This window comes from Caulobacter sp. GW821-FHT09B11 (assembly GCF_059418205.1).
The window spans coordinates 1-57,671 of the sequence record NZ_JBWKPK010000003.1 but is presented as its reverse complement, the minus strand read 5'-3'; the positions used below and the strand labels follow the sequence as shown (position 1 = coordinate 57,671).

Sequence of the window (57,671 nt, the reverse complement as noted above, 5' to 3'; positions counted from 1 at the left end):
TGGTGACGCTGTTTCCGGTCGACGCCGCCGGCGGGCCGGAGGCGGGCGCCTACAACGCCGCCGTGCGCGCGCATGCGGCCAGCCTACGCGACTTCCAGGCCATGCACTACCGCCTGGCCAAACGCGCCGGCGCGCCGTGGGAAGCCGTCCGCGCCGTCGAACCTCCAGCCGATCTCGCCGCCAAGCTGCGCCTGTTCGCGGCGCGCGGCGTCGTGCCTGCCCGCGAGGACGAGGCCTACCAGGCCGCCAACTGGGCCGCCTGCATGATCGGCCACGGCCTGATCCCGCGGGCCCACGACCCCCTGGCCGAAGGCGTCGCCGAGGCCGAGCAGATCCAGGTCTTCCAGACCATCCTGCGCCGCATCGCTGTTGAGGTGGGCCAGATGCGCCCGCTGGAGGCCAGGCTCGCGGCCCTCGCGCCGCGTCTGGCCCCGGCTGCTCCCGCGCCCCTGAGGTTCACGTGACCCAAGCTGTCCGCAACATCGTGGTCGTCGGCGGCGGCACCGCCGGCTGGATGACGGCCGCCGCCCTGTCCCAGGTCGTCGGCACGCAGCGCTATTCGATCACCCTGGTGGAGTCCGAGCAGATCGGCACCGTCGGGGTGGGCGAGGCGACCATCCCGATGATCCTGCTCTTCAACAAGGTGCTGGGTCTCGACGAGGACGTCTTCATCCGCGAGACCAACGCCACCTTCAAGCTGGGCATCGAGTTCGTCGACTGGCGCCGCCGCGGCCACAGCTACTTCCACCCGTTCGGCCTCTACGGCGCCGACATGGACGGCGTCGGCTTCCAGCACTTCTGGCTGCGCTGGGCGCGCGAGAGCGGCCAGACCGACCACAGCCTGTTCAACGCCGAGTCCCTGGCCGCCAAGGCCGGGCGGTTCCTGCGCGCGCCGCCGCAGAGTCTCGCGACACTGCCCAAGATCAACTACGCCTTCCAGTTCGACGCGGCGCTCTACGCGGCCTTCCTGCGCCGCTACGCCGAGGCCCGGGGCGTGGTCCGCGTCGAGGGCAAGATCTCGGGCGTCGAGCGCGACGGGCAAAGCGGCCACGTCTCGCGCCTGGTGCTCGACGACGGCCGGACGATCGAGGGCGACTTCTTCGTCGATTGCTCGGGCTTCCGGGGCCTGCTGATCGAGGAGACCCTCGGCGCCGGCTATGACGACTGGAGCCGCTGGCTGCCCTGCAACCGCGCCGCCGCCATGCCCTGCGCCCGAGCCGGCGAACTGACCCCCTACACCCGCGCCACCGCCCGCGAGGCCGGTTGGCAGTGGCGGATCCCGCTGCAGCACCGCACCGGCAACGGCTATGTGTTCAGCGACGCCTTCATCGCCGAGGACGAGGCCGTGCGCCTGCTGGGCGAGCGCCTGGACGGCGCGGCGCTGGCCGATGCGAAGGTTCTGAAGTTCACCGCCGGCCGCCGCCGCAAGAGCTGGATCGGCAACGTCCTGGCCATCGGCCTGTCGAGCGGCTTCCTGGAACCGCTGGAGTCGACCAGCATCCACTTGGTCCAGGCGGCGATCGCCAAGCTGCTGGCCCTGTTCCCCAAGACCGGTTTCGACCCCTGGGTCGTCGACAAGTTCAATCGCGAGATGTCGCTGGAGTACGAGCAGGTCCGCGACTTCATCATCGCCCACTACAAGGTCACCGAGCGCGACGACACCGAGTTCTGGCGCTGGTGCCAGGCCATGGTCCCGCCCGACAGCCTGACCCAGCGGCTGGAGGTGTTCCGCACCCGCGGCGAGGTGCTGGTCGGCCAGCAGGAGCTGTTCAAGGAGACCAACTGGTTCGCCATCCTGGCGGGGCAGGGGCTGATCCCGCAGGACTATCACGCCGTCGCCGACACCATCTCGTCGGACGAACTGCGCCGGCGTGTCGGCATGATCCGCTCGGCGATCAACGAGCGCGTGGCCGGTATGCCGCCGCACGACCTCTATCTCGACAAGGCCGGCCTGCTGGGCGCGGCGGCGAGGGCCGCTGTTCCCGCCTGATTGGTCGGACCATCCTTGCGATTGGTATGACTTCTCGTTGACAAGCCGGCCTCCGTCGTCCGAATGCTAGCGGTAACAAAGAGCGTTGGCGGGAGGCGTGGGTGAGGGGCTTGAAGACCTGGTTCGGGGCGGGCGCGGCCGTCGTTGCGCTGCTGGCGGCGCAAATCGCTTCCGCCGAGATCCCGCGCCTCGAAAAGCACGGAACCAGCGCCCGCCTGGTCGTCGACGGCAAGCCGATGCTGGTGCTCGGCGGCGAGCTGGGCAATTCCAGCGCTTCCAGCCGTGCCTACATGGCCCGCCACTGGCCGCGCCTGAAGGCGATGAACCTCAACACCGTGCTCGCCCCCGTGTCCTGGGAACTGGTCGAACCCAAGGAGGGCGCCTACGACTTCTCCAGCGTCGATGACCTGATCGCCGACGCCCGCGCCCAGGACATCAAGCTCGTCCTGCTGTGGTTCGGGGCCTGGAAGAACAGCATGTCGACCTACGTCCCGGCCTGGGTGAAGCGCGACCAGGCCCGCTTCCCGCGCGTGCGGTCGCAGGACGGTTCGAGCGTCGAGATCCTCTCGGCCTTCTCCGACGACACCCGCAAGGCCGACGCCAGGGCCTACGCCGCCCTGCTGGCCCACCTGAAGACGGTCGACGCCGACCGAAACACCGTCCTGATGGTCCAGGTCGAGAACGAGATCGGCATGCTGCCCTCGGCCCGCGAGCATGGCCCGGCCGCCGACAAGGCCTATGCCGGCGAGGTCCCCGTCGCCCTGATCCAGCGCCTGAAGACCGGCGGCGAGGCGGTCGAGCCGGAGCTGCGCGACCTCTGGAAGCGCAACGGGTCCAAGGAAAAGGGATCCTGGGCCGCCGTCTTCGGCCCGGACGAGGCCGGGCAGGAGGTGTTCACCGCCTGGTCCTACGCCCGATACACCGAGGCCGTCACCGCCGCCGGCAAGGCGGCGTATCCGCTGCCGATGTACGTCAACGCCGCCCTCAATCGCACCGGTAAGAAGCCCGGCGAATACCCCAGCGGCGGGCCGCTGCCGCACCTGCTGGACGTCTGGAAGGCCGGCGCGCCGAGCCTGGATCTGCTGTCGCCCGACATCTACTTCCCGAACTTCAGCGACTTGGCCGCCCGGTTCGTGCGGCCCGACAACGCGCTCTTCATCCCCGAGGCCAACAACGCCAGCGCCCCGGAGACCCCGGCCAACGCCTTCTACGCCTTCGGAAATCTCGACGCTCTGGGCTTCTCGCCCTTCGCCATCGAGAGCGTCAACGCCGACGAGCAGAAGGCCATCGCCGACGCCTACGCCGTCCTGCGCCAGCTGACGCCGGCCCTGCTGGCCGCCCAGGGCAAGGGCGCCATGGCTGGCTTCAAGCCGCGCGTGCTGGAGGACGGGACGGTGCAGGACGCCCCGGTGGCCAAGGTGATGGGCGACTATCGCTTCGAGGTCGGCTTCATCGATCCTTGGACGCCCAAGACCGCCCAGAAGCCGGCGACCCACGGCGGCCTGATCATCCAGGTCGGACCCGAGGACTACCTGATCGCCGGCCGGGGCATCGTCGTCACCTTCGCCGGGGCGGGGAAGGGGCCGCCGCTGGCCGGCATCGACCGCGCCGAGGAGGGGGTGTTCGACGACCAGGGCCGCTGGATTCCCGGCCGCCTGCTCAACGGCGACCAGACCCACCAGGGCCGCCACATCCGCCTGTCGCCGGATCAGTTCCAGATCCAGCGGGTGCGGTTTTATCGGTATCGGTAGCTTTTAGCTCGTCATCCCGGGCGGAGGCGCGCAGCGCCGCAGACCCGGGACCCAGGGGACTGGGCGCGGCGGCTGGGTTCGCCGCCTTCGCTGAAGCAACCGCCGTGCGGCGGCCCCTGGGTCCCGGCTCTACGCTTCGCTTCGGCCGGGATGACGAGCTAAGGGGGGGCAAGGCCTCACATCCGCCACCGCAGCCCCACGCGCACCTCCCGCCCCGTGTCGTGCCGGTAGGTCGGGATCAGCGTGCGGTCGCTGAACTGCCGCTGCGGTGCGCCGGCCAGGTTCGAGGCCTCGGCCGTCAGGGTCAGGCTCGGCGACAGCTCCAGCCGCGCGGCGGCGTCCAGGGTGGTCAGCGGATCCACCCCATCGACGTCGCCGCCATTGGGGGCGGGGATGGTGGCCAGGTATCGGCCGCGATGGCTGAGCGCGACCCGCGCCTCCAGGCCAGGCCGCTGGTAGGCCAGCGCCAGGTTGGCCGCCAGGCGTGGCGCGCCCAGGGCGTCCTGCATGTCGACCCAGGCGCCGGTCTGGTCGAGCAGCCGCACCACGGTGCGGGTGTAGGCGCCCGCGCCCTGCAGCGTCCAATGCTCGGCGAGGGCGGCGCGGAACGAGGCCTCGGCCCCGGTCAGATGGCCCGGCCCGGTGTTGATCGGCCGCGAGAACTGCCAGATCGGCAGGGTCGGCGAGCAGTCCAGCGCCGCGCCGCAGGCCGCTGCCGCCACGCTGTCGGGAAGGCCGAACGGATTGGCCGAGAACGGCGCCGGCCGGGTCGTCGTCGACTGCACGGTGCTGGCGATGTTCTTCCGATACACCGCCGCGGTGACTTGCAGGCCGGGTCTCGGCCGCCAGTCCACCGACAGGTCGAAGGCGTCGGCCCGGGTGGGACGCAGGTTCGGATTGCCTGACGAGGCGGTCTTGGCCCCGGTGGTCGACAGTCCCACGCCCGGCCGCAGGCTGATCAGGTCGGGCCGCACCATGACCCGCGCCGCCCCGAACCGCACCACGACGTCGCGGCCGGCGCTCCAGGCCAGGTTCATCGACGGCAGGGCCGACCAGTAGGCGTTCGAGGCCGTCGTCCAGCGCAGGGCGGCGTCGGCCGTCACGTCCAGGCCGCCGGCCTCGATCCCGGTGCGCACCGCCCGCACCCCGGCCTCGCCCCAGACCCTTCGGCCCGCGTCGCGGGGCAGGGCCAGTTGCAGGTAGAGGGCGTCGGCCCGCTCGGTCACCGCGTAGTTCAGCGCCGCCACCGGGCCGGGGCCGGTCTGGTAACAGGCCGCGTCGGGACAGGCCGCCGCCAGCGCCCGCGCCACGTCGAAGGCCAGCCATTGGCCGGGCGCGCCCGCGACGCCGAAATCCACGCCCAGGCCGACCAGCCGCGCGTAGTCCGCGACCGACAGTCCCGAAAGACCGGCCGGGAGCAGGCCGTTGACGTTGCCGATCCCGCCGTCCGAGCGCATCCGCGCCGCCCCGACGGTGCGATAGGTCTTGGCCAGCACGCCCACGCGCCAGTCGATCGGCCCGGTGCGGTCCTCCAGGTCCATGGCCAGCGACCGATAGCTGTTGTCCACCCAGTTGGGATCCGAGCGGAACTCGCTGGCGGTCCAGGCGCCGGGCGTGGCGAGGGCCGCGTCGCCGAAGCTCAGGGCCGGCCGGTCGCCGTCGGAGAAGTCGTAGGCGAAGCCGTCGACATCGAACTGCTCCAGATAGAGCGTCTGCTGCACCGGATTGCTGAAGTCAGAGCGGCTGAAGCCCAGCAGCACCCGACCCTCGACGCCCTCCCGGAACCGATGGCTGGCGGCCAGGGTGGTCTGGCGGAAGATGGTGCTGAGTTCGTCACGCCGGGCTTCCGAGCGCACGTCCACCCCGTCGAAGCGGCCGGCGATCAGCACCGGCCTGCGGCCGCCGAACGTGATGATGTCGCCCTGCGTCACCGTCACCGCGTTCAGCCCGCAGCGTGGATCGGCCGGCGCGCCGCAGACGCCCGGCGTGCGGAAGGTGAAGCTCTCCAGCAGGTTCTCGCGCCGGTTCGAGCGCAGTTCGGCGTAGATCACGTCCAGGGCGATGCGCGTGGCGTCGCCGGGCCGCCACTCCAGCGAACCGGTCAGGCCCAGGCGCTGCTGGTCGATCTCGACCAGCTCCAGGCGCGGGATGCGGGCGTGCAGGGCGGCGTTGACGGCCGTCAGGTTCAGAGGAGCGAGGACGGCGCCGAAGCCCGGCGCGACGGCGTTTCCGGTCTCCCACTGGCCGGCGCTGGCCCCGGCCTCCAGCGTCGAGCGTCCCGAATAGGCGGCCGAAACCAGCACGCCCAGCCGGCCCGCGGCGTCGCGCCCCGACAGCACCGCCGACACCCGTGGCCGCACCCGGTCCGACAGGGTCTGGTAGCCCGCCTCGGCCACCAGCATCGCATGTCGCCTCGGCAGCTCCAGCGGCGAGCGGGTGCGCATGTCGACGGTGGCCCCCAGCGAGCCCTCGTCGAGGTCGGCCGAGGCGGTCTTTTGAAGCCTGACCTGCTTGAAGAGATCGGCGGCGAAGATGTTGTAGTCGAAGGCCCTGCCGCGATTGGTGCCGCCGATGGCGTTGCTGGCCCCGAAGGTCGCCAGGGTCTCCATGCCGTTGACCCGCACGCGGGTGAAGCGGCCGCCGACCCCGCGCACGGCGATCTGGCGGGCCTCGCCGGCCTCCGGTCCCGCCGCCACGCCCGGGATCTGCCGCAGGGCGTCGGCCAGGCCCAGGGCGCCGGCGCCGCGCAGCTGCTCCTCCAGCAGCACATCGACCTGGCCCGGCGCGTCGCGGGCTTCGTCCTGCGCCGGCTCGGCCAGCGGCCGGGCCACCACGCTGATCGCCGCCACGGTGATCAGCTCTTCCGTTTCGGTCGCGAGAGACGGCGCAGGCCGGACGACGGGCGCGGTGACCACGATCTCGCTGCGTCGCCGCAGCGACACGACCCCGCCCGTCGAGATCGCGAAGTCGAGGTCCGAGCCCGTCAGCAGGATCCGCATCGCCTGGTCCAGCGACATTGACCCCGAGAGGCCCGGCGCGCGCCGTCCGGCCGTAAGGGCGGCGGGGGCGGCGATCGGCGCGCCTGTGCGGGCCGACACCGCCAGCAGCGCCGTCGCCAAAGGCTGGGCCGGCTGGTCGAAGGAAAAGCGCCGTTCAGGCGGCGCTGAAAACGCCGGCGAGGCCGTCAGCCAAGCCACCGCCAGCGCGCCGATCGCGGGCGCGATCCTCATTTTGCCGCGTCGATCGTACGGCTTCCGTCGGCCGCGACCCGCACGCCCACCGGCAGGATCTCCGGCAGGCTGGTGAGGAAGCGGTCGGCCTGGTCGAGCTGGAAGCTGGCGGTGATCCGCAAGGCCGCCGCGCGCGGCGTCGCACGCACCTTGTGGCCCCGCGCGGCCAGATCGGCGACCACGTCGCCCAGCGGCGCGTCGGCATAGGCCAGGCGTCCGCTCCGCCAGGCCGCCGCCTCGGCGGGCGCAGCCAGCTTGCCGGTCTGGGCGCGTCCGCCGTCGATCTGCACATAGTCGCCGGCCCCCAGCCGCGCGACCTGTCGGCGCTCGCGGCCCTGGTAGACGGCCACCCGGCCTTCCTCGACCGCCACCCGCACCTGGCCGCCGGCCCCGGCCCGGGTGTCGAAGCGAGTGCCCAGCACCTCGACCTGAGCGCCGCCGACCGCCACCTGGAAGCGCCGGCCGTCGGCCTTGCGCACGGTGAAGAAAGCCTCGCCGCGCTCCAGCACATAGCCGCGATCGTTCCAGCGCGAGGCCTGGGCCAGTCGCGCGCCCGGCGCCAGCACCGCCGTGCTGCCGTCCTTCAGCGCCACCTGCCGGGCGACGGTCCCAGCCTCGAACGGCGCGGGCGGCGGCGTCAGCACCAGGGCCGTGACCAAGCAGGCCGCCAGGGTCGCGCCGGCGGCGATCCAGCCGACCGGAACGCGGCGAGGGGAGGGCCTCTTCAGCGCCTGCACCTGGCCCAAGGCCAGCAGCAGCGCCTCGGCTTCCTCATAGGCGCGGAGATGCTGCGGATCGGCGTCCAGCCAGGCGCGCAGCTGCGCCGAGCGCTCCGGCGGGAACGGCTCGCCCAGCACCGCCAGGACCCAGGCCCGGGCCTCCCGCCCGGTCGGCGAGTCAGGATCGACGGCTGCGTTCACGGGACAGGCCCCTAAAGTCGGTTGTGTAGTCGATGACGCCGCGCGCCAGGGCGCGCTGGCAGACGGCGGCGGCTTCGTCGATGGTCTTGCGGACCAGGGCCTCGGAGACGCTCTCGCGGCGGGCGATCTCGGCGAAGCTCAGGCCCTCGATGCGATTGGCGGCGAGATAGCGGCGATGCCGCTCGGGCAGGCCGGCCACCACCTTTTCCAGCAGCTTCAGGTCGTCGCGGGCGATCAGGGACCGTTCGACGTCCGGCGGCTCGTCCGGCGCCAGGGCCGGGGCCGAGACGTCGAGCAGTCGCGCCGTCCGCCGGCGGCTGCGCCGGCCGTCGAGCGCCAGGTTGATGGCGACGCGGAATACGAAGGCGCGGGGGCTTTCCAGCGCCCGGTCGGACGGCCGCTCGCCCAGCTTCAGGAAGGCCTGCTGCGCCACGTCCTCGGGATCGGGCGGACCGCCGCCGAAGCGCGCGCGCAGGAAGGCGCACAGGTCGCTCCAGTCCTGGGCGTAGGCGCGTCGATAGGCCGACCGGTCTTTCCACAGCTCGGCGCCCCACAGCTCGGATTTGTCGCGAGCCTCTGGCCGTTCCGCCCTCGACACGGGGCCTCCCCAATCACCCGGTTCAGGCCGGTGGGCGGACGATGCTGGCGAATGTCCGCAGGATCAATGCGCCGCAAGAAATATGCACCCGGCGCGATTTTCTTGTGCGGATCGGCAAGGTGGAAACGTCGTTCGTGGTCAGGTGAAAACTTGCTGAAATTTCCCAAAATTATTTAAGTTACCGGTACCTTTTTCGCTTTTCGTCGTGATTGCGACATGCTTATTTCAATCATGACACCGGTGGCTATCCGGGCGAGACGGCCGACAAAGGCCGCGATTGGGAAGGGGAGGCGGCGCCATGAACAGCTCTGCACGCGACTCGCGAGCATCGCCGGACGGCCGCGCCGAGGCCGGCGAGCGACCGGCCGAAGAGCCCGTCTTCGACATCGGCCGCGCCTTCCAGACACCCCTCGAAACCGACGTCGGCGACATGCTGACCCGCTCGCTGTGCCGTCAGATCCGCCAGGCCCTGCTCGAGGGCAAGGCCGTCGAACTGCCGGGCCTGGGTCGCCTGGAGATTCGCGACAAGCGCCGCTACGGCCTCGTGAACCCCTCCAGCGGCGCCCGCGCCGACCTCGGCGGCGAGCGCGCCGTCGTCTGGCGTCCCGACCGCAAGCTGCTGCGCGACCTGAATTCCTCCCGAGGCGATGTCTGATGCGTGTTTCCGTTTCCTGCCGTCGCTTCGGCCTCGTCTCCATGCTCGCCCTGTCGCTGGCCGCCGCGCCCGCCGCCGCGTTCGCCGCCGACGCCTTCCATGACGTGAACCTGTCGCCCGAGGCCCGCGCCGCCGACCTCGTCTCGCGCATGACGCTGGAGGAGAAGGCGGGCCAGCTGAAGCACGCCGCCCCCGCCATCCCGCGCCTGGGCGTTCCCGCCTACAACTGGTGGAGCGAGGGGCTGCACGGCGTCGCCCGGGCAGGCGAGGCCACGGTCTTCCCGCAGGCCATCGGCATGGCCGCGACCTGGGACGTCCCCCTGATCCAAGATGTCGCCGACACCATCGCCACCGAGTTCCGCGCCAAGTATCTCGACAAGCGCGGTCCCGACGGCGCGGTCGCCCAGTATCGCGGCCTGACCGTCTGGTCGCCCAACATCAACATCTTCCGCGACCCGCGCTGGGGCCGGGGGCAGGAGACCTGGGGCGAGGATCCGCACCTGACCGCCGCCTTCGGCGTGGCCTTCGTCGAGGGACTGCAAGGGCCAGACCCTGCTCACTACAAGACCGCCGCGACCGCCAAGCACTTCGCCGTGCACAGCGGCCCCGAGGCCGACCGTCACCACGACGACATCCACCCCAGCAAGCACGATCTGGCCGACACCTACCTGCCGGCCTTCGAGGCCCTGGTGAAGCGCGGCAAGGTTGAGGCGGTGATGTGCGCCTACAACGCCGTCGACGGCGTGCCCGCCTGCGCCAGCGACTTCCTGCTGAAGGACACCCTGCGCGGCAAGTGGGGCTTCAAGGGCCATGTCGTCTCCGACTGCGCGGCCATCGCCGACGTCTTCCTGCCGACCTCGCACAGCTACGTGAAGACGCCGGCCCAGGCGGTGGCCGTCAGCGTCAAGGCCGGGACCGACCTGATCTGCGCCGAGTTCGGGGCCGACAAGAGCGCCGAGATCGGCCCGATCGTCGAGGCGGTGAAGACCGGGCTGATGACACAGGGCGACCTCGACCATGCCGTCCGCCGCCTGTTCGTCGCCCGCATCAAGCTGGGTCTCTTCGATCCGCCGGCCAGCGGTCCCTACGCCAGGATCACGCCTGCCGACAACGACACCCCCGCCAACCGTGCCCTGTCGCTGAAGACGGCCCAGGCCTCGATGGTGCTGCTGAAGAACGACGGCCTCCTGCCGCTGAAGGCCGCCCCGAAGCGGATCGCCGTCATCGGCCCCAACGCCGACAGCCTCGACGCCCTGGTCGGCAACTACAATGGAACGCCGTCGAAGCCGGTCACCGTGCTGGCCGGGATCCGCGCCCGCTATCCGGACGCCCAGGTCACCTATGTCGAGGGGACGGGCCTGGTCGGCGCGCCGATGGCGACCCTGCCCAATGACGCCCTCTGCGCCGACGCCGCCTGCGCGACCAGGGGCGTCAAGGTCGAGACTTTCCAGGGCCTGGACCTCTCCGGCGAGGCCAAGGCCGGCGCCGTCGCCAACGTCCAGGTCGCCTGGGGCCGGCCCCAGCGGGAAAAGCGCCGGACGTCAACGCGTTGGACCGGCTACCTCAAGCCGACCGAGACCGGCGTCCACCGCTTCACCCTGCGCGGCGAGGGTGGCTATCGGGTACTCGTCGACGGCAAGGTCGTGGTCGACGCCTGGAAGCGTCCGGCCGACGCCACGCCGGAGGGCGCCGTCGCCCTGACCGCCGGCCAGGCCCACGCCATCACGGTCGAGGCCTGGCAGGAGGGCGACCGCGGCGACCAGCGCCTGACCTGGAGTCGACCCAGCCAGGGCGGAGAGGCCGCCATTGCCGCGGCCAGAGACGCCGACCTCGTCCTCTTCATCGGCGGCCTGACCGCCAAGCTGGAGGGCGAGGAGATGTCGGTCCGCGCCCCGGGCTTCGCCGGCGGCGACCGCACCCGCATCGACTTGCCCGCCCCGCAGGAGGCGCTGCTGGAAGGCCTGCACGCCACGGGCAAGCCGGTGGTGCTCGTTTTGATGAACGGCTCGGCCATGGCCGTGAACTGGGCGGACGAGAAGCTACCGGCCATCGTCGAGGCCTGGTATCCGGGCGGCGAGGGCGGCCATGCCGTGGCCGGTCTGATCGCCGGCGACTTCAATCCATCGGGCCGCCTGCCGCTGACCTTCTACCGCTCGGCCGATCAACTGCCGCCGTTCAAGGACTACGGCATGGCCGGTCGCACCTATCGCTATTTCGGCGGCGAGGCGCTCTATCCGTTCGGCCATGGCCTGAGCTTCACGACCTTCAAGTACGGCCAGCCCAAGCTCGCCAGGACCGTCAAGGCCGGCGAGGGGCTGAAGGTCTCAGTGGATGTCACCAACGCCGGCCAGCGCGACGGCGACGAGGTGGCCCAACTCTATGTCTCGCGCGGCGCGGCCGGCGCGCCGGTCCGGTCGTTGAAGGGCTTCCAGCGGGTCGCGCTGAAGGCCGGCGAGACGAAGACCCTGACCTTCGAACTCGATCCCGCCGCCCTCAGCGTCGTCGACGCCGCCGGTGTTCGTTCGGTCGAGACCGGTCCGGTCGATCTGTGGATCGGCGGCGGCCAGCCCGTCTCGCGTCCGGGCCTCGCCAAGCCCGCCGGCGTCGCCGTCCGCCTCGACGTCGCCGGCCGCAAGGTGCTGCCGTGAGGCTCGATCGCCGTTCCTTCCTGGCCGCCGGCGGCGCGGGTCTCGCCGCGACCGGCGTCGCCCAGGCCGCGCCCGCGACGGCCGCCGACCTGCTGGCCGTGCCCGACGAGGGCTGGAGCCTGTGGATCGACCAGGCCGCGCCGTGGAAGGACGACGCGCTGCACCTGCCCAGCGCCGTCGATCTGGCGACCCTGCCGGTCAACCCGCCGACCGGCGGCTGGACGGCGCTGAAGGCGACCGACGCCATCACCGTCAGCCTGCCGACCACGGTCGAGGAGCATTTCTGGGGCAGGTTCGCCTCGCGTCCCTACGGCGCCGACGAATACCGCTACGCCGAGGACGACGACGTGCCGCGCTACGGCGCCTACAAGGGCGTCTCCTGGTGGTCGCGGTCGATCGACATTCCCGCCTCGGCCAAGGGCAAGCGCGTCTTGCTGAACCTGCACGGCGCGCGGCTGCGGGCCGAGGTGTTCCTGAACGAGCGTCTGGTCGGCTACTCGATCATGTCGGAGCTGCCGTTCGCCTGCGATCTGACGGCGGCGATGCTGCCGGGCCAGGCCAACCGCTTGTCGATCCGCATCACCAATCCGGGCGGCCGCTTCGACTGGCGCGACAGCACCACCATGGCCTGGGGCAAGGTCAAGCTCTTCGCCTCGCACGGCTTCGGCGGCCTCGACCGCGGCCTGACGCTGAGCGTCCATCCGCTGGCCGCCCGCATCGACGACGCCTGGGTGCTGAACACGCCTCAGCCGCGCACGGTCACGGCCTTCATGGACGTGGTGCTGGAGAAGCCTGTCGCTGATCCGCAGACCCTGCGCGCCAAGGCCTCGGCGATGCTCGTCGACGACAACGGCGCGCCGATTGCGGCCGACATCAAGCTCGAAACCCTGGAGGCCCTCGAAGGCGGCCGCCGCCTGCGGGTCCGCTTCACGGTGACCGCGCCCAAGGCCGACCTCTGGGACCTCGACACGCCGCGCCTGCACCGCCTGCGCCTGTCCTGGGCCGAGACCAGGCGTGACATCGACACCCGCGAGGTTCGCTTCGGCTTCCGCTGGTTCGGCGTCGAGGGCGTCGGGACCAACGCCCTGCTGCGGCTGAACGGTCGCCGCATCCGGCTCTATTCGGCGATCTCCTGGGGCTATTGGGGCTTCAACGGTCTGTGGCCGACCAAGGAGCTCGCCCGCCGCGAAGTGACCTCGGCCCGCACGCTGGGCCTCAACGCGCTGCACTTCCACCGCAACGTCGGCAAGCCCGAGGTCTTCCAGGCCATGGACGAGATGGGCCTCTTGCGGGTGATGGAACCCGGCGGCGGCCGCCACGCCATCGGTCGTGACCTGAAGCCGGGCGAGACCCTGTCGCCCGCCGACGCTTTCAGCCGCCAGTTCATGGTCGAAAAGTGCCAGGCCATGGTGCGGGCCTTCCGCTCACACCCGTCGCTGGCCCATTACACCCTGCAGAACGAGATCGGCGCGAACCTGGCCAATCCCGACGTGCAGCATGTGCTGAAGGCCATGCACGACCTGGATCCCAGCCGGGCGGTCATCCTCAACGACGGCTTCGTCAAGCGCGGCGCGGCCCAGGCCATGTACCTGCCTTACGACGACCACTACTACCACTCGGACGTGGAAGAGTGGGGCGGCTGGTGGGTCGAACACCAGGGCGCCGGCGACCAGTGGTACGACCGCTTCTACGCGGGCAAGGACGACTATATCCACCGCCAGACCGGTAAGCCGTTCATCGTCGAGTTCGGCGAGATGCAGGGCTGCGCCGTCGCCGACAACCATGTGGCCATGGTCGCCGAGATCCTGGCCAAGGGCGGCAAGAGCTACGACCTGGAGGACCACAAGGCGATCGTCGGGGCGACCAGCGCCTTCCTCGACCGCTGGGGCTTCCGCAAGGCCTTCCCGACCACCGAGGCCCTGTTCCTGTCGGTCGGCGCCAAGGCCTACGAGGCCTGGCGCAACTACCTGGAGAACATCCGTCTGGGCGAGAGCGTGGACGTCGCCGCCATCTCCGGCTGGGAAAGCACGGCGATCGAGAACCATTCGGGCATTGTCGACGTGCTGCGCGGCTTCAAGGCCGACCCGGCCCTGATGAGCCAGAGCCTGCGGCCCGCCCTGGCCGTCGCCAAGCCCCGCAAACTGGCCTACGCCCCGGGCGAGAGCGCCGACCTGGACCTCTGGCTGTTCAACGACACCGGCAAGGCCGTGAGCGGCGAACTCGTGCTCAGCCTCGTTGGGCCGGACGGCGCGGCGCGGGAGGCGGGCCGCTGGCCCGTGCCCGCCCATGAGCCTGACCGCCTCTCGTGGCTGGTCGCCGAAAGCGTCCGCACCCCGGCCTTCGAGCGGGAAGGGCGGCATGTCATCCGCCTGGTCCTGGCCGGCTCGGGCGAGGTGGTCTCCGATCGCGAAGTCTGGGTCGCCGCGTCCCATGGCGCGCCTCGCCGCAAGCTGAAGCTCGCCGTTTCCGGTGTCGCCAAGAGCCTGCGCACCCAGTTGGAAAAGCAGCCCGGAGTCACGGTCGAGGACTTCAAGCCCGGCGCCCGCTACGACGGGATCGTCGCCTCGGGCCTGAAGGCCGACGAGATCATCCGCCGCCAGGTCGGCGAGCAGACCGGCCTCGAGGCCCAGCCGAAGAAGGGCGAGAAGGTCGAGTTGATGCTCGGCGAACTGCCCGCCGACGTGCTGGCCGCCGTCGCCGCCGGAACCCCGCTGCTGGCCATGGTGCAGGAAGACGGCCTGGCCGAAGGCGTCGCCCGGCAGCTCGCGAGCCTTGGCCTCTTCACCTACGCCGGCCAGGTCGGGGGCCTGCGCGCGCCGTGGATGGGCAACTGGAACTATGTCCGGTCCCACCCGACCTTCGCCGGCATTCCCTCCGACCGCGCCATGAGCGTGCTGCACCAGGTCGAGGGCCAGCCGTCGAACGGCCTGGTCGTGGACGGGGAGGGCGTCGAGGTGATCGCCGCCTACAGCCGCGACCACGACCGCCGCAACGGAGCGGCCAGCCTTATCGCCCGCAAGGGGGCGATGCGCGTGCTGGTCCACCGGCTTCCCGACATGGCCCCGCCGCTCCAGGCCCGCTGGCTCAGTAACGCCCTGGACTGGCTGGCCGCCGATCCGATCACGAGCCCAGGAGGGTGAGCGACGATGTCCAGCGCCTAGAGCCATGACCTGACGGCCCCCGGCCGTCGCAGACGACACCAAGAGATCAGCAACGGCCTTCCCGCCGCCACGCCCCCTGGCGCGGCGCACGGGAGCGCTCGCGCCAAATCCGACGCGTCCGAGAGGCGCGATCCATATTGGGAGGGAAACCAAGATGAATATCCGGAACGGGGCCAAGGCCCCTAGAACGCGGCTTCTGGCCGGCGTCTCGCTGGCGGTGCTGTTGAGCCCCGCGCTGGCCCTGGCCCAGGCGCCCGCCAAGCCCGCGGCCGACGCGCCGATCACCGACAACCAGGTCAGCGAGGTGGTCGTCACCGGCTATCGCGCCGCCCTGCGCAGCGCCATCGACACCAAGAAGAACTCGGACGTCATGCTCGACGCCATCAACGCCGAGGACATCGCCGACTTCCCCGACTCCAACCTCGCGGAGTCCCTCCAGCGCCTGCCGGGCATCTCGATCGACCGCGACAACGGCGAGGGCCGCACGATCAGCGTGCGCGGCCTGTCGGGCGACTTCAGCCGTGTACGGATCAACAACATGGAGGCCCTGTCGACGGGCGCGGCCAACGACTCCGGCGCCAGCCCCAACCGCTCGCGCGCCTTCGACTTCAACGCCTTCGCGTCGGAGCTGTTCAGCTCGGTGCGGGTGCGCAAGTCCTCGTCCGCCGAGGCCGACGAAGGCTCGCTGGGGGCTACGGTCGACCTGATCACCGGCCGCCCCTTCGACTACAAGAAGAGCGCCTTCGCCCTGTCGGCCGAGGACAGCTATTACCAGAACGGCAAGAAGCACAGCCCGCGCATCACGGGCCTGGTGTCCAACCGCTGGTTCGACGGACGGATGGGCCTGCTGCTCTCGGCCGCCTACGCCAAGCGCACGTCCGAGGACGACACCTACGCCCGCGGCGGCGGCTCGTCGGACTACACCTATCGCGGCTCGACCTGGACCGGCGACGAGCTGCCCGGCCGCGCCGGCTTCGCCGCCCCCACCGGCACGGTGTTCACCGCCCTGATCCCGACCACGCTGACGGGCGCGGCGCTCGACGCCTACAAGGCCAATCCGGCCAACTACTACAACCCGCTGGCCAATCCGGCCGCCTATGCCGAGATGACCGGCTCGGATCCGGCCGCCTACGCCAAGCTCTATCCCAACTGCGCGGCGACCGCGGCCCAGTCGGTGGCGACCCTGACGCCGACCTCGCCGGGCTGCAACGACAGCCTGATCCGCTTCCCCGCCTTGCCCTCGATCGCCCAGCGCGACGTCGAGACCGAGCGCCTTGGCCTGACCGGCTCGTTCCAGTTCGAGATCGGCCCGCGCACCAAGCTGTCGGTCGACGGCCTCTATTCGCGGTTCGAGAGCGTCAGCACCAACTACCAGCTCTCGCCGGTCGGCCTGAACCGCAACAACACCAACGCCAGCTACCAGTACGGGGCCAACGTCCCCACCGCCACGGCCCGGGCCGGCAGCGCCATGACCGACGCCCAGCGCCGCGCCCTCTATCCCGGCGGCTGCACCTTCACCGCCGAGACCGACCTCAACCCCGGCCAGGACTGCGGCCAGCAGATGTTCGGCCAGACGCCGGTCAGCGGCTACACCTACAGCTACAATCCCAACAATCTTGATCCCTACGAGTACTACACCAACCCGTCCTCGCCCGGTTACGTCGGCTCGGCCACATCCCTGCCGTTCCGCGGCGACCTGATCGGCCGTCCGTCGGTCAAGCTGCTCGACGCCGAGGTGGTCGGCCAGAACGCCGAATATCTGAAGCTCGGAAATGTCGACTGGCGCTCGGGCGCCGATCGCGGCGCCTACACCACCGACTTCCGCCAGGTCTCGGCCGAGCTGACCCACGAGTTCAGCGACAAGCTCAAGGCCGTGGTCGCCTACGGCGCCTCGCGCTCGGAGAACAAGAACCAGGGCACCCTGGTCGAGTTCAACTACATGGACGCCCAGGAGGCCTTCATCTTCGACGAGCGGGGCGCCAAGGGCATGCCGCGTTTCGACGTCGGCTTCGACGCCGCCGACCCCACCAAGTGGGGCATCGTCAAGGGCTTCTCAGGCATGCGCAACTACACGCGCAACACCCTGAACACCTACAACGGGATCAAGGGCGACGTGACCTACGAGGTCGACGACCACTGGACCCTGAAGTTCGGGATCACCGGCCGCAAGTACGAGTTCTCGACCGACCAGTACGAGCGCAACAACGACCTCTTGAACCCGACCGAAAGGGAGGCCGGCGTCAGCGTCGCCTCGCTGGGCCAGGTCATCGAGTTCGGCCAGGGCCTCGACGTGCCGGCCGGCTCGACGACCCGCTTCTTCGCCCCCAGCCTGGAAGCCTTCGACAAGGTCTTCGGCTTCACCTGCAACTGCATCAACAAGTACGGCGACTTCCGCATCACCCGGAAGCGCAACCGCTCGGCCTCGTTCGAGGTGGCCGAGAAGAACCTGGCCTACTACGCCCAGTTCGGCTTCAACTACGAGGTCTGGGGCGGTCGTCGCCTGTTCGGCAACATCGGCGTGCGCCAGGCCGAGACCGAGGTCGAGTCGGCCGGCGAGACCACGGCCGGCCGCCGCATCACCGGCGAGAACAAGTACAGCGACACCCTGCCGTCCGGGAACCTGACCTGGGAGGCGTGGGACAATCTCTACATCCGCTTCGCCGCCGCCAAGGTCATGGCCCGTCCGCTGCTGGGCAACCTGTCGCCGGCCATCACCGGGGTCAGCGTCCCGGGCGACGGCTCGGTCACCGGCGGCACGCTCACCGTCGGCAACCCCAAGCTCTCGCCGTTCCGCGGCAAGGCCTTCGACGTGGCGGCCGAGTGGTACTTCGCCAAGGGCGGCCTGATCAGCCTGGGCTACTTCCGCAAGGACATCGACTCCTACCCGCAGACCGTCTTCTACGAGGCCCCGCTGTCGGCCTTCCTCGACGCCGACGCCATCGCCCAGCTGCGGGCCCAGTTCCCCGGCGAGACCGGCGGCGACGTCTTCCGCCGAGCCTATATCGACGCTGACAACGTCATGCTGGCCCGGCAGGTCCGCGACGCGCCGGGCGGGGTGCTGCAGGGCTTCGAGTTCAGCTACCAGCAGGATTTCACCTTCCTGCCCTGGTACTTCAAGAACCTCGGCGTCCAGTTCAACGTCACCAAGCTCGACACCGAGCTGAAGTACATCCTGGATCCCGGCGCGGTGAACGCCACCACCGGCGCGGTGACCAAGGCCCCGGTCTACGGCACGGGCCCGTGGCTCGGGGCCTCGCCCAAGGGGGTCAACTTCACGGTCTATTACGAGACCAAGAAGTTCAACGCCCGCGTCTCGATGGCCCAGCGCGACGAGTACTACACCAAGTACCCGATCGCCTCGGGCAACTGCGACCCGGGCCTGCAGGCCAACGGCTCGGCCTGCGACGGCCCGCTGATCAACGAGTTCGACGGGGCGAAATCGACGATGAACGTCGACTTCTCGATGCGCTACCAGCCGCTCAAGCAGGTCGCCATCACCTTCGAGGCGCTGAACATCACCGACGAGAAGTCCGAGCGCTTCACCTACACCGACCCGGTGATCCTCTCCTACGGCGGCAGCGGCCCCAACTATCGGATCGGGGTGCGGTACAAGTACTAGGGACCTTCTTTCCAGATCCGCCCTCTCGAATTTCGTCATCCCTGGCGAAGGCGCGTCGCGCCGCAGACCCGGGACCCAGGGGCCGGCGCACTGCTGTCGCCCTTGGGTCCCGGCTCTGCGCTTCGCTACGGCCGGGATGACGACGAGGGGAGCGGTTGGGTTGGAGATTTCCCCTCCAAAGACTGGCCGTCCGCGCCCCTCCGCGCGGCGGCCGTCCCCTTCGGCTGTCCCCCAGGGCTCGAAGGCGGCCTGGGCGGAGGACCCTTGCGGTCCTCCGCCGCTTCTTTTTCAGTGCGAGCCAGAGGGGCTGACGATGAAAGACCTCATGCCGATCGACCGGCGCGCCGTCCTGGCCGGAGCCGGCCTGCTGCTGCCCGCCGCGGCCTGGGCCAAGGCGCCCGACCTCGCGTCCGCGGGCTGGGCCAGCGCGAGGGGCGGGGAGGGCGGCCGCGTCATCCGCGTCACCACCCTGGCGCCCGACGGCCCAGGCTCGTTCCGCGCCGCGGTCGAGGCGGCCGGCCCGCGCAAGGTGGTGTTCGACGTCGCCGGGGTGATCGACCTTGGCCGCAAGAGCATCCGCATCCGCGAGCCCTTCCTCACCGTCGCCGGCGAGACCGCGCCGTCGCCTGGCGTCACCTTCATCCGCGGCGGCATCCAGGTGGAAAGCCACGACGTCGTCCTGCGCCACCTGCGGGTCCGCGCCGGCCGCGACGGCGCCCCCGACCGCAGCGGCTGGGAGGTCGACGGGATCACCTGCTGGAAGGCCCATGACGTGGTCGTCGACCACTGCTCGATCGCCTGGGCCACCGACGAAAACCTCTCGGCCTCCGGCCCGCGCTTCGACGGCGGCGACACGGTGGAGGCCTGGCGCAACGGAACCTCCCGCCGCATCACCTTCAGCAATAACATCGTCGCCGAGGGCCTGTCCCACGCCAGCCACGTCAAGGGCGAGCACTCCAAGGGCACGCTGATCCACGACAACGCCACGCAGGTTCTGATCGTCGGCAACCTCTACGCCCACAATCTGGAGCGCAACCAGCTGTTCAAGGGTGCGGTCCACGCGGTGTCGGCCAACAACCTGGTCTACGACCCAGGGACACGGGCCATGCACTACGCGCTGAACGCCCCCGAATGGGAGGGCCGCGCCTGGCAGGTCGGCCAGTTGGCCCTGGTCGGCAATGTCGTCAAGGGCGGCGCCTCGACCCGGCCCGACCTGCCGTTCCTGATCGTCGAAGGCCAGGGCGACCTCGACCTTTACGTCTGGGACAACCGGGCGACCTACGGGGATGGAAGGCCGATGCCTGACCTGCGGATCCTGCCTACGACGCCCTTGCCGAAGGTGCGTCGGCTGGCGCGCGCGCCGCTGTGGCCAAGGGGATTCAAGCCTCTGCCGGCCGCCAAGGTCGAAGCGACGGTCCTGGCCACGGCCGGCGCCAGACCCTGGGATCGCGACACGATCGACCTACGCATCCTGCGCCAGGTGAAGGATGGGACAGGCCGCGTGATCGACGACGAACAGGAGGTCGGCGGCTATCCCCATTGAGCCGCTGATCTGAAGCTTCCGCGCTGACCCCCTCCGGCCCTCCTGGCCACCTCCCCCATAGGGGGAGGATTACGCCGCGTAGATGCTCCCCCTCTGGGGGAGCTGTCGCGGAGCGACTGAGGGGGCCGCGTAGCGGAACCTCCCCCCGTGGGGGAGGCGGCCGAAGGCCGGTGGGGGGACGGTTTCAGCTTTCCAGGCGCTGGCCGTCCTTGCAAACACCCCCACCGATCGCTGCGCGATCGCCTCCCCCAGAGGGGGAGGTTCCTTGACCCGCCAAGGATCGCTCCGGCTTCGAAACGCGTTTGACCCCCGACCAGTAACCAAGGCGGGCGTCATGACCAGCTTCTCCTCCCTTCGCCGGGATCTCCTCACCCGGCCGATCTTCCAGTGGGCGCAAGGCGTGATGCCGGCCCTGTCGCAGACCGAGCGCGACGCCATCGACGCCGGCGACACCTGGTGGGACGCGGCGCTGTTCACCGGCGATCCGGACTGGAACGAACTGCTGTCGTTCCCCAAGCCCCAGCTGCGCCCCGACGAGCAGGCCTTCATGGACGGCCCGGTCGAGCAGCTCTGCGCCATGCTCGACGACTGGACCATGACCTGGAAGACCCGTGACCTGCCGCCGCAGGTCTGGACCTTCCTGAAGGAGCAGAAGTTCTTCGGGATGATCATCCCGAAAGAATACGGCGGCCTCGGCTTCTCGGCCTTCGGCCACGCCGAGATCGTCCGCCGCATCGCCACCCGCTCGGTGTCGGCGGCGGTGACGACCATGGTGCCCAACTCGCTCGGCCCCGGCGAGCTGATCCTGCGCTTCGGGACCAAGGCCCAGCAGGACCACTGGCTGCCCCGCCTGGCCGACGGCCGCGAGGTGCCCGCCTTCGGCCTGACCAGCCCCGAGGCCGGTTCCGACGCCGGGGCGATGATCGACGAGGGCGTGGTCTGCCGCGGAACCTGGGAAGGCCGCGAGGTGCTGGGCGTCCGCCTGAACTGGCACAAGCGCTACATCACCCTTGGCCCCGTCTGCACGGTGCTGGGCCTGGCCTTCAAGTTGCGCGACCCCGACGGCTATCTGGGCGGCGAGGAAGACGTCGGCATCACCTGCGCGCTGGTGCCGACCACCACGCCCGGCGTCGAGATCGGCCGCCGCCACCTGCCGGCCTTCCAGACCTTCCAGAACGGCCCCAACTGGGGCAAGGACGTCTTCATCCCCATGGACCTTCTGATCGGCGGCGCCGAGCGGGCCGGGCAGGGGTGGAAGATGCTGATGACGGCGCTGGCGGCCGGGCGCGGCATCTCGCTGCCGGCCCTGTCGGGCGCGGCGGCCGCCTTCAGCGCCCTGACCACCGGCGCCTACGCCCGGGTGCGCAGCCAGTTCAACGTGCCGATCGGCAAGTTCGAGGGCGTGCAGGAGCGTCTGGCCCGCATCGCCGGCAACGCCTACCTCGTCGATGGCGCGCGCCGCCTGACCTGCACGGGCCTGGATCTGGGCCACCACCCGTCGGTGATCTCGGCCCTGCTGAAGTCTGGCGCCACCGAGCGGATGCGGATCGTCGTCAACGACGCCATGGACGTCCACGGCGGCAAGGCGATCATCGAGGGGCCGCGCAACTACATGGGCGCCCAGTACCGCGCCGTGCCGGTCGGCATCACCGTCGAGGGCGCCAACATCCTGACCCGCAGCCTGATGGTGTTCGGCCAGGGCGCGATCCGCGCGCATCCCTTCATGCTGGAAGAGATCCTGGCGATCGGCGCGCAGGACCTCGACCGGTTCGACGAAGCCTTCTGGAAGCACGTCGCCCACAGCCTTCGCAACGGCCTGCGCACCGTGGCCCGCAGCTGGAGCGGGGGCGCGGTCTCGCCGGTTCCGGACGCCGGTCGGGCCACCCGCTTCTACCGCCAGATGGGCCGCTACTCGGCCGCTTTCGCCCTGGCCTCCGACATCGCCCTGCTGACCCTGGGCGGCGACCTGAAACGCAAGGAGATGCTGTCGGCGCGGCTGGGCGACATCCTGTCGGAGCTCTATTTCCTGTCCGGCGCGCTGAAGCGCTGGGAGGACGAGGGCCGCCAGGACGCCGACTTCCCGCTGCTGCACTGGTGCGCCGACACCGCGTTCGCCACCATCGAGCAGCGCTTCGACGAGCTGTTCGCTAACCTGCCCAACCGCCTGGCCGGGTGGATGCTGCGCGCGGCCATCCTGCCGTTCGGCGCCCGTCGTCGCGGGCCGTCGGACAACCTCACCCGCGCCTGCGCCGAGCTGCTGATCCAGCCGTCCGAAACCCGCGACCGCCTGGTCGAGAACGTCTATGTCGGCGGCAAGGACGAGGCGGTCGGCCAGCTGATCGACGCCTTCGAGCGCGTGGTCGCCACCCAGCCGATCCACGATCGCCTGAAGGCCGCCAAGATCCGCGACCGCCGGGTCGCTTGGGAGCAGGGACTGATCACCGCCGACGAGGCCGCCGCCCTCGACGCCGCCGATAAGGCCGTGGCCGAGGTCATCGCCGTCGACGACTTCGCCCACGACGGCCTGGCCGCGCCGGCGCCTGTCCACAGCGACGCCGCCCCGCGTTCGCCGAGCCCGATCGACCGGGGAGAGCCGCGCAGCTTCGAAGGGGCCCAGCCCAACATCTGAGCCCAGCGCCTAAACCACTGTATGGGTGTCGCGGTCGAAGGCGGGGGGCTAAGGCTTCCCCGTCAGCGTCCAAGTTCCGGGCGTGCTTAGAGAAACGCCATGTCCCCCCGGCGCGCCATCGCCGTCATCGACGACGACGCCCTCGTCCGTTCCGGCCTGGCGCGGTTGATCCGCTCCTTCGGGCTGGAGGTCGGCGTCTTCGGCTCGGCGGCGAGCTTCCTGGCCTCCGGTCCGGAGACCTGGGCCGTGGTCGTCACCGACATCCACATGCCCGAGATCTCGGGCCTCGATTTGCTGCGCCGCCTGCGGGGCAGCCATCCGGACCTGCCGGTGGTCGTGGTCACGGCCTTTCCGGACATGCGCGACCAGGCCCTGGCGGCCGGCGCCCGGGACTTTCTCGAAAAGCCCTGCGCGCCCGACCGGATCGAGGCCAGCTTGAAGACGATGCTGGGCGAGGCCTGAGGCGGCGCTTGTCAGAAACGGGGCGGGGGCCCCAAGGTTAGCTTGGTGGAGGCGGGGATGGCCAAGGCGGAACGGCAGGCGGACGAGGCGGTGCAGACCGTGCTGATCGTCGACGACAACGAGCTGTTCCGCGGCTCGATGGACAAGCTGTTCCGGTCGGTCGGCCTGCAGACGGCGCTCTACGCCTCGGCCCAGGCCCTGCTGGACGCGCCGCTGCCGAACAGCGCCTGCTGCATCCTCGTCGACGTGCGGATGCCCAAGATGAGCGGCCTCGACCTCCAGGAAGCCCTGGCCGCCCGCCGGGTGCGCGCGCCCGTCATCGTCATGACCGGCCACGCCGATGTGCCGATGACCGTCCGGGCCATGAAGGCCGGGGCCGTCGATTTCCTCGCCAAGCCCTTCCGCGACCAGGACGTCATCGACGCCGTCACCGCCGCCCTGGCCAAGGACGGAAAGCGCCGCGAACTGGCCCGCGACGTCGCCGAGGTGAAGGCCCGCTTCGACGCCCTGACCCCGCGCGAACAGCAGGTCATGACCCTGGTCACCACCGGTCTGCTCAACAAGCAGGTCGCCGGCGAACTGGGCCTCCAGGAAATCACCGTCAAGCTCCACCGCGGCAGCCTGATGAAGAAGATGCAGGCCGGCTCCTTCGCGGAACTGGTCCGCATGGCCGAGGCGCTGGAGCGCGAGCGGGCGGCGGGGTAGAGCGAGCCCCCATCCTCCCGTCATTCCCGCCCTTGTGGCGGGAACCCCTGTGTCCGCCCGCACGTGAAGCGCCAGCGGCGTGCTCGGCACGCCGCCCCCTCCGCTCTTGCGGCTGAAAGAGGGTTTCCCGCCACAAGGGCGGGAATGACGGGAGGAAAGAAAGCCGTGACGGGCTAATCCACAGCCGGCAACCGGATCTCGATCCGCGCCCCGGCGTCGCTCGGCAGAATCGCGATCCGGCCGTCGTGCGCCGCGACCGCCGAGTGGCAAATCGCCAGGCCCAGGCCCATGCCGCCGGACTTGGTCGTGTAGAAGGCGTCGAAGGCCCGCTCGGCTGCTTCGGGCGCGAAGCCCGGGCCGGTGTCGGCGATCTCGATCACCGCCTCGTCGCCTTCGCGGGTCGAGCGCACCGAAAGCCGCCGCACGCCGCCGCCGGCCATGGCCTGAACGCCGTTGAGCATCAGGTTGACCAGGGCCTGTTGCAGCACCACCCGGTCGCCGTGGACCACCGTCTCGCCGGCCTGAGTCTCAAGGACAAGTTCGACCTCATGCTCGGCGACCTCGCGGGCCACGAACCGGGCCGAGGCGGCCAGCAGGCCGTCCACCGCCAGCGGCTCGCGCTCGGCCGGGGCGTGGGCGATCAGGCCGCGGATGCCGCGCACCACCTCGGCGGCGTGGTGGGCGGCGGTCACCACGTCGGCGACGGCCTCCTTGGCCTCGTCGAGGTCGGGCTTGTCGCGGTCGAGCCAGCGCTGGGCGGCGCCGGCGGCGTTGGAGATCGCCGCCAGCGGCTGGTTGACCTCGTGGGCGATCGAGGCCGACAGCACGCCCAGGGTCGCCGCCCGCAGGGCGTGTTCCAGCTCGGCGCGGGCGCGGTCCAGCCGCTCCTGCATCCGCCGGCGTTCGGTCAGGTTGATGATCGAGGCCTGCACCCGGTCCAGCCCCCGGGCGTCAGGTGGGAAGTTCAGGGCCACGATCACCGGGATCAGCTCGCCGGTGCGGCTGCGCACCACGGTCTCGGTCTCGAAGCTGCCCCGGCCCGCGTCGAAGGCGACCAGGAACTGGGCGAAGGTCTCGTCGGTCTCGGGCAGCAGCTCGTCCAGGCGACCGAAGAAGTCGGCCTTGTCGGTCACGCCCATCATGGTCAGGGCCGTGGCGTTGACGTCGGTGATGCGCACGCTCGCCTTGATCTGGCGCACCAGCTCGGGATGCCGCGCCAGGTGGTCGGCGAGGTCGGTCACGCCCTGGGCGCGGATGGCGTCGAGCGCGGCCTTCGCCGGCCGAAAGTCGTGCTCCCAGATCGACACCGCCAGGGTGTTGAAGATCGTCCGGTAGCGGGCCTCGCTGAGGCTGAGGGTCTGGCGGGCCTGCTGGTTGCGCCCGGTGAGGAAGGCCGCCACGCCCAGCGCCGCCAGGCTGACCAGCAGCCGCAGGGAGGGGCCAAGCTGCGGCGCGTGGCCGTGGGCGACGGCGAAGCTGATCGTGGCCAGGGCGGCGCAGGCCAGGGTCACCGCCCATAGCCGCCGGCCCGGCAGGTCCTCGCCGACCAGCAGCAGGACCAGCACGTAGAGCACCGCCACCGCGCTCGACAGCGGCGTGAAGGTGTCGACCACGAAGACGGCGGCGGCGATCGCGGCCGCGCCGCCCAGCCGCAGGCGGCGTCCGAGCGGCGAACTGTTGGGCGAAGGAAAGGGCTGGGCGAGCATGGGAAACTTCATAGCCCGGCTTCCGCCGTCACCGGGACCCCATACGAAGGTCTGGGGCGGGCCAACCAAGTCGGTACGCCCGGCCTACGTCCGTTCGGTGTCCCGATGTCATGGGGCTTCTCTAGGGTTGCGGTCATCAGAGGCGGCAGGAGGCCGGACCCATGTTGCGCACCATAGAGACCCAAGCTGTCGCCCCGCCCGCGTCCGGCGCGCCCCAGGCGATCTGGCTGCTGGAACAGGCGCGGGCCGCCCTGGAGGACGACATCGGTTCGGCGCGGGCGATGCTCGATCGCCTGGCCGCGGTGCTGACCGGTCCCCGCGAGGAGCGCAGCTTCCGGCCCAATTCGCCGGCCCGGGCCAGCGGTCCGGCCCGCGGCGGCCTCGCCGGCTGGCAGATCCGCGCCGTCGCCGCCCATGTCGAGGCCAATCTCGACGGCAGCCTGCACGTCGAGACCCTGGCGGCCCTGGTCGGGCTCAGCGCCAGCTACTTCTGCCGGGCCTTCAAGGTCAGCACCGACGAGACCCCGCACGCCTGGATCATGCGTTGCCGGCTGGAGCACGCCCAGTCCCTGATGCTGGAGACCGACGAGAGCCTGGCCCACATCGCCGCCGTCTGCGGCCTGGCCGACCAGGCCCATCTGACGCGGCTCTTCCGCCGGCACACGGGCTGCACCCCTCACGCCTGGCGACGCGAGAACCGCCCTTGGGGCCGCGTGCTGGTCATGGGCTCGCTGAAGCGGGCCTGAGCCGAGGGGGGGAGCGTTCGGCGAGGGTGGTTCGTGGCGCATGCGCCCTGCGTGAACACGCCGCCGCGGGACGTCTTGTCGAAACCCAGCATCGCGGCGCCGTCCCGGCCCTGCCGTCCGAAAGAGCGCGGCCGTACAAGCCGGCGCCGCGCATCGCCAAGAGATCCTTCCCATCCGGCGTCAGGATGACGCCGACGATCCTTCCAGGAGACAGAACATGGACATCGAAACCGCCCGCTCGCGCCGCCTGGCCCCGCTGACCACGCCCACGGGCCTGGGCGAGGCCGCCGCCAAGGACATCTCGGCCGCCCTGACCGCGCTGCTGGCCGACGTGTTTGCGCTCTACATCAAGACCAAGAACTTCCACTGGCACGTCTCGGGCCCGCACTTCCGCGACTACCACCTGATGTTCGACGAGCAGGGCGACGAGCTCTACGCCATGACCGACCCGATCGCCGAGCGCGTGCGCAAGCTGGGCGGCACGACCCTGCGCTCGATCGGCCACATCGCCCGCAGCCAGCGCGTGCTCGACAACGACGCCGACTATGTCGAGCCGAACGACATGCTGGCCGAGCTGCGCGACGACAACGGCGCCCTGGCCGCCGCCATGCGCGCCGTCCACTCGGCCTGCGACGAGCACGGCGACATCGCCACCGCCAGCCTGCTGGAGAACTGGATCGACGAGACCGAAAAGCGCGTCTGGTTCCTGTTCGAGGCCGGGCGCCGCGACCGCGCCTGATCCCGCCGCGACGCTCCCCGGTCGCCCGGGGAGCGTCCAGGCCCTCGTTCGAGAGCTTCCGCCATGACCGGCATCCAGAAACTGGCCGTCAGTACGGCCGCCGCCGCGCTTTTCGCCCTTGCGGCTTTCGTCGCGGTGCTGCCGCATGGCCATGCGGACGGTTTCGTCCAAGACTCCGCCGCGCCGCGTTCCTCGCACTAGAGCCGCCCCCTGGAGTCCTGGCCATGAACAAGCCGCTCGCCGCCGACGATCCCTACGCTCGCACCGCCCAGATCTTCCCGGTGCTGACGCCGGAGCAGGCGGGGCGGCTTTCCACCTACGGCGCCGAGGAGGTGGTCGTTCCCGGACAGGTGCTGTTCCGGCGCGGCGACCGGCGGGCCGACTTCTTCCTGGTGCTCGAAGGCAAGGTCGGGATCACCCGCACCGGCGAGGTTGGCGACGACGAGATCATCACCGTCCATGGTCCCGGCCAGTTCAGCGGCGAGCTCGACCAGGTCAGCGCCCGCGCCCTGCTGGTCGGGGCGGTGGTGGTGGCGCCCGGCCGTGTGGTGCGCGTCGCCCACAAGGACGTCGCCCACATGATGGCCGCCGAGCCCGACATCGGCGAGATCATCATGCGGGCCTTCATCCTGCGGCGGATGGGCTTCCTGCATCACGGCCAGGTCGGCATCGTGCTGATCGGCCGGCCCGACGATCCCGACACCCTGCGCATCGAGCGCTTCGCCGTGCGCAACGGCTATCCCCTGCGGCTGGTCGATGTCGACAACGACCCCGACGCCTCCAGCTGCCTTGGCCGGCACGGCCTGACCCTGGGCGACCTGCCGGCGGTGGTCACGCCCGACCGGGTGGTGATGCTCAATCCCGAGACCACCGTCCTGGCCGACCGCCTGGGCATGACCGAGCGCTTCGACCCCGACCAGGTGTTCGACGTCGCCGTGGTGGGGGCCGGTCCGGCGGGACTGTCGGCGGCGACCTATGCGGCCTCCGAAGGCCTTTCGACGGTGATCCTCGAGGGGCTGGCCCCCGGCGGCCAGGCCGGGGCCAGTTCCAAGATCGAGAACTATCTGGGCTTTCCCACGGGGATTTCCGGCCAGGCCCTGGCCGGCCGCGCCCAGGTCCAGGCCCAGAAGTTCGGCGCCCGGCTGGCGGTGTCGCGCGCCGTGGTCGGCGTCGATTGCGAGCGCCGGCCGTTCCGCCTGAAGCTGGAGGACGGCCAGACCCTGCAGGCCCTGGCGGTGGTGATCGCCTCGGGCGCCCGCTATCGCAAGCTCGACGTGCCGGACTACGACCGCTTCGACGGCCAGGCGATCCACTATGCGGCCACGGCCATGGAGTCCGACCTCTGCCGAGGCCAGTCGGTCGTCGTTGTCGGCGGCGGCAATTCGGCCGGCCAGGCGGCGATGTTCCTGTCCCGCACCGTCGGCCACGTGCACATGCTGGTGCGCGGCGAGGGTCTGGCGGCGACGATGTCGGACTATCTGGTCCAGCGCATCGAAAGCTCGGCCCGCATCACCCTGCATCCGTTCAGCGAGGTCACCCGCCTGGAGGGCGACCGCACCTTGCGCCGCATCGGCTGGACCGACCGCAAGACGGGCGAGGAGACGGTCGTCGACGCCGGCGCCCTGTTCGTGATGATCGGCGCCGAACCCAACACCGACTGGCTGCGCGGCTGTCTCGACCTCGACCAGCAGGGCTTCGTGCTGACCGGCGAGAGCGGCGTCGCCGCCGCCCGCTCGGCCTACGAGACCGAGCGCCACGGCATCTACGCCGTCGGCGACGTGCGCTCGGGCTCGATCAAGCGCGTGGCGGCCGGGGTGGGCGAGGGCTCGGTCGTGGTCTCGGCCATCCACCGGCACCTGGAGGAGGCGCGGGCGCGGTAGGGGGCTCCCTATCTCCCGTCATTCCCGCCCTTGTGGCGGGAACCCCTCTGTCCGCCGCAAGGGCGGAGTGGGCGGACCGCCGGCGGTCCGCTTGCTTCTCACGTGTCAGCTGAACCAGGGGTTCCCGCCACAAGGGCGGGAATGACGGGAGGAAAAGGAGACGCTCGTCGTCACCCCTCCACCCACCGCTTGATCGGCCGGGGATGCGGCGTCTTGTACTCGCTCAGATCGAACGACACCTCGTCGACATAGCACCAGCCCCAGCCCTCGGGCGGGTCGTAGCCTTCGATGATCGGGTGGCCGGTCGCCTTGAAGTGGCCGGTGGCGTGCTTGCCGGGCGACTGGTCGCAGCAGCCGACGTGTCCGCAGGCCCGGCACAGGCGCAGGTGCACCCACCAGCCGCCGGTCTTGAGGCAGTCCTCGCAGCCGTCGGCGCTGGGCGTGACGACGACGATGGTCGAAAGGTGCGAGCAGCTCATCGGACCGGCCTTCCTGGTGCGGGCGTCGAGCCCACCATGCACCCAAGTCCGCCGCCGTGCTTGCGCGATCTCGCCCCGGCTTGCTCCGGACGATCCCGCCCCGGACGCAAGCCGCGTCCGGGGCGGGGCCGACGTCAGAAGTCGTAGGTGACGCGGGCGTAGTAGTAGCCGCCGTTGATCCCGAACGGCGAGAAGCTGGGATACTTCGCCACCCCCGGATTGCCGGCCGCGACCGAGGCGGCCGTGCCGGCGATGTTCAGCTCCTCGGGATAGACGTCGAACAGGTTGTTGGCCCCCAGCGCCACCTTCAGCCCGTCGGTGACGCGATAGGACAGCTCCAGGTCGGTGATCAGGTGCGACTTGATCTCGTCCTTGAAGTAGGTCCCGTTGACGTTGGTGTAGGCCCAGGCCTTGCCGTACAGGGTGTTGACGAGATTCACCGTCCAGCGGTCGTTCGTGTAGACCGCCGACAGGTTGGCCTTGTAGCGCGGCGAGGCGTGCTCGAGGAACGCGATCGCCGCCTTGTCGTAGAGCACCGAACCGCCCAGGCCCGAGGGCGGGGAGGCGATGCGGGTGACCTTGGTCTGGTTGACGTTGACGCCCAGGGTCCAGTCGATCTTCCCGAACGCGCCCAGGTCGGTCCAGGTCGCAGCCAGGGCCTCGACGCCGCGGGTGCGGGTGTCCAGGCCGTTCGAGAACAGGTTGATGCCGGTGGTGCCGACCGACGGATCCAGCGTGTTGCCGTTGGCGGCGATGGCATTGGTGATGGCCGCGTTGACCACCGTCCCGCCGATCTTGCCGTAGAGCGCGCCGCTGCCGACGATGCGGTCCTCGATTTCGATCTGGTAGGCGTCGATGGTCAGGGACACGCGGGGCAGGGGCTCGGCGACGATGCCGACGCTGAGGTTGGTCGACTTCTCCGGATCCAGGCCGTCGACGCCCAGCAGCTTGGCCCCGGCCGAGCCCGGCGCCAGCTGCACGAAGGCGGTGGTCGGCGAGACGTTGGTGGCCGAGTAGTAGAGCTCGGCCAGGGTCGGCGCCCGGAAGCCCGTGCTGACCGTGCCGCGCACCGCGAAGGCCGGGGTGAAGTCGTAGCGGCCGGTCAGCTTGGCGATGTCGGCCGAGCCGAAGTCGCTGAACTTCTCGTGGCGCACGGCGAAGTCGAGCTTCAGGTTCTCGACCGGCGAGACGGCCACGTCGGCATAGGCCGCCCAGCTGTCGCGATCGTGCTCGCCGGCGTCGGTCAGGGCGAAGCCCGGATAGGACTGCGAGCCGGACTTGTAGCGCGAGGCGTAGTCGCCGGCCTTGATCTCGTAGGTCTCGTTGCGCTGTTCCAGCCCCAGGGCCAGCGTCAGCGGCGAGGCCCAGCCGACCTCGAACTCGCGGCTGAGATCCAGGTTGTTGGTCCACTGGCTGAAGATGAAGTCGCCGGCGTGGAAGTCGATCGGGGTCGCGCCGGCGTCGCTATAGAGCTGGATGTTGGCCGAGTTGCGCACCCGCACCTCGTGGTCGTCGCGGCCGTAGGTGCTGGAGAGGTCATAGCGCCAGCCGCCGAACACCTCGCCCTTGATCCCGCCGGTCAGGGCGGCGTCCTTCTCCAGCGTCTCCAGCCGCGGGCTGAAGCCCTTCGGATAGACGGCCGGCAGGCGGTTGGGCAGGCGATAGTTCTCGTAGGCCGTGGCCTTCTTCACGCCGTACGTGCCGAAGGCGTAGACCTCGATCGCCTCGCTGGCCTTCCACCCGGCCGAGGCCGTGCCGACGTTCAGCTGGTAGCGGGCGTCGCCGGCGATCTGGTTCACATACGGATAGCCGGCCAGGGCCGAGGGCCAGGTGGGATTGGCGGTCACCGCCGAGGTGGAGATCACGCGCGCGTCGGGATTGCCGCTGAAGCTGAAGTCGTGGAAGCGGTTCTCCAGCGTCACGTTGACATAGGCGCCGGGCGCCGGGGCGAAGCCGGCGTTGGCCGACAGGCTGTAGGTCTCGCCGTCGTTCTTGTAGTAGGCGCCGCCGCTGGCCGAGGCGCTGCCGCCGTGGTCGGCGTCCTTGAGGATGATGTTGATCACCCCGGCGATGGCGTCGGTGCCGTACTGGGCCGCCGCGCCGTCGGTCAGCACCTCGATGCGCTCGATCGAGGCGGTCGGGATGAAGTTGAGGTCGGCCCCCGCCGAGCCCTGATAGGCGCCCGCCAGCACGGCGAGGTTGGCGGTGCCGTGGCGGCGCTTGCCGTTGATCAGCACCAGGGTGTGGTTCGCGCTCAGCCCCCGCAGGCGCGCCGACAGGGTCAGGTTGGCCGCGTCGCCGCCGAAGGCCTGGGCGGTGAACGACGGCACCAGGTTGCTGAGCGCCAGGCGCAGATCGAGCTGGCCGGTGCGGGCCAGGGCGTCCTCGGCGATCACCTGCACGGGCGCGGGGCTGTCGACCGCGCGGACGCCGGTCTGGCGGGTGCCGGTGACGATCACGCCTTCGACCGAGGCCGCGTCCGGCGCGGGTTCCGGCGCGACGGGATCGGCGAAGGCCGTTCCCCAGACCGCCAGCGACAAGGCGAGCGCCGACGCGCCCAGAATTTGGGTTTTCATCTTATCCCCCGATGAAAGTTTCAGATTGTTGGGAAGGGTGCGCGATCGGCCGGGAAAGCGGCCCCCGTCGCGCGGCGGGGTCTTGGGCGTCGCGGGTCCCTTAGCGGACCTTGGCGGCGACGAATTCGATCTCGACCAACGCGCCGGGCAGAACGAGCCCCGCCACCTTCACCGTGCTGCGCGCGGGCTTGTTGGGCTGGGCGGCGGTGCCGAAGACCTCGCTCCAGGCCTTGTTGAGGCCGGCGAAATCGATCTCGCCGCCCTTGGCCGGGTCGCCGACCAGGAAGACGGTGGCCTTGACCACGTCGCCGTGGGTGAGGCCCTCGGCCTTCAGCGCGGCTTCCAGCTTGCCCAGCACCGAGCGGGTCTGGGCCTCGGTGTCGCCGGGCTTGGCCTTGTCGGCGATGGTCGGCAGGGCGCCGCTCAGGAAGACGAGTTCGGTCCCGGCCGGCACGGCCACCGACGGGGTGATGGCGATTGCGCCGGACGACGGTGCGCGACGGATCTCAGCGGCCCCGGCGGCGCCCGCCGCGAATGCGGCGGTCAGAACAAGGGCGAAGGCGAGCTTGCGGATCATGGGTGGGTCTCCGTTCGGGAAAGGGTGAGCCCGTCGGCGCGGACGCGCTGGGCGATCAGGCCGACCGTGCGGCGGGCGGCGGCGACGCCGCCCTCCTGCCAGCTGGGCAATTGCGAAAGGTGGGCGCCGGACAGGAAGATCCGTCCCTGGGGCTGGTTGAGCAGGCGATAGGCGGCCGGGTCGTTGCCGTCGCCTTCCCAGTGGATCCACGGGCCGAGGTTGAAGGCCTGGCGGTTCCAGTCGATGACCAGCGGCGCGGTCGGCTCGCGGCCCTTGCCGGGATGCAGCTTGTCGATCGCCGCACGGGTCAGGGCCACCTGCTCGTCGAAGCTGCGGGCCTGGAAGGCGCGGGCGGGCGCGCCGACGGTGTAGGCGCCGACCAGCAGGCCGCGCGGTTGGTGGAAGCCGGCGCTGGGGTACCAGACCAGGGTCGTCTCGCCGCCGACGAACGACAGCCCGCCATAGATCTGCTCGGCCTCCCAGAAGCGCGGGGCGTCGAAGGCCACCTTGGTGGCGTTGTCGTACTTGGCGCCGGCGATGGCGGTTGTGACCTCGGCCGGCAGGTCGTTGGCGATCCTGGCCAGGATCGGCAGCGGCACGGTGACCACCAGATAGTCGGCGGTCAGCTTGCGGGCCGCGCCGCTCTTGCGGTCGCGGATCGCCACCTCGGCGATCTTCGGCGTCTGGCGGAAGGCTGTGACCTCGGCGCCCAGCAGCACCGGTCCTTTCAGCGCCTTGTGCAAAGCCTTGGGGATGGCGTCCATGCCGCCCGTGGGCTCCAGCATGGTCGCCTGCATGAGGATGTTCTCCTCGAACAGGGCGTAGGGCAGGGCCTCGTCGGACAGGAGGTCGCGCAGCGGCAGGGGCGGGCGCGCCACGCCCCGCTGGTCGGCCGCGCCGGGCGTGGTGACGTAGCCCGAGCGTTCCGAGCCCCTGTAGGCGCCGCCGGCGTCGAGGTCGCCGTAGGTCTTCAGGAAGGCCAGCAGCCGTTCCTTGTCCGGACCGGTCAGTTCCTGGTCGAGGCCGCCGCCGCGCGTGGCCTTGGCCAGCAGTTCCGACAGGCCGCCGCGCAGGTCGTTGATCGCCTGGCGCTGCTGCACCGGCTTGCCGCCGAAGGCGCCGTCGGATTGCAGCAGGCTGCTGCGGCTGGAATTGACCTCCACCTCCAGCGGCACGCCCAGGGCCTTGGCGTAGGACAGCACGCCCTGGTGATGGCTGGGCAGGCGGGCAGGGCCGGCGTTGAAATAGAGGCCGGGCGAGAAGCCGGCGGTCTGGCTGGGGCGATCCAGCGTCTCGACGCGGTCGCCGCCGCGGATCGTCCAGTTGCGGCCGCCGACCCGTTCGCGGGCCTCGACCACCGTCACCGAGAAGCCGGCGCGCTCCAGCTCATAGGCCGCGACGAGGCCAGCGATCCCGGCCCCGAGCACGACGACCGAGCGGCCCTTGCCGAAGTCGCGCGGCAGGTCCGGCGCCGCCTGGGCGAAGGCGCTGGACGTAAGGCCAAGGCCTTGGAGCGCCGCATAGCCGGCGGCGAAACCGCCCAGGGAGAACGCGCGGGTGATGAACGAACGACGACTGACCAAGACCGGAAACGCCCCTGAATGAACCTCCCCCTAAAAGCGGCCGCCGCCGAAGCGGCGGCCATGAGTGAACGCGGGGAAGTCGCCAAAGAAGGAAGCGTCGGCTTGCGTCGCTCCCAAGGCCATTGCTGGGCGCCGGCTACCGCTCTCGGTATTCAGAAAAACTACAGCGGCTTGTCGTTGTTCTCCCGGCCAATCTTCACAAGTCTGCTTCGCTGTTGATTTTTATGACTTATCGAATTGTCTCGATGATAAGTTTTCGTCACGTTCAGGCTTATGAGTAATTGCGTTCGTTCTATTGCGATCGGTGATGTTTGGCGGGGCTCATTCGGCGTGTTGAGCACGGCTTGAGCATCAGGGCGTGTTCGGCGCGGCCGCAACCTTCGGTGAGAGTTTTTCTGCCCGGGCGGCGAGATTATCGGCCGTGCGGATGGCGCGGCGGCGGGCTTAGGTTTTCGGCATCGCCGTTTTCGCTATCGACGTGAAAAAGCTTCAGGAGAAGCCGATGTCCGACCGCAAGCCGCACCCCGAAACCCTGGCCCTGCACGCGGGCTGGCGGGCCGACCCGACCACCGGCGCGGTGGCCCCGCCGATCTACCAGACCACGTCCTACCAGTTCCAGAGCGCCGACCACGCGGCCGACCTCTTCGCCCTGCGCCAGCTGGGCAATATCTATACCCGCATCGGCAACCCGACGATCGACATCCTCGAGCAGCGCCTGGCCGCCCTCGAAGGCGGAGCCGCCGCCCTGGCCGTGGCTTCGGGGCAGGCGGCTTCCGCCTTCGCCATCCAGAACCTGGCCCGGGCCGGCGACAACATCGTCAGCTCGACCGACCTCTACGGCGGCACCTGGAACCTGTTCGCCAACACCCTGCGCGACCAGGGGATCGAGGTCCGCTTCGTCGATCCGGAGGATCCCGAGGCCTTCGCCCGCGCCACCGACGCGCGCACCCGCGCCTACTACGCCGAGACCCTGCCCAATCCGAAGCTGACGGTCTTCCCGATCGCCGAGGTCGCCGCCATCGGCCGCAAGCTGGGCGTGCCGCTGATCGTCGACAACACCGCCGCCCCCCTGCTGGCCCGGCCGCTGGAGCACGGCGCGGCGATCGTCGTCTATTCGACCACCAAGTACATCGGCGGCCACGGCACCTCGATCGGCGGCGTCATCATCGACGGCGGCAATTTCGACTGGGAGGCCCATCCCGAGCGCCAGCCGTCGCTGAACACCCCCGACCCCAGCTATCACGGCGCGGTCTGGAGCCAGGCGGCCAAGCCGCTGGGGCCGATCGCCTACATCCTGCGGGCCCGCACCGTGCTGCTGCGCGACCTGGGCTCGGCCCTGTCGCCGTTCAACGCCTTCCAGATTCTGCAGGGGCTGGAGACCCTGCCGCTGCGCATCGCCCGCCATTCGCAGAACGCCCAGGCCGTGGCCGACCATCTGGCCAACCACCCCGACGTGATCCGGGTGATCCACCCCTCGGCCCAGGACGGCCTGCGCCGTCAGCGCGCCGACCGCTATCTGTCGGGCGGATATGGCGGCCTGGTCGGCTTCGAGCTGGCCGGCGGGCGCGAGGCCGGGCGGCGGTTCATCGACGGCCTGAAGCTGTTCTACCACGTGGCCAATATCGGCGACGCGCGCAGCCTGGCCATCCACCCGGCCTCGACCACCCACTCCCAGCTCAGCGCCGAGGACCAGGCGGCCACCGGCGTCTCCGACGGCTATGTGCGCCTGTCGGTGGGACTGGAGCACATCGACGACATCCTCGCCGACCTCGACCAGGCCCTGGCCTCGGCGCGGGAGCTGCCCGCCGCGGCGGAGTGATCCGCTACGCATGAAGAAAAGCCCCGCCAGGCGGATCGCCTGGCGGGGATTTTTTGCATTTAGAACAAAACTCTAGCCTAAAAACTTCGCCATCCCGGCCGTAGCGAAGCGAAGAGCCGGGACCCATGGGCGACCGCACTGCGACTGCCGCCGCCTGCGCGGACAACCCCGCCGCAGCGCCCAGTCCCCTGGGTCCCGGATAGCCTCTTCGAGGCTTCCGGGATGACGGTCTATTGAGGGGTGGTGTCAGCGCGCCCCAACCCCGCCAGCCCCCGGTTCCACGCCACGAGGGGCGCGGCCGGGGTGAAGGCGAAGCGTTCGGCTTCGACGATGAAGACCGAGTGGCTGCCGGTGTCGATCACCGCGTCGACGAAGCATTCGGCCCGCGCGATTCCGCCCCGGAAGGCCGGCGGCGCGCCGGGGTGCAGCCGCCAGCGTTCGGGCGCGAACCGTTCGGCCGCCCGCGACCCGCTGGCGAAACGCAGGGCTTCCTCCTTGTCGTCGGCCGCCAGCAGCGACACCGACAGGGAAGGGCGGCGGAGGAGAGCGTCGTGACATCCCGCCTCCTTGCGCACGCAGAACAGGAAGCGCGGCGGCTCTACCGACAGCCCTGTGATCGAGCTGACCAGCAGGCCGCGCGGCGCCTCGCCGTCCCAGCAGGAAACGATGGCGACGCCGCTCGCGAGGTGCGCGAGCACGTCGGTAAAGGTGGCGGGCGGGGCTTCTCCCGCCGCCGCGGCGTCGTAGCGGGCCATCAGCCGGCCGCCGCCGCCGGTTGGGCCTCGAGCTGGGCTTCGCGCTCGGCCACCAGCTTGCGCACCAGCGGCAGCAGGTCGCGGCCGTAGGCGATGGCGTCCTCGACCGGATCGAAGCCGCGGATCAGGAAGGTGGTGACGCCCAGGTCGTAATAGTCGAGCAGGGCCTCGGCCACCTGCTGCGGCGTGCCCACCAGGCCCGTGGAGTTGCCGGCCGCGCCGGTGACGGCGGCGACGCCGGTCCACAGGCGCTTGTCGAGGCGCGAGCCTTCGGCGGCGGCGTCCAGCAGGCGCTGCGAGCCGGCGTTGGGCGGGCGGTGGCCGCTGGTCGGCAGGCCGGCGGCCTCGCGCAGGGCCTTGGTCTTGGCCACGATCTCGTCGGCGCGCGCCCAGGCGGCTTCTTCGGTGTCGGCGATGATCGGGCGCAGCGACAGCGAGAACTTCACCTGGCGGCCGTGCTTGGCGGCGGCGTGGCGGACGCGGGCGATGGTCTCGGCGACCTGGGCCTGGGTCTCGCCCCACAGGGCGAAGATGTCGGCGTGCTTGCCGGCCACCGGGATCGCCGCGTCCGACGAGCCGCCGAAATAGACCGGGATCTGGGGCGCGCGCAGCGGCTTCACGGCGCCGAAGCCCTGGTCGACCTGGTAGTATTCGCCCTTGTAGTCGAACGGCTTTTCGCTGGTCCACTCGGCGCGGACGATGTCGAGATACTCGCTGGTGCGGGCGTAGCGCTCGTCCTTGGTCAGGTGGTCGCCGTCCTTGGCCAGTTCCTCGTCCGAGCCGCCGGTGATGATGTGCACGGCCACGCGGCCGCCGGTGAAGTGGTCCAGCGTCGCCAGCTGCCGCGCCGCCAGGGTCGGGGCGGTGAAGCCCGGCCGGTGGGCGATCATGAACTTCAGGTTCTTGGTCACCGAGGCCGCGTGCGCCACCACCAGCTGGCTTTCCGGGCCGGTCGAGTGGAAGGCGACGAGGGCGCGGTCGAAGCCGCCTTCGTCATGGGCGCGGGCGATCTTCTCGACATAGTCGACGTCGATGACCGGGCCGGCCGGCGGATGGATCTCGGAAACGTTCTGGGTGTGGATGATACCGATGAATTCGACGCTCATGGGGAAAGCTCCTGAGGGTTCGAGAATGGGAAAACGAAAGAGAGATCAGTGGGCGTGGGTGGTCGCCTGGGCCGTCTCCTTGCGCAGGGCGCGGACGACGGACGGGCGGGCGAAGGCGCGGGCGGCCTTGGCGCTCCAGGCGGGATAGGCGGAAAGGTCGATCTGCCGGCGCTCGCCCCAGCGCCAGATCACCAGGGCGTAGGCGTCGACGACGCTGAAGGTCTCGCCCAGCAGCCACGGGCCGGGGCCTTGGGCCAGGCGCTCGATGTCGGCCAGGGTGCGGGCGAAGCGGGCCTCGCCCGGCGTGGCCAGGGCGGCCTTCACCGCCTCGTCGTCGGCGTAGCGCTCGGGCCGGGCGATCTGGGCGAAGGCAACGTGCACGGTGCTGGCGAACCAGCTCATCACCTCGTAGGCGTGGGCCAGCTTCAGCGGCTCCAGCAGCGGCAGCAGTTCGCTGTGCGGGTAGCGGTGGGCCAGGTAGGTCAGGATCGCGAGGACTTCGGTGACGGGCTCGCCGTCGACCGCCAGGGTCGGCACCCGGCCCTTGGGATTGACCTTCAGATAGTCGGGCTTGCGCTGGTCGCCGGCGGCGAGATCCAGGCGGTGAACGTCATAGGCGACGCCGATCTCCTCCAGGGCCACGAGCGGGGCCAGGGACGAGCTGCCGGGAGCGATGTAGAGGGTCAGGGGCATGGCGGGGCCTCAGATCACGAAGAAGCCGTGCGACCCGTCGCGGGCCAGCTGGTCGACCAAGCCGAACTCCCAGTCCAGATAGGCCTGCATGGCTTCGGCGGCGTTGTCGGTGCCCTCGTAGGGGCGCTTGTAGACGTCGGTCGGGTCGCTGGCGGCGTGGGTCAGGCCGGTCTCCAGGGCGCGGCCGGCCGCGACCCAGGCGGCGGTGCCGCCGTCGAGCACGCGGACGGGCTGGTCGGCGATGTCCTCCAGCTCCGGCGCGGCCAGGCGGGCCAGCACGCCGTCGGGCGAGGTCAGGACGATCGGCTTACCTTCCGGCACGCGCTCCAGGGCCTCGGCCAGCTGGGCGCGGATGGCGAACCAGGCGCCGGGCACGTGGCCCTTGCGGTGGGCGGGACTGGGCGCGAGGTCCAGCACCACGACGCTGTCTTCGGCCAAGGCCTCGGAGAGGGCGCGGGGCAGGATGGTCTCGACCACCGGCAGGTGCGGCGGTTCCGACGGTTTCCAGGCCCCGCTTGCCAGATCACCCTCGAAACCGTCTTCCAGCACGTAGACCTCCCAGCCCAGCTGGGCCAGCCACGAGGCGGTCATGTCTGCGCGGGGGCCCAGGTCGTCGGCCAGCACGATGCGGCCGCCGCGGACGGGGGCGAAGACGTCGGTCTCCTGCACCAGCTGGCCGCCGGGCGCGCTGCGGAAACCGGGCAGGTGGCCCTTGGCGTATTCGTCGGGCGTGCGCACGTCGAAGCGGTAGAGGGTGCGCTTGCGGTCGGTGGCGAGGTCCGCCAAGCCCTCGGCGTCGATCCGGCGCACGCCGGCGCGGTAGGCCACGTCGCGGGCCTTGGCGCGGGCCTCTTCAAGGGTCTGTGTCGAGACGTCGGGGAACTTGCGGCCCTGGCCGTGCTCGAGGGTCTGCTGGGCCAGGGTCCAGCCGATCGTGCCGTTGCGCAGGGCGAAGACCGGGTTGGGCACGCCGGCGTTGACCAGCGACTGGGCGCCGATCAGGCTGCGGGTGCGGCCCGCGCAGTTGACGATGATGGTGGTCGCGGGATCCGGCGCCAGCTCCCTGGCGCGCAGCACCAGCTCGGCGCCCGGCGTGCTGACGCCGCCCGGGATGCTCATCACCGCGTATTCCTCGAACCGGCGGGCGTCGAGGATCACCTGGTCGGCCTTGGCGTCGATGCGGGCCTGCACCTCCTGGGCGGGTAGGGACGGCGTGTGCCGCCGCGCCTCGACCAGCTCGCCGAACGCCTTGCTGTAGGAATTGACGTCCTGGAACAGCTCGTAGCCGGCGTCGGTCCAACCCTGCAGTCCGCCAGCCAGCGCCCGGACGTTGGTGTAGCCCAGCGCCGCCAGCCGCTTGCCGGCCGGCGAGACCAGGCCCTCGCCGTTGTCGTAGAGCACGATCCGCGTCTCCTTGCGGGGTACGCGATCGAGGATCTCGACTTCCAGACGGCTCAGCGGCAGCTGCGAGGCGAACAGCGGGTGGGCCTTGGCGAAGGGGTCTTCCTCGCGCAGGTCGAGCAGGGCGATCTCGCGGCGGGCGATCAGGTCCTGGCGGACCTCGCGGGGCGTGACGACGGGCAGGGTCATGGCGCGGCCTCGGCGGGGACGGGCTTGGAGCGGTCCCACAGGTTTGGAAGGGTGTCGTTGGAGTAGCCGGAGACGAAGAGCTTGCTCCGTCCCTCGGCGTCGTAGGTCGAGCGGCGCACCGCCCCGATATTGGCCCCGTAGACGTGGATGCTGATCGAGGCCTGGTCGTCGAAGGCGTTGGTGACCTGGTGCACGTCGCCGACGGTGGGAGAGACCGCCTCGACCTGGCCGCGCTCCAGCCGGTGGATCGGCCCGTGCGGGACGAGCGCTTCGCCGTCGCGCCTGTACGGTTGCGACAGCTCGGCCCCGCGCAGCACGCCCACCAGGCCCCAGACCGTGTGGTCGTGGACCGGCGTGGCCTGGCCCGGCCCCCAGACGAAGCTGACCACGCTGAACCGCTCGCGGCTGTCGCAATGCAGCAGGTACTGCTGGTAGCGGGCCGGGTTCGGCACGGCGTAGGCCTCGGGCAGCCAGTCGTCGGTGGCGATCAGCGCGGCCAGCAGGCCGCCCCCCTCGCGCAGGATCTCCGCCTCGTCGCCCGTGCGGTCGAGCAGCGCGCCGAGGTCTCCGACGAAGCTGGCCAGGCGGGTGAGGTTGGGCGCGCCGGTCATCGGATCACAGCGCGTACTTCAGCGTGACCAGCCAGGTCCGCGGATCGGGATAGTTCTTGTAGTAGACCCCCGTGGCCGGCGTGTAGGTCGAGGTCACCGGCTTGTCGCTGTCCAGCAGGTTGCGGCCCGACAGCTGCACGGCCCAGTGCGGGTCCGGCGCGGTCCAGGTGATTGTGCCGTTTAGGAAGCCCTGGGCGGGCGCCTCGTCCTGCGGCCGTTGCAGGGCGCTGAAATAGGTCTTGGTCTGCCACTGGGCGTTCAGGTTGGCGCGGATCGCGCCCGGGACCTGGACGGGAACATCCCAGGTCACCCCGCCCGACACGCTCCAGCGCGGCGAGTTCAGCAGGCGGTGGCCGTCGGCGTTCACGCCCACCCCGCCGGCGTTCTTGTAGGTGTCGTAGACGGCGTACAGCCAGCCGACCGAGCCTTGCAGGCTCAGGCGCTCGGTGGCGCGCACGTCGGTCTCCAGCTCGACGCCGTAGGTGTGGGCCTCGCCGGCGTTGCCGCGGATCGAATTGCCCGGATAGGCCGGGTCGCTGTAGCTGACCTGCAGGTCCTCGTATTCGTTGTAGAACGCCGCCAGGTTCACCCGCGCCCGGCGCTCGAACAGCTCGGTCTTCAGGCCGGTCTCATAGGTGTTGACGTTCTCCGGCGCGAAGGGGCGGGTGGCCAGGTCCAGGCGCGTGGCCCGGTTGTCGAAGCCGCCCGACTTGAAGCCCTTGGAATAGGTCGCGTACTGCAGGACGGCCGGCGTCCACTGGTACTGCACCGACAGCTTGGGCGTGATCGCCGAGAAGGTCTTGTCGGCCGTGCCGGCGATCGACTGGCCGACCACCTGGCCGGCCAGGTTCAGCACCTTGTTGTCGAAGGTGAATTCCTTCTCCTCGTTGGTCCAGCGCAGGCCGCCGGTGACGCTGAGGCGGTCGGTCACCGCATAGGTCGCCTCGCCGAACAGGGCGTAGGCGTCGGTGTTGGTGATGTTGTGGGCGCGGGCGAAGCCGTAGTTGCTGGGCGTCGTCACCGGATCGGTGGCCGTCGCGCTCCTGCGGCTGTAGCCGTCGCGCTGCACGAAGAACCGCTCATGCAGGTAAAACAGTCCGCTGGTGAAGGTCAGCTTGCCGAAGTCGCCGTTCAGCTGGATTTCCTGGGTGGCGTACTGGTCGTTGTAGTGGATCAGGTTCTTCTGGATCAGCGCCGCCTGGCCGTCGTTGTCGTAATAGACCGGGTTCAGGTTGAAGCCGCCGTAGGCCGTGATCGACTTCAGCTTCAGATGGTCGCTGAGAGCGTACTGGACGCGGATCGAGCCGCTGATCTGGTCGAGGTCCTGCTTGGGTTCGACCTCCGAGTAGGAGTAGCGGTTGTTGAATTCGCCGTTCGGCTGGGTGACCGGCACGTAGCTGCGGCTGTCGCTGCGGTCGCGCAGCGCGTTCAGCGTGAACAGCACGTCCAGCTTCTCGGTCGGCGTCCAGCGCAGCTTGGCGCGGTAGGCGTCCAGGTCGATGCGGTTGACGTCGTGGTTCAGCGTCGGGTCGAAGGTCACCCCGTCGCGCTTGTGGTGGATGTAGGAGAAGCTGCCCGACAGCTTGTCGTCGACGATCGGACCCTCGATCAGGGCGCGCACATCGACGGCGCCGTAGCTGCCCAGGCCCACCTCGGCCTTGGCGCGGAATTCCTGGCCCGGATCGCGGGTGATGATGCGCAGGGCGCCGGCGCTGGAGTTGCGGCCGTACAGCGTGCCCTGCGGCCCGCGCAGCACCTCGATGCGCTCAAGGTCGTTGAACTCGACCATCGAGCCGATCTGGCGCGGGATGTAGACGTCGTCGACATAGACGGCCAGCACCGGCTCCTGGATCGGATCGCTCTCGCCGACCCCGCGCAGGGCGTAGGTCTGGGTGGTGTGGCTGATGGTGACGCGGCTGATGCTGAAGTTCGGGATCTGACCCGACAGGTCGCGGATGCTGTCGACCTTGCGGTCGGCCAGGACCTGCGAGCCGAAGGCCGAGATGGCGATGGCGGTCTTCTGCAGGTCGGTGGCGCGGCGTTCGGCGGTGACGATCACCTGTTCGACGGCGGGGGAGGCCGCATCGTCAGCATTGGCGGTCGGCGCCGGCTCGGCGGCCAAGGCCCCGCCGGCGACGGCGAGGCCGGAAGTGAAGGCGAGAAGTTGAAGCTTGAAGGTTCGCACGAAGTTATCCCCGACTTGTTCGGTGGGGATTTGCCGTCGTGCCGCCTCTCATCTCAACGAATATAAAATGATCGAGCGGATAGCTCTGCTCATATCGTCCGAGGTCATCGGATATATTTGCAGAACTCGACATTACTTGAGGAACGATGAGAGCCGGTCATCCCACAGCGGCCGCACGTCGACGGCTCCGGGAATGATCTTGGCGGCGGCGAAGGTGTCGGCCACGGCCTGCTCGGAGGCGATGGCCGCCTCGCTGATCGGCTCGAGGATGTAGGGCGAGGAGCGCTCCTTGAACTCCTGGGCGTAGTAGGCCGCCTTGACCCCCGTCGCCTGTTCCCGCACCCGGGCCCAGCGCTCGCCGTCGGCGTTGATCCAGTCGAAAACCTTTTTGTAGCGGCTGACATAGTCGCCCACGGCCTGGAGCCGCAGCGGATCGTCCAGCGCCTCCTTGGACGCGGTGATCAGGTAGTTGCCCGACAGTATGCCCAGCGCCGTGCGCAGCACCCGCGCCCCGGCCTCGCGCGCCTGGTAGACGATGACGCCGTAGATCACCCAGGCGTCCAGCGCCCCGCTCTGGAAGGCGGCCAGGCCGTCCTGCGGGCTCAGCGCCACCGGTTCGATGTCGCTCCAGGCAAGACCCGCTTCCTGCAGCAGGCGCAGCAGGATGTAGTGCGAGGTCGTGGCCTTCACATAGCCGACGCGCTTGCCCTTCAGATCCTTGAAATCCTTGGCCGGTGAGCCCTTGGGAACCAGCAGCACCTGGTTGTTCACGTCGCCCTTCAGCACGCCGACGATGCGCACCTGGTTGCCCGGCTGGGCCGCGACGAAGATCGGCGGGATCTCGCTCATGCCGCCGAAGTCCAGCGCCCGGGCGTTGATCGCCTCGGCGATCAGGTTGCCGCCGGCGAACTGGGTGCGGGCCAGCTTGTAGGGAGGGTCGGCGATGCCGGCCTCGCCGAAGAAGCTCTCTGGATTGCCGCGATAGGTGGCGACCCTCAGCGTCAGGTCCGCCAGCGAGCCGGCCTTGTCGCCGCCCTTGGGCGAGCAGGCCGCCAGGTTGACGGTGGTCAGGCCGGCCAGCGACAGGCCCGCGATCGAAAGGCCGCCCGACATCAGGTCGCGGCGGGACAGGGAGATGCCGGTCATCAGTCGAACAGGTCCGGCTCTTCTTCGGTGACGATGTCCCAATAGGGCTGGAACGACCACAGGCCGCCCAGTTCGGTGCCGACCTGGCCGGCGGTGTGCCTGGCCACTTCCGGCGGCATCGGCTTGGTCGGGCCGGCGGCCTCGGCCAGCAGCTGGGCCTGGCAGGCGTTCTCGAGCGCCAGATACCGCCAGACGGCGGCTTCCACCGATTGACCGACGGTCAGGATCCCGTGGTTCTGCAGGATCACCGCCTTCTTGGGACCCAGCGCCTTGGCGATCTTCTGGCCCTCGCTGGTGTCGAGCACCACGCCCGAGAATTCCTCGAACAGGGCGTGGTCGTCATAGAAGGCCGCCGAGTCCTGGGTCAGCGGATCCAGCAAGCGTCCCAGGGCCGACCAGGCCTTGCCGTACAGCGAGTGCGAGTGGGCCGCGGCGATCACGTCGGGCCGGGCCTCGTGCAGCTGCGAGTGGATGGCGAAGGCCGCGCGGTTCAGGCGGGCGGGGGCCTTGGCCGGCGGCTGCACGATCTCGCCGGCGTGGCTGACCAGCATCAGGTCCGAAACCTTGATGCGCGAGAAGTGCACGCCCAGCGGATTGACCCAGAAGTGGTCGGTCAGTTCGGGGTCGCGGGCGGTGATGTGGCCCGCGCCGCCCATGTCGAAGCCGTAGCGGCCGAACAGCCGATAGCCGGCGGCCAGACGCTGCTTGCGATAGAGGCGCTCCAGCTCGATCGTCGGCTGTTGCGGGATCTCCTTTGAGCCGAAAGGCGGCAGCACGCTGTCGATTTTTGCGGGGTGCGGGCCGGCGGCGGCGAAACTGCGGGCGGCGGGGATCGCGGTCATCGCGAAGGGTCCTTGTTGTCAGTAGCCGCGCGACAGGTCGACGACGTCGGCCAGGGGCGCGCCGGCGCGGAAGCGGGCGAGGTTCTGGGCGAAGCTGGTCGCCAGGTTGATGCGGGTGTCGGGCGTGTGCACCGAGGTGTGGGGCGAGAGCCGAACCTTCGGATGGCCGTAGAAGGGGTGGCCGTCGGTCAGAGGCTCGGGGAAGGTTACGTCGAGGCTGGCGCGGCCGATGCGACCGTCCTCCAGCGCCGCCAGCAGGGCGTCGTCGTCGATCAGCGCCCCGCGGGCGATGTTGATCAGGTGCAGGCCGGGCTTGGCGGCGGCCAGAACCTCACGACCGATCAGGCGCTCGGTCTCCGGCGTGGCCGGGGCGGCCAGCACCACGTGGTCGCTGCGGGCGAACAGGGTCTTCAGGTCCGCCACGCGCTCGACGCCGGCCACCGGGATCGGCTTGTCCGAGCGGCGGGTGGCGATGACGTTCAGGCCCAGGGCCTGGGCGCGCGGGGCCAGGGCCTCGCCGATGGCGCCGAAGCCGACCAGGCCCAGGGTCGTGCCGGAAATCAGCTTCAGCGGCTGCGGCGCCCAGCGCTCGGCCTTGTCGATCCAGATCTCCGGCAGGCGCTTGGCCTCGGCCAGGATCCCCGCCAGGGCGAACTCGGCCAGGGCGACGGCGGAAGAGCCGCGCGCCGAGGTCACCACCGGACCGTCGAACAGCCAGTCCGGATAGAAGTCGATGCCCACCGACACCAGCTGCACCCAGCGCACGTCGAAGGGCCAGCCCGGCGGGGCCTTGGCCGGCAGCACGCCGCCGGCCTTGCGGAACGGTGCGGCCACCAGGACTTTCGCGTCCTGCGGCAGCGGCGTGGTCAGACCCGGGGGGACGGACACGATCTCCGCGTCCGCCGCATGCTGGGCGAAGACGGTGTTGAACACCTCGGGCAGTTGGCTGGCGACGACCAGACGGCTCATGCCAGGGCCTCCCGGGAAGCGAAGGCGAGTTTGCCCGCGCCGGTCAGCACCACGTCGGCCTGGGGCGTGTGCACCCGGCCGCACAGCACGTCGCGGTGATGGCGCTCCAGCGGGTTGGCGCGGGTCAGGCCCGGGTTGCCGGTCAGCTTCAGGGCCTTCTCGACCACGGTGATGGCGTTCTCTGTGACCAGGTGCTTGACTAGGCCGCTCTCGCTGGCGGTGGTGTCGCCGCGCGCGGCGCTGTCCAGCAGCACGCGGTTGGAAAACAGCAGGGCGTCGATCTCGCCCAGGGCTTCCTGGAAGCGGGGCAGGGTCGAGAGGCTGGCGCCCAGGTTGGCCGGCTTGCGGCTGATCAGGAAGTCGGCCAGCCAGTCGCGGGCGGCGTGGGCCACCGCGTCGTATATCGCCGCCGTCAGCACGGCCGACCAGGTTCCGAACACCGGCGAATAGGGCGGCGGCGCGCCGGGGGGCTGCGGGTCCAGGGCGTGATCCAGCGGGACCAGCACGTCCTCGAAGATCACGTCGTGGCTGGCGCTGGCGCGCAGGCCCAGGTGATCCCAGGTCTCCTCGATGACCACGCCCGGCGTGTCGGCGCGCACCAGCCAGCCGCCGACCAGGGGTCCCCCTTGAGCGGGTTCGTCGTCGCTGCGGGCCCAGACCACGAACCAGGTCAGAGCGCTGGAGCCGGTGGAGTAGATCTTGCGGCCGCTGATCCGCCAGCCTTCCGGCGTGCGGCGGGCGATGGTGGCCGGCAGGCCGCCGCGGGCGGGGGTGCCCAGGTCGGGCTCGACCCGCAGGGCGTTGATCAGCGCGCCGTGTTCGACCGCCTCGCCGATCACCCGTTGCTTGAGATGCTCGGGCCAGCCTGAACGCCCCTCGACCGAGGCGTGGAACAGGTACTGCATGACCAAAACGAGGGCCGTGGCGGGTTCGCCCCGGGCGACAGCCGAAACCACCTTCAGCGCGGTGGGAAGGTCGCTCTCCAGCCCGCCCAGACGCGCCGGCGCGGTCAGGGCCAGCAGGCCTGCCTCGTGCAGGGCCTGGAAATTGGCGAACGGAAAGCTGGCCTCGCGGTCGTGACGGCCGGCGGTGGCGGCGAAGGCCTGCGTCAGGCCCGGCAGCACAGCGTCGAGGTCGGGCAGGCGCGGCGCGGGTTCCAGGCGTCGAGCGACGGCGGTGCTCACTGCACGGCCTCGCCGGTCGGGAAGGCGACCAGGGCGGCTTCGTGAGAAGTCTCTTGGTGGAAGGTCGGGGCCTCGACGCCCAGATGGCCGAGCAGGCGGCGGCGGATGGCCTGGAAGCGGGCGTCCGGCGCGCGCGGGCGCTCCAGGGCGATATGCTCCTCGGCGGCGATCCGGCCCTTGTTGAGCACCAGCACGCGATCGGCCAGCGAGATGGCCTCGTCGACGTCGTGGGTGACCAGCAGGACGGCGGGCCTGTGCTCGTTCCAGAGGTTCAAGACGAGGTCATGCATCTTCAGCCGGGTCAGGGCGTCGAGGGCCGCGAACGGCTCGTCGAGCAGCAGCAGGCCCGGCTCGCGTACCAGGGCGCGGGCCAGGGCCGTGCGCTGGGACTCGCCGCCGGAGAGGGTGGAGGGCCACGCGTCGAGGCGATGGCCGAGGCCGACCTCCTTCAGCGCCGCCTCGGCGCGCGCCCGGACATCCTTGTCCTTGAGGCCCAGCGCCACGTTGCGCCAGACCTTCTTCCACGGCAGCAGGCGGGCGTCCTGGAACACCACGGCGCGGGTGCTCGGCGTCGTCACGTCCTGGTCGCCGACGGGGTCGAGCCCGGCCAGGGTGCGCAGCAGGGTGGTCTTGCCCGAGCCGCTGGCGCCCAGCAGGGCGACGAACTCGCCCGGCGCGATCGAGAGGTCCAGGCCGTCGATGACCCGGTTCTCGCCGAACTGGCGGACGAAGCCGTTCAGTTTCACGGCGGGGGCGACCGATGGCGCCGCCGAGGGGGCGGCGGTCGGGACGGCGGCGGTGTCGAAAGCGCGGCGGCGGATGCGCGGCTGGACCATGGTCATTGCTCCACGAGGCTGGGGCGCCAGGCCAGAGCGCGGCGCTCCAGCGTGCGAACGAGGGCGTCGGCGCCAAGGCCGAGCAGGGCGTAGACGAGCAGGCAGACGACGATGATGTCGGTGCGCATGAAGTCGCGGGCGTTGTTGATCAGGTGGCCAAGGCCCGCCTGGGCGTTGATCTGCTCGGCCACCACCAGCACCAGCACCGAGACGCCCAGGGCGTATCGCAGGCCGACGAAGAACGAGGGCAGGGCGCCGGGCAGGATCACCTCGCGCACCAGGCTCCAGCCCGACAGGCCGAAGCTGCGGGCGGCCTCGACCAGCCGCACGTCGATGCCGCGCACCCCGGCGAAGAGGTTCAGATAGATCGGGAAAGTCGTCGCCACGGCGATCAGGGCGATCTTCGGCGTCTCGCCGATGCCGAACCAGACGATGAACAGCGGGGTCAGGGCCAGGGACGGGATGGTCCGCTTGATCTGCATCAGCGGGTCGACGACGGTCTCGCCCCAGCGCGACAGGCCGGCCACCAGGCCCAGGGTCACGGCGACGGTCAAGGCGATCGCCAGGCCGGCGGCGGCGCGGGCCAGCGACACCAGCAGGTTGGCGGGAAGCTCGCCCGAGACCGTCAGCGCCCAGAAGGTTTCAGCCACCGTCGAGGGCGCGGCCAGCACCCGTTCGGGGATCAGGCCGAAGCGCGAACCCAACTCCCACAAGGCCAGAAGCACGACCGGAGACAGCCAGCGAGCCCGCGAAAGGCGGGGCCATCGCCACCCCTTGGGGGATGGCCTGGCTAGAGAAATTCTATCGGCGGTCGCCAAAGACATCGGGTCGCTTCCATCGCTGTGACCGTTGCGGCGGGGGCGCCGTTGCTTCACAGAGATGGACGCTGAATTCCTACTCGATCAATAGACTTATCCTCAGGGGTCTTATTAGAGTTCCTCAACGGGATCAGACGGGACGCCAGATGCCGACCAACCTTCCGACCGAACTTCTCCGCAGCTTCGTCGCCATCGTCGACAGCGGTTCGATGCTGCGCGCCACCGAGCGGGTCTTCGTCACCCAGTCGGCCCTCAGCCTGCAGATGAAGCGGCTGGAGGAGACGGTTCTGACGCCGCTGTTCCACCGCGAGGGGCGGCGGCTGTCGCTGACCCCGGCCGGCCAGACCCTGCTAGGCCACGCCCGCGACATCCTCGCCCTCAACGACCGCGCCGTGGTCGCCCTGACCGGCGACGCCCTGGCCGGGCCTGCAAGGGTGGGACTGGTGCAGGACTTCGCCGAGACCCTGCTGTCGGGCGTGCTGGCCCGCTTCGCCCAGCTCAATCCCGACACCCAGCTGCAGGTGAGGGTGGCCGGCTCGCCGGAACTGCTGGAACTGCTGCGCAGCGACCGCCTGGACGTCATCCTGTGCATGGGCGCCTATGACGACCCGGCCGCCGCCCGCACGGTGCCGATGGTCTGGCACGGCGAGCCCGACCTCGCCCAACTGCCGGTGCTGCCGCTGGCGATCCTGGAATCCCCGTGCCGGTTCCGCGACGCGGCCCTGGCGGCGCTGGAGCGGGAAGGACGGTCCTACCGCGTGGCGCTGGAGACCCCCAGCCTCTCGGCCCTGCGAGCGGCCGTGCAGTCGGGCCTGGCGGTGACCTGCCGCACCAGCCTGTTCCGCCCGGACGCCCAGCCGATCGCCGAGGGGGCTTTACCCAGCCTGCCGAAGGTGGCCTATGTTCGTCGCACCGGAACCGCGCCGCACCCGTCGATCGCCAAGCTCTCGGAGCTGATCCACACCGCGGCCCTCGAACTATGAGGCGGGAGCTCTGAGCGGCTCCCGGGCGCATTAATCATTTTCAGAAAAGATTAACCGCGAACCTTGGTTCTTCGTTAGCGGCCTCCTGCGAAAACCCTCCCATCAAGTTTTCGCCAGGAGGGATGGGCGGCTATGAAATTCTCGATCGCTTTCGCAGCGGCTATGGCCGGCAGCTTCTTCGTCGCTTCGGCCGCTTCGGCCGCCGGTGGCTTCGAAGACCAGATGGGCCGCTGCCTGCAGCAGTTCGCCAACACCAAGGACGCGGCTCAGGTGATGCTCGAATGCACCGCCGACGCCGGCAAGCTCTCGGGCTGCAAGGTCGTCGACAACAGCGCGGCCGGCAAGGGCTTCGACAAGGCGGCCATGTGCATCGCCGAGAAGCTGCCGATGGGCGCCAAGACCGGCACCGTGAAGGTTCCGTTCCGCTTCCCGGGCGGCGCGTAAGCTTCAGAGCTTACTTGCTGAAAACACCCCCGTCGGTCCGCCGGCGGGGGTTTTTCGTGTCTGGAGTTAGGGCGCATCGAGATCCAGCCTCGGTGCTTGGTCCTCGTCCTTCGACAAGCTCAGGATGAGGACCAATTATAAGCCCGGGCAGCAGAAAAACCTCATCCTGAGCCTGTCGAAGGACGAGGTTTTCGTCTCAGGCGTTGAATGTCGATCCGACCTGGGCGGTCGCCGCCAATACAGCCGTCGCCACCTGCGCCGCCTGGCTCCGGATGTCGGGCACGGCGTTGATCTCCCACCAGGCGCCGCGGGTCACCGGGCCGACCGCGAACAGGCTGGCCGTCGCCGCGCCCGAAATGTCGAGCAGGCGGTTGTCGGCGTCGACGTCTAGGCCCAGCCGCAGCGGATCGGGGCGCGCCAGGCCCCGGCGGATCAGGTCGAGGACCAGCGGATCCCTCGATCGCGTCACGTCGCCGGTCGGTCCGGTGGCGTTGATCACCGCGCTGACGACGAACGGCTGGGCGTCCATCTCGCCGCGCGGCCGCCAGGCGCCATCGACGCGGCCGTCGGCCCGCTCGGACAGTCGCACGATCTTGCCGGCGACCACCTTCAGGCGGCGGGCCTGGCGCAGATTGGCCACCCGGGCCGCCACCTCGGGCGACAGGCGATGGCGGTGCACGTCCCAGAACGGCCGCGCGTGGCGCAGGAAGGCCTGCTTGCGCGCCACGCTCCAGCCGCGCCACAGGTCCTGGGTCGCCGGCCGCAGGGCGTCGACCGCCGTCCGCCAGCCGTGCACGGCCGCTGTCCGCTTCAGCCATTCCAAGGCCGCCTGCGGGCTCAGGTCGGAGGAGGGCGGCCTGGGCGGGTGCTCGGGCGGCTCGCCTTCGTGTTCGCGCGGCGTCAGGCCCCGGCGGGAAAGGGCGATGATCGAGCGGCCGGGCATGGCGTCCTCCAGGCTCAGCGCCACGTCGACCATGGTCAGGCCCGTGCCCAGCAGCAGCACCGGCCCCTGCGGCAGGGCCTTGGCGTCCCAACGCCAGGGATCGGCGACATAGGCGGGCGAGGCGGCCAGGGCCTCGTCGACGCCGGCCGGGCGGCAGGGCGGCGGATTGCCCAAGGCCAGGACCACGGCGTTGGCCAGGATCGGCCGGCCCATGGCCGTCGTCAGTCGCCAGCCGTCGCCGCCCGGCTCCAGCCCCACCACCTCGTCGGGCGCGACGATCAGCCGGCCGGCCGCCTCCGGCCCGGCGACCGCGTCCACCAGCAGGCCCTGCAGGTAGCGGCCATAGTCGCCGCGCGTGGCGAAGTCGCCGGCCCCGACCTCCAGCCCCTGGCCGCGCAGCCACGCCACGAAGTCGCCCGGCGCGTCCGGCCAGGCGCTCATGTTGCCGGCCCGCACGTTCAGGCGGTGGCTGGGATTATGGGTGGCGTAGGCGGCGCCCAGGCCCACGGGGCTGCGCCGCTCCAGCAGGATCACCCGCGGGCCTGCGTCGCTCCGCAGCAGATGCAGGGCGGTCATGACGCCGCTGAAGCCGGCGCCGACCACGGCGATCACGGGGCGCGAGGTCATCGGGATGAAACTCTACAAGATTGATGGGGTTTCTTTCGACGATCCTCAAGCGCCGCGCAAGGGCGCTGTCGAGCCCCGCTGATGGTTTCGTCCGGCGCCGCTGAAACATCGCGACAACGCACGCGACTATGTGTTCCGCAAATGCCGATTATTGCGTATCGCGATATATAAATCTCTGAATTCTTTCGAAGAAATACTCGTTCGCCCGGTTCGGGCGCGCTCGCCATGTTCGCCTCCGCCGACCGCCTCGCGTCGGTGAGATGGAGGTTCCCCCCATGAGCACCGTCCTCAGCGCCGTCCTCGACCAGGTCCGCCAGTCCGTCGGCCTGACCGTCACCCCCGTCAGCCCGACCATCGGCGCCGAAGTCGCCGGGCTCGACCTGCGCCAGACCCTGAGCCGCGAGCAGCGCGACGCGCTGAAGGCCCTGCTGCTCGACCGTAAGGTGCTGTTCTTCCGCGACCAGGACATCAGCCGCGACCAGCAGCTGGCCTTCGCGGCCAATTTCGGCGAGGTCTACGCCCACCCGGTCGGCGGCGTCGAAACCCACCGCGCCGTGCAGCCGATCTCGGCCGAGGCGCTGAAGAAGTACGACATCCGCGAGAACCACTGGCACACCGACACCAGCTGGCGGGTCAATCCGTCGTTCGGCGCGGTGCTGAAGGCGGTGCACATCCCCGAGGTCGGCGGCGACACCATCTGGGCCGACGGCCACGCGATCTGGAAGGGCCTGCCCGACGACCTGAAGGCCGCCGTCGACGAACTCTATGTCATCCACGACTACCAGGACGCCCTGAACAAGTCGGGCGAGCGCTATCCGCTGACCGCCCATCCGGCCATCCGCACCCATCCGGAGACGGGGCAGGAGATCTTCTGGATCAATTTCGGCCTCAAGCCGCGCTTCGTCGACCTCGCGCCGGAAGAGAGCAAGGCCCTGCTGGCCCGTCTCTATGAAGAGGTGAAGAAGCCCGAGCATCACGCCCGCTTCCGCTGGCGGCCCAACTCGGTGGTCCTGTGGGACAACCGCGCGGGCCTGCACTACGCCGTGCGCGACTACGGCGACTTCCCGCGGGTGATGGAGCGCGTGCTGATCGGCTCCGACGACGTGCCGTATCGGGAGCGCAAGCCCGCCTGAACTAACGGCGGCGGGAGGGTCCCGCCGCCTCTCTCTCTCTCTCTCTCTCTTTCTTTCGAAGACCACAAAACGACGCGGGGTCCATGCGCTCCGCGCGGGGGATAGCTTTTTGACTCGTGTTTCGCCGACCAAGACTCTGAAACGCTCGGCCTTCGCCGGCCTGCTGCTGGCCTGCGCCTCGGGCGCGGCCCTGGCCGCCGAGCCCATTCCTGCAGTTGATGCGCCCGACGCGGCCGCCGCTTCCGTGGACGGCGTCGTCGTCACCGGCGTGCGCGGTGTGCGCCGCACGGTCGCCGACAGCCCAGCGCCCATCGACGTCATCTCGTCCGAGCAACTGACCGCCACCGGCAAGACCGGCCTGAAGGAGGTGCTCAACACCCTGATCCCGTCGTTCAACCTGCCGGGCGTCAACGGCGGCGGCACCTCGTGGACGGTGCGGGCCATCACGCTTCGCGGCCTCAACGGCGACCAGGCCCTGTTCCTGGTCAACGGCAAGCGCCGCCACACCACCTCGCTGATCAACAACCTGGCCCGCGTCGGTCGCGGCGGCGTGCCGGTCGATCTCGACCTGATCCCGGCCAGCGCCATCGAGCGCATCGAGGTGCTGCGCGACGGCGCCTCGGCCCAGTACGGCTCGGACGCCATCGCCGGCGTCGTCAACATCATCCTCAAGAAGGGGACCGAAGGCGGCGAGTTCTCCTACACCGGCGGCCAGAACTATCTGGGCGACGGCGACACCCGCGCCGCCAGCCTGACCTTGGCCCGTCCGCTGGGCGAGGACGGCGGCTTTCTCCAGTTGGCCGTCAACTGGAAGAACAACGAGGCCGCCTCGCGCGCCGTCCCGTCCCGCGCCCAGTACCTCTACCAGCCTACCGTCACCACGACTGGCGGGACGACCACCGTCACCCCCGACGCCCGCGACGCCACGGCCGACCGCTACTACTGGGGCGCCAGCTACGGTCCGGGCGAGGAAGACATCATCGCCACGGCCTACAACGCCGAGCTGCCCTGGCGCGACCTGACGCTCTATTCCAGCGGCACGGTCAGCCACCGCGCGTCCAAGAAGGTCACCGGCAGCTTCCTGCCCAACCTCGCCCCCGTCACCGGCGTCACCGCCGGCCGGCCCCTGAACCGCAACTCGCTGCCCGAGGTCTATCCGAACGGCTTCAACGCCCTGCGGCGGATCTTCGAGCTCGACTGGCAGACCAGCTTCGGCGCCCGCGGCGAAAAGGCCGGCTGGTCGTGGGACGCCTCGACCACCTTCGCCCAGGACCACGCCCAGCTCGACGGCGAGAACACCCTCAACGCCACCCTCGGCCCCGACAGCCCGACCTATTTCCACCTGTCGACCCACCAGTTCCAGCAGTGGACCAACAACCTCGACGTCACGCGGGAGTTCGCCAGCGTCCTGCCGCATCCGCTGCAGGTGTCGTGGGGCCTGGAGCACCGCTACGAGCACTTCCTGATCGAGGCCGGCGACGAGGCTTCGTACAAGGTCGGCGACTACGTGATCCCGGCGGGCCAGCCCTTCGCCGGCCTGCGCCCGAACCCCGGCCTGTCGTCCTACGCCGGCACCGCGCCCGAGGACGCCGGCTCGACCTCTCGCCATTCCTACGCCGTCTACGCCGACCTCGGGACCGATCTTACGGAAAACTGGTACGTCGGCGCCGCGCTCCGTCACGAGCGCTACACCGGCGACGTCGGCGAGACGACCAGCGGCAAGCTGACTACCCGCTGGGAGTTCCTGCCCGGCTACGCCCTGCGCGCCACGGTCAGCAACGGCTTCCGCGCCCCCTCGCTGGGCCAGGGCATCTTCGCCACCTCGACCATCTCCGGCAGCCTGTGCCCGGCCTCGCCCAACAACACCTTCCGCGGCGCGGCCTGCACGCCCGGCGAATACCTGACCTATCCGACCAAGGTGCTGCGCACCGACAGCACCGAGGCCAAGGCCCTGGGCGCGACGCCGCTGAAGCCCGAGACCTCGACCAACTACAGCTTCGGGATCACCGCCGAGCCTCTGGCCCGCCTGCGCCTGACGCTCGACGCCTACCAGATCGACATCGACGACCGCATCGTCGACACCAGCAACCTCGACCTGTCGGTCACCCAGTTGGCCTCGCAGGCGGCGCTGGTCGGCCTGCTGGCCCGCTTCCCGCAGGGCCTGACGGCGACCTACTACACCAACGCCGTCTCGACCCGGACGACGGGCGTCGACTTCGTGGCCGAGTACGGCCTCGACCTGGGCTCGGCGGGCAAGCTGAACCTCAACGCCGCCTACGCCTTCAACAAGACCAAGGTGCGGGACGTCATCGAGACGCCGGCCATCCTCAAGGCGGTGAACCCCAGCCTGGTGCTGTTCGACCGCCAGAAGATCTCGGACCTGACCCGCGGCACGCCGCGCGAGAAGATCGTGCTGGGCGCGGTCTGGAGCCGCCAGACGCTCAGCGCCAGCCTCCGCGCCACCCGCTACGGCGAATATACCGAGGCCGGAACCTCGCCGAGCCTCGACCGCACCTTCAGTCCCAAGTGGGTGGCCGATCTCGACATCGCCTGGGACGTGCGCCCGACCACCAGCATCGCCATCGGGGCCAACAACCTGTTCGACCAGCACCCCGACAAGATCGGCATCGTCAACGCCGACCAGGGCACGCTGCAGTTTGGCCTGTTCTCGCCCTTCGGCATCACCGGCGGCTACTACTACGCCCGCCTGACCCAACGCTTCTAAGGGGAGGGCGGCATGCAAAGACGCCAGCTCATCATCGGCCTCGGCGCGCTGGCCGGTCTCGGCGCGGGCCTCTCGGCCTGCGGCAAGGGCGACGCGGCCGCGCCGCTCAAGGTCGGCAGCCAGCGCGGCGGCACCAAGGCGGTGCTGATCGCCTCGGGCGCGCTCGAAGGCGTTCCCTACAAGATCGAGTGGAGCGAGTTCCCCGCCGCCCAGCCGCTGCTCGAGGCCCTCGGCGCGGGGGCGGTGGACCTGGGCGAGGCCGGCGACGCGCCGTTCCTGTTCGCCTACGCCAGCGGGGCCAGGATCAAGGCCGTCCAGGCCGCCCGCAGCGGCGGCGGGGCGACCGCCATCCTGGTGCCCAAGGACTCGGCCATCCGCGCGCCCGCCGACCTGAAGGGCAAGAAGATCGCCACCGGCCGCGGCTCGATCGGCCATTACCTGCTGCTGCGGGTGATCGAGAAGGCGGGGCTGAAGCCGTCCGACATCTCGCTGGTCTTCCTCAGCCCGGGCGACGCCAAGGCGGCCTTCACCGCCGGCTCGATCGACGCCTGGGTGACCTGGGGTTCCTATGTCGCCCTGGCCCGCCTGCACGACAGCGCCCGGATCCTGATCGACGGCGAGGGGATATTGCTCGGCGCCGGCTACGAGGCCGCCAGCCTCAAGGCGATCGAGACCAAGCGGCCGCAGATCGACGACTTCCTGCGCCGCCTGGCCAGGGCCCGGCGCTGGGCGGTCCAGAACCCGGACGCCTTCGCCGCCGTGCTGTCGAAGGAGACCGGCCTGTCGCTCGACGTGGCGCAGTACACCGTCCGCTACTACCGCTTTCTGCCCGTGCCGATCGACGACAGCTCGGTGACCGAGGCCCGGGCCGTGCTCGACCACTTCCGCGGCGCGGGCGCGATCACCTCGACCCTCGATCCGGCCGCCGCCTTCGACCGCTCGTTCAACGCAACGGTCGCCGGATGAGCCCCACACACCACAAAGGGAGGATTTCATGAGCCATCAGACCCTGCGCGAGCGCCTGGCCGCTCTGCATGCCGAACGCGTCCGCACCTGGGAGCCGGCCGCGCTGAAGATCAACATCGACCAGCGCGCACGGCTGGTCGAGGCGGCCGACCCCGACGCCTGGGTCAAGGTCGGCGACAAGGTCGCCCCCTTCGTGCTCAAGGACGTCGAGGGCGGCGACCTGACCCTGGAGAGCCTGACCGCCAGGGGTCCGGCGGTGCTGATCTTCTTCCGCTTCGCCGGCTGTCCGGCCTGCAACATCGCCTTGCCCTATTACGAAGAGACCCTGGCCCCCGCCCTGAAGGCGATCGGCGCGACCCTGGTCGCCGTCAGCCCGCAGGTGCCCGAGCGCCTGGGCGAGATCCGCACGCGCCACGGCCTCAGCTACAAGGTCGCCGCCGACCTCGGCAACGAGCTGGGTCGCCGCTTCGGCGTCACCTACGTTGCCGACCAGGCCAGCCAGGACGCCCAGCGCGCCAAGGGCAGCTTCATCGGCGACATCACCGGCACGGGCACCTGGGAGCTGCCGCAGCCGGCCGTGGTGGTCATCGACCGCGCCGGCCTCGTCCGCTTCGCCGACGTCAGCCCCGACTGGCTGGCCCGCACCGAAGCCGACCCCATCATCGCCGCCGTCCGCGCCCTGACCCCGGCGCCGGCGGTGGTGTAACGGCAAAGATCCTCCCCCTCTGGGGGAGGCGGCCCGGAGGGCCGGAGGGGGGGGGGCGTTCTCAGCTTCCGCAGCGGCGGACGTCTCCGCCCCCAGCAACAAACCTCCGCCTCCCTCGCCCCTGTGGCGAGGGCCCATGCCGGCGACCGCTCAAACCTCGGCCGTCCTGCAAAGACCTGAGCAGCTGAACGATGGATCCTGGGCACAAGGCCCAGGAAGGCGGTGTTGGGGTTGGGCGAGGGAGGTTACGAGAGGAGAGCCTGCCTCTCCTCCCGTAAAATCCCCGCGAAAGCGGGGACCTAGGCTTTTTCTGTCTTCCCTCTCCCCTTGCGGGAGAGGGTGGCCTCGCGGAGCGAGGTCGGGTGAGGGGTCTCTCAGAACTCAACACCGCGT

The 57,671-nt window shown here is 70.2% G+C and carries 43 protein-coding genes (1 of these 43 running past the window's edge); 22 read left to right on the top strand and 21 right to left on the bottom strand.

All coding sequences use genetic code 11. The annotated features are described in order from the left end of the window. The 3 genes from AC07N1_RS02635 to AC07N1_RS02625 form a co-directional block, all read left to right on the top strand. A protein-coding gene (locus AC07N1_RS02635) for a tryptophan 7-halogenase (RefSeq protein ID WP_494670368.1) crosses the window boundary here: on the top strand, positions 1 to 464 show its end. 1,045 nt of this gene lie to the left of the window's left edge; 464 of the gene's 1,509 nt are visible here — the last part of the coding sequence; its start codon lies beyond the left edge, outside the window; the stop codon is at positions 462 to 464. Continuing rightward, a complete protein-coding gene (locus AC07N1_RS02630; protein WP_494670367.1) occupies positions 461 to 1,990 on the top strand; it encodes a tryptophan halogenase family protein in 1,530 nt (509 codons plus the stop codon). The genes AC07N1_RS02635 and AC07N1_RS02630 overlap by 4 nt, the downstream gene beginning before the upstream one ends. Positions 1,991 to 2,091: 101 nt before the next feature. Then, entirely contained in the window at positions 2,092 to 3,741 is a 1,650-nt protein-coding gene (locus AC07N1_RS02625; RefSeq protein ID WP_494670366.1) for a GH35 family beta-galactosidase, read from the top strand. A gap of 176 nt (positions 3,742 to 3,917) precedes the next feature. On the opposite strand, the gene AC07N1_RS02620 is transcribed toward AC07N1_RS02625, so the two are convergent. From AC07N1_RS02620 to AC07N1_RS02610, 3 genes are read right to left on the bottom strand one after another with little or no spacing between them, the layout of a single operon-like run. Continuing rightward, complete coding sequence (locus AC07N1_RS02620) at positions 3,918 to 6,971, bottom strand: TonB-dependent receptor (protein WP_494670365.1); 3,054 nt, start codon at positions 6,969 to 6,971, stop codon at positions 3,918 to 3,920. After that, entirely contained in the window at positions 6,968 to 7,891 is a 924-nt protein-coding gene (locus tag AC07N1_RS02615; RefSeq protein ID WP_494670364.1) for a FecR family protein, read from the bottom strand. Before AC07N1_RS02615 ends, AC07N1_RS02620 begins: the two co-directional genes overlap by 4 nt. Then, a complete protein-coding gene (locus AC07N1_RS02610) occupies positions 7,869 to 8,489 on the bottom strand; it encodes an RNA polymerase sigma factor (protein ID WP_494670363.1) in 621 nt (206 codons plus the stop codon). The genes AC07N1_RS02615 and AC07N1_RS02610 overlap by 23 nt, the downstream gene beginning before the upstream one ends. A 298-nt stretch (positions 8,490 to 8,787) precedes the next feature. On the opposite strand from AC07N1_RS02610, the gene AC07N1_RS02605 reads away from it, so the two are divergent. From AC07N1_RS02605 to AC07N1_RS02570, 8 genes are all read left to right on the top strand, one after another. Beyond that, on the top strand, positions 8,788 to 9,144 hold the full coding sequence (locus AC07N1_RS02605; protein WP_494670362.1) for an HU family DNA-binding protein: 357 nt from the start codon (positions 8,788 to 8,790) through the stop codon (positions 9,142 to 9,144). Further along, positions 9,144 to 11,792: a glycoside hydrolase family 3 C-terminal domain-containing protein gene (locus AC07N1_RS02600; RefSeq protein WP_494670361.1), complete on the top strand. Its 2,649-nt coding sequence runs from the start codon at positions 9,144 to 9,146 to the stop codon at positions 11,790 to 11,792. The genes AC07N1_RS02605 and AC07N1_RS02600 overlap by 1 nt, the downstream gene beginning before the upstream one ends. Continuing rightward, complete coding sequence (locus tag AC07N1_RS02595) at positions 11,789 to 14,932, top strand: sugar-binding domain-containing protein (RefSeq protein WP_494670360.1); 3,144 nt, start codon at positions 11,789 to 11,791, stop codon at positions 14,930 to 14,932. The genes AC07N1_RS02600 and AC07N1_RS02595 overlap by 4 nt, the downstream gene beginning before the upstream one ends. Before the next feature lie 175 nt (positions 14,933 to 15,107). Further along, on the top strand, positions 15,108 to 18,572 hold the full coding sequence (locus AC07N1_RS02590) for a TonB-dependent receptor domain-containing protein (RefSeq protein ID WP_494670359.1): 3,465 nt from the start codon (positions 15,108 to 15,110) through the stop codon (positions 18,570 to 18,572). 313 nt (positions 18,573 to 18,885) lie between these two features. After that, positions 18,886 to 20,115 (top strand): pectate lyase family protein, encoded by a 1,230-nt coding sequence (locus AC07N1_RS02585; RefSeq protein ID WP_494670358.1) that lies wholly within the window; start codon positions 18,886 to 18,888, stop codon positions 20,113 to 20,115. 334 nt (positions 20,116 to 20,449) lie between these two features. Next, positions 20,450 to 22,744 (top strand): acyl-CoA dehydrogenase, encoded by a 2,295-nt coding sequence (locus AC07N1_RS02580; protein WP_494670357.1) that lies wholly within the window; start codon positions 20,450 to 20,452, stop codon positions 22,742 to 22,744. 99 nt (positions 22,745 to 22,843) lie between these two features. Further along, the gene (locus AC07N1_RS02575) at positions 22,844 to 23,206 is read left to right on the top strand and encodes a response regulator transcription factor (protein WP_494670356.1); all 363 of its coding nucleotides are present in this window, start codon (positions 22,844 to 22,846) and stop codon (positions 23,204 to 23,206) included. Positions 23,207 to 23,263: 57 nt separating this feature from the next. After that, complete coding sequence (locus AC07N1_RS02570; protein WP_494670355.1) at positions 23,264 to 23,911, top strand: response regulator transcription factor; 648 nt, start codon at positions 23,264 to 23,266, stop codon at positions 23,909 to 23,911. Positions 23,912 to 24,084: 173 nt separating this feature from the next. Here AC07N1_RS02570 and AC07N1_RS02565 read toward each other — a convergent pair whose 3' ends face one another. Continuing rightward, a complete protein-coding gene (locus AC07N1_RS02565; RefSeq protein WP_494670354.1) occupies positions 24,085 to 25,617 on the bottom strand; it encodes a sensor histidine kinase in 1,533 nt (510 codons plus the stop codon). A gap of 161 nt (positions 25,618 to 25,778) precedes the next feature. Here AC07N1_RS02565 and AC07N1_RS02560 point away from each other — a divergent pair, with 161 nt between their 5' ends. From AC07N1_RS02560 to AC07N1_RS02545, 4 genes are all read left to right on the top strand, one after another. Further along, a complete protein-coding gene (locus AC07N1_RS02560) occupies positions 25,779 to 26,363 on the top strand; it encodes a helix-turn-helix transcriptional regulator (RefSeq protein ID WP_494670353.1) in 585 nt (194 codons plus the stop codon). Positions 26,364 to 26,580: 217 nt separating this feature from the next. Next, positions 26,581 to 27,102: a Dps family protein gene (locus tag AC07N1_RS02555; RefSeq protein ID WP_494670352.1), complete on the top strand. Its 522-nt coding sequence runs from the start codon at positions 26,581 to 26,583 to the stop codon at positions 27,100 to 27,102. Between the two features lie 63 nt (positions 27,103 to 27,165). Next, positions 27,166 to 27,303 carry a hypothetical protein gene (locus AC07N1_RS02550; protein ID WP_494670351.1) on the top strand — a complete coding sequence of 46 codons (138 nt, stop codon included), beginning with the start codon at positions 27,166 to 27,168 and terminating at the stop codon, positions 27,301 to 27,303. Positions 27,304 to 27,326: 23 nt separating this feature from the next. Further along, positions 27,327 to 28,982, top strand: coding sequence for an FAD-dependent oxidoreductase (locus AC07N1_RS02545; protein ID WP_494670350.1), 1,656 nt, complete (start codon positions 27,327 to 27,329; stop codon positions 28,980 to 28,982). 170 nt (positions 28,983 to 29,152) lie between these two features. Here AC07N1_RS02545 and AC07N1_RS02540 read toward each other — a convergent pair whose 3' ends face one another. The 4 genes from AC07N1_RS02540 to AC07N1_RS02525 form a co-directional block, all read right to left on the bottom strand. Continuing rightward, positions 29,153 to 29,461, bottom strand: a complete 309-nt coding sequence (locus AC07N1_RS02540) for a UBP-type zinc finger domain-containing protein (RefSeq protein ID WP_494604016.1) — start codon at positions 29,459 to 29,461, stop codon at positions 29,153 to 29,155. A gap of 134 nt (positions 29,462 to 29,595) precedes the next feature. After that, positions 29,596 to 32,037 (bottom strand): TonB-dependent receptor plug domain-containing protein, encoded by a 2,442-nt coding sequence (locus AC07N1_RS02535; protein ID WP_494670349.1) that lies wholly within the window; start codon positions 32,035 to 32,037, stop codon positions 29,596 to 29,598. Positions 32,038 to 32,137: 100 nt separating this feature from the next. Next, positions 32,138 to 32,614, bottom strand: a complete 477-nt coding sequence (locus AC07N1_RS02530; RefSeq protein WP_494670348.1) for a RidA family protein — start codon at positions 32,612 to 32,614, stop codon at positions 32,138 to 32,140. Beyond that, the gene (locus AC07N1_RS02525) at positions 32,611 to 34,197 is read right to left on the bottom strand and encodes a flavin monoamine oxidase family protein (protein ID WP_494670347.1); all 1,587 of its coding nucleotides are present in this window, start codon (positions 34,195 to 34,197) and stop codon (positions 32,611 to 32,613) included. Before AC07N1_RS02525 ends, AC07N1_RS02530 begins: the two co-directional genes overlap by 4 nt. Positions 34,198 to 34,699: 502 nt before the next feature. Between AC07N1_RS02525 and AC07N1_RS02520 the strand changes: the two genes are divergently transcribed. Beyond that, on the top strand, positions 34,700 to 36,016 hold the full coding sequence (locus AC07N1_RS02520; protein ID WP_494670346.1) for an O-acetylhomoserine aminocarboxypropyltransferase/cysteine synthase family protein: 1,317 nt from the start codon (positions 34,700 to 34,702) through the stop codon (positions 36,014 to 36,016). Between the two features lie 230 nt (positions 36,017 to 36,246). On the opposite strand, the gene AC07N1_RS02515 is transcribed toward AC07N1_RS02520, so the two are convergent. From AC07N1_RS02515 to AC07N1_RS02460, 12 genes are all read right to left on the bottom strand, one after another. Next, the gene (locus AC07N1_RS02515; protein ID WP_494670345.1) at positions 36,247 to 36,771 is read right to left on the bottom strand and encodes a flavin reductase family protein; all 525 of its coding nucleotides are present in this window, start codon (positions 36,769 to 36,771) and stop codon (positions 36,247 to 36,249) included. Next, a complete protein-coding gene (locus tag AC07N1_RS02510; RefSeq protein WP_494670344.1) occupies positions 36,771 to 37,877 on the bottom strand; it encodes an LLM class flavin-dependent oxidoreductase in 1,107 nt (368 codons plus the stop codon). Before AC07N1_RS02510 ends, AC07N1_RS02515 begins: the two co-directional genes overlap by 1 nt. A 45-nt stretch (positions 37,878 to 37,922) precedes the next feature. Further along, positions 37,923 to 38,570, bottom strand: a complete 648-nt coding sequence (locus AC07N1_RS02505; RefSeq protein WP_494670343.1) for a glutathione S-transferase family protein — start codon at positions 38,568 to 38,570, stop codon at positions 37,923 to 37,925. Positions 38,571 to 38,579: 9 nt separating this feature from the next. Next, the gene (locus AC07N1_RS02500) at positions 38,580 to 40,160 is read right to left on the bottom strand and encodes a rhodanese-like domain-containing protein (protein WP_494670342.1); all 1,581 of its coding nucleotides are present in this window, start codon (positions 40,158 to 40,160) and stop codon (positions 38,580 to 38,582) included. After that, on the bottom strand, positions 40,157 to 40,771 hold the full coding sequence (locus AC07N1_RS02495) for a cysteine dioxygenase family protein (protein ID WP_494670341.1): 615 nt from the start codon (positions 40,769 to 40,771) through the stop codon (positions 40,157 to 40,159). Before AC07N1_RS02495 ends, AC07N1_RS02500 begins: the two co-directional genes overlap by 4 nt. Positions 40,772 to 40,775: 4 nt before the next feature. After that, positions 40,776 to 42,956 carry a TonB-dependent receptor gene (locus AC07N1_RS02490; RefSeq protein WP_494670340.1) on the bottom strand — a complete coding sequence of 727 codons (2,181 nt, stop codon included), beginning with the start codon at positions 42,954 to 42,956 and terminating at the stop codon, positions 40,776 to 40,778. Positions 42,957 to 43,088: 132 nt separating this feature from the next. Continuing rightward, positions 43,089 to 44,102, bottom strand: coding sequence for an ABC transporter substrate-binding protein (locus AC07N1_RS02485; protein WP_494670339.1), 1,014 nt, complete (start codon positions 44,100 to 44,102; stop codon positions 43,089 to 43,091). Next, positions 44,102 to 44,944 (bottom strand): class II aldolase/adducin family protein, encoded by an 843-nt coding sequence (locus tag AC07N1_RS02480; RefSeq protein WP_494670338.1) that lies wholly within the window; start codon positions 44,942 to 44,944, stop codon positions 44,102 to 44,104. The genes AC07N1_RS02485 and AC07N1_RS02480 overlap by 1 nt, the downstream gene beginning before the upstream one ends. A gap of 18 nt (positions 44,945 to 44,962) precedes the next feature. Beyond that, on the bottom strand, positions 44,963 to 45,913 hold the full coding sequence (locus AC07N1_RS02475; protein ID WP_494670337.1) for a D-isomer specific 2-hydroxyacid dehydrogenase family protein: 951 nt from the start codon (positions 45,911 to 45,913) through the stop codon (positions 44,963 to 44,965). Beyond that, positions 45,910 to 47,097, bottom strand: a complete 1,188-nt coding sequence (locus tag AC07N1_RS02470) for an acyl-CoA dehydrogenase family protein (RefSeq protein ID WP_494670336.1) — start codon at positions 47,095 to 47,097, stop codon at positions 45,910 to 45,912. Before AC07N1_RS02470 ends, AC07N1_RS02475 begins: the two co-directional genes overlap by 4 nt. Next, on the bottom strand, positions 47,094 to 47,939 hold the full coding sequence (locus AC07N1_RS02465) for an ABC transporter ATP-binding protein (protein ID WP_494670335.1): 846 nt from the start codon (positions 47,937 to 47,939) through the stop codon (positions 47,094 to 47,096). Before AC07N1_RS02465 ends, AC07N1_RS02470 begins: the two co-directional genes overlap by 4 nt. Beyond that, the gene (locus tag AC07N1_RS02460) at positions 47,936 to 48,658 is read right to left on the bottom strand and encodes an ABC transporter permease subunit (RefSeq protein ID WP_494670334.1); all 723 of its coding nucleotides are present in this window, start codon (positions 48,656 to 48,658) and stop codon (positions 47,936 to 47,938) included. Before AC07N1_RS02460 ends, AC07N1_RS02465 begins: the two co-directional genes overlap by 4 nt. A gap of 239 nt (positions 48,659 to 48,897) precedes the next feature. On the opposite strand from AC07N1_RS02460, the gene AC07N1_RS02455 reads away from it, so the two are divergent. After that, complete coding sequence (locus tag AC07N1_RS02455) at positions 48,898 to 49,734, top strand: LysR substrate-binding domain-containing protein (RefSeq protein WP_494670333.1); 837 nt, start codon at positions 48,898 to 48,900, stop codon at positions 49,732 to 49,734. Positions 49,735 to 49,866: 132 nt separating this feature from the next. Then, the gene (locus AC07N1_RS02450; protein WP_487291392.1) at positions 49,867 to 50,178 is read left to right on the top strand and encodes a hypothetical protein; all 312 of its coding nucleotides are present in this window, start codon (positions 49,867 to 49,869) and stop codon (positions 50,176 to 50,178) included. A 196-nt stretch (positions 50,179 to 50,374) separates the two neighbouring features. Here AC07N1_RS02450 and AC07N1_RS02445 read toward each other — a convergent pair whose 3' ends face one another. Then, on the bottom strand, positions 50,375 to 51,748 hold the full coding sequence (locus AC07N1_RS02445; protein ID WP_494670332.1) for an FAD/NAD(P)-binding protein: 1,374 nt from the start codon (positions 51,746 to 51,748) through the stop codon (positions 50,375 to 50,377). 275 nt (positions 51,749 to 52,023) lie between these two features. On the opposite strand from AC07N1_RS02445, the gene AC07N1_RS02440 reads away from it, so the two are divergent. The 4 genes from AC07N1_RS02440 to AC07N1_RS02425 all read left to right on the top strand — a co-directional run bounded on the left by AC07N1_RS02440 (position 52,024) and on the right by AC07N1_RS02425 (position 57,278). After that, positions 52,024 to 52,881, top strand: a complete 858-nt coding sequence (locus AC07N1_RS02440) for a TauD/TfdA dioxygenase family protein (RefSeq protein WP_494670331.1) — start codon at positions 52,024 to 52,026, stop codon at positions 52,879 to 52,881. A gap of 109 nt (positions 52,882 to 52,990) precedes the next feature. Beyond that, positions 52,991 to 55,606: a TonB-dependent receptor plug domain-containing protein gene (locus AC07N1_RS02435; RefSeq protein WP_494670330.1), complete on the top strand. Its 2,616-nt coding sequence runs from the start codon at positions 52,991 to 52,993 to the stop codon at positions 55,604 to 55,606. A 12-nt stretch (positions 55,607 to 55,618) separates the two neighbouring features. Then, entirely contained in the window at positions 55,619 to 56,572 is a 954-nt protein-coding gene (locus AC07N1_RS02430) for an ABC transporter substrate-binding protein (RefSeq protein ID WP_494670329.1), read from the top strand. A 28-nt stretch (positions 56,573 to 56,600) separates the two neighbouring features. Continuing rightward, complete coding sequence (locus AC07N1_RS02425; protein WP_494670328.1) at positions 56,601 to 57,278, top strand: peroxiredoxin-like family protein; 678 nt, start codon at positions 56,601 to 56,603, stop codon at positions 57,276 to 57,278. The last annotated feature ends 393 nt before the right edge of the window (positions 57,279 to 57,671 follow it).

Bases quoted from the DNA above. Each gene is read 5' to 3' on its own strand.
- AC07N1_RS02620 (WP_494670365.1), bottom strand. From the start codon at position 6,971: ATGAGGATCGCGCCCGCGATCGGCGCGCTGGCGGTGGCTTGGCTGACG.
- AC07N1_RS02605 (WP_494670362.1), top strand. From the start codon at position 8,788: ATGAACAGCTCTGCACGCGACTCGCGAGCATCGCCGGACGGCCGCGCC.
- AC07N1_RS02600 (WP_494670361.1), top strand. From the start codon at position 9,144: ATGCGTGTTTCCGTTTCCTGCCGTCGCTTCGGCCTCGTCTCCATGCTC.
- AC07N1_RS02590 (WP_494670359.1), top strand. From the start codon at position 15,108: ATGAATATCCGGAACGGGGCCAAGGCCCCTAGAACGCGGCTTCTGGCC.
- AC07N1_RS02585 (WP_494670358.1), top strand. From the start codon at position 18,886: ATGAAAGACCTCATGCCGATCGACCGGCGCGCCGTCCTGGCCGGAGCC.
- AC07N1_RS02580 (WP_494670357.1), top strand. From the start codon at position 20,450: ATGACCAGCTTCTCCTCCCTTCGCCGGGATCTCCTCACCCGGCCGATC.
- AC07N1_RS02575 (WP_494670356.1), top strand. From the start codon at position 22,844: ATGTCCCCCCGGCGCGCCATCGCCGTCATCGACGACGACGCCCTCGTC.
- AC07N1_RS02570 (WP_494670355.1), top strand. From the start codon at position 23,264: ATGGCCAAGGCGGAACGGCAGGCGGACGAGGCGGTGCAGACCGTGCTG.
- AC07N1_RS02565 (WP_494670354.1), bottom strand. From the start codon at position 25,617: ATGCTCGCCCAGCCCTTTCCTTCGCCCAACAGTTCGCCGCTCGGACGC.
- AC07N1_RS02560 (WP_494670353.1), top strand. From the start codon at position 25,779: ATGTTGCGCACCATAGAGACCCAAGCTGTCGCCCCGCCCGCGTCCGGC.
- AC07N1_RS02555 (WP_494670352.1), top strand. From the start codon at position 26,581: ATGGACATCGAAACCGCCCGCTCGCGCCGCCTGGCCCCGCTGACCACG.
- AC07N1_RS02550 (WP_494670351.1), top strand. From the start codon at position 27,166: ATGACCGGCATCCAGAAACTGGCCGTCAGTACGGCCGCCGCCGCGCTT.
- AC07N1_RS02545 (WP_494670350.1), top strand. From the start codon at position 27,327: ATGAACAAGCCGCTCGCCGCCGACGATCCCTACGCTCGCACCGCCCAG.
- AC07N1_RS02540 (WP_494604016.1), bottom strand. From the start codon at position 29,461: ATGAGCTGCTCGCACCTTTCGACCATCGTCGTCGTCACGCCCAGCGCC.
- AC07N1_RS02535 (WP_494670349.1), bottom strand. From the start codon at position 32,037: ATGAAAACCCAAATTCTGGGCGCGTCGGCGCTCGCCTTGTCGCTGGCG.
- AC07N1_RS02530 (WP_494670348.1), bottom strand. From the start codon at position 32,614: ATGATCCGCAAGCTCGCCTTCGCCCTTGTTCTGACCGCCGCATTCGCG.
- AC07N1_RS02520 (WP_494670346.1), top strand. From the start codon at position 34,700: ATGTCCGACCGCAAGCCGCACCCCGAAACCCTGGCCCTGCACGCGGGC.
- AC07N1_RS02515 (WP_494670345.1), bottom strand. From the start codon at position 36,771: ATGGCCCGCTACGACGCCGCGGCGGCGGGAGAAGCCCCGCCCGCCACC.
- AC07N1_RS02510 (WP_494670344.1), bottom strand. From the start codon at position 37,877: ATGAGCGTCGAATTCATCGGTATCATCCACACCCAGAACGTTTCCGAG.
- AC07N1_RS02505 (WP_494670343.1), bottom strand. From the start codon at position 38,570: ATGCCCCTGACCCTCTACATCGCTCCCGGCAGCTCGTCCCTGGCCCCG.
- AC07N1_RS02500 (WP_494670342.1), bottom strand. From the start codon at position 40,160: ATGACCCTGCCCGTCGTCACGCCCCGCGAGGTCCGCCAGGACCTGATC.
- AC07N1_RS02495 (WP_494670341.1), bottom strand. From the start codon at position 40,771: ATGACCGGCGCGCCCAACCTCACCCGCCTGGCCAGCTTCGTCGGAGAC.
- AC07N1_RS02485 (WP_494670339.1), bottom strand. From the start codon at position 44,102: ATGACCGGCATCTCCCTGTCCCGCCGCGACCTGATGTCGGGCGGCCTT.
- AC07N1_RS02480 (WP_494670338.1), bottom strand. From the start codon at position 44,944: ATGACCGCGATCCCCGCCGCCCGCAGTTTCGCCGCCGCCGGCCCGCAC.
- AC07N1_RS02475 (WP_494670337.1), bottom strand. From the start codon at position 45,913: ATGAGCCGTCTGGTCGTCGCCAGCCAACTGCCCGAGGTGTTCAACACC.
- AC07N1_RS02465 (WP_494670335.1), bottom strand. From the start codon at position 47,939: ATGACCATGGTCCAGCCGCGCATCCGCCGCCGCGCTTTCGACACCGCC.
- AC07N1_RS02455 (WP_494670333.1), top strand. From the start codon at position 48,898: ATGCCGACCAACCTTCCGACCGAACTTCTCCGCAGCTTCGTCGCCATC.
- AC07N1_RS02450 (WP_487291392.1), top strand. From the start codon at position 49,867: ATGAAATTCTCGATCGCTTTCGCAGCGGCTATGGCCGGCAGCTTCTTC.
- AC07N1_RS02445 (WP_494670332.1), bottom strand. From the start codon at position 51,748: ATGACCTCGCGCCCCGTGATCGCCGTGGTCGGCGCCGGCTTCAGCGGC.
- AC07N1_RS02440 (WP_494670331.1), top strand. From the start codon at position 52,024: ATGAGCACCGTCCTCAGCGCCGTCCTCGACCAGGTCCGCCAGTCCGTC.
- AC07N1_RS02430 (WP_494670329.1), top strand. From the start codon at position 55,619: ATGCAAAGACGCCAGCTCATCATCGGCCTCGGCGCGCTGGCCGGTCTC.
- AC07N1_RS02425 (WP_494670328.1), top strand. From the start codon at position 56,601: ATGAGCCATCAGACCCTGCGCGAGCGCCTGGCCGCTCTGCATGCCGAA.